Origin of the sequence: Niallia sp. 01092, from assembly GCF_052318935.1 — a bacterium.
Lineage (GTDB): Bacteria > Bacillota > Bacilli > Bacillales > Cytobacillaceae > Niallia.
This window is the reverse complement of record NZ_JBQRKO010000013.1, coordinates 57672-115342: the sequence shown is the minus strand read 5'-3', so window position 1 is coordinate 115342 and position 57671 is coordinate 57672. Positions and strand designations below refer to the sequence as shown.

Here is a 57671-nt window from a genome sequence, read left to right as displayed (position 1 = left end):
GATATAGTTCGTACGATACGAATAATTTTAATTTGAACTCGGTTACTCCATTTCTTTTTCAGCGTCATTTGTTTAATCATATGCTTTATTTTTTCTGAAAAATTATTTGTTTTCATAAGGGTTTCATAGGAAATTCTGCCATTGCATATCTCGCTGCCATATCTCTCGTATTGTCGTTCCCGTGCTAAAATGACTCTCTTTCTAATCTCATCGGAAGATTCACGAACCAATTCAGTATTTTTTTCGATAGGAATAGATTGTAAGCTAAGAGAAATATCAAATCTGTCACGGATAGGTCCAGAAATACGATTTTGATAAGATGTAATTTGCTTAGAAGTACAACTACAGTAATGGGATTTTGATCCTAAATATCCACATGGACAAAGGTTCATAGCACCAATCAACAGAAAAGAAGCAGGATATGTTACAGTGGAACGTACTCGACTTATGGTTACCTTTCCTGTTTCAATTGGTTGTCTTAACATTTCTAATGTTTTCTTAGAGAACTCAGCCATTTCATCTAGAAACAAAACACCTCGGTGAGCTAAAGATATTTCTCCTGGCCTTATGGGGTCTAACCCAATGTCATCAACTTAAGATTCTATAAATTGTAAACTATGAGATATATTTGTTTGGAGAGGTGTCCGCTCGACTCCTACGGGATTAGCGAGAAAGACGAGACCCCACAGGAGCAAAGCGACGAGGAGGCTCGGCTCTCGCCCCGTGGAAAGCGAGCGGTAAGCCTCTGAGAACAGAACGGAAACCCTTACTTCCTAATTAGCCACATATTTTCCTGTTTTTTGTAACTTAGATTGATGACATTGGGACTGACCCCTTTTTAATCTATATCCTTTAAACTTATTTTGAAAAAAGTATGCAACGTTTCATTCGGTTGTATGTATTGCACATCTTCCTTTGTATTAAAAGCGTTAGGTTTTGCCATCCACGGCTCTACACAAATAAATGGTTTGCCTGGCTCTGACCAAAGCGTGACATATTTAAATACTTCTCCATATTCAATTAGAAGCTCCTTATCCTTACTAAATGGAAAACCAATGCTTTTCTGCTGGCTGTCTAATAAAATAAGCGATTCTATTGTATCTGTTAAATCTAACGAACCGTTAACAGACTTTGTCTTTCCATCGTTTACATCTAAATACGTTTTAGTATCTGATTGATAATATAAGTTTTTGTTAACTGCTTTAAAATATGGGTGGAAACCTGCATAAAAGGGCAGCTTTTCGTCTGATTTATTGTGATAACTTTGTTTTATGATAAATACTCCATCTTCTAAAACAAATTCAAATGTTAATTTGAAATCAAATGGATATTGCTGCTTTGTATAGGCATTGCTCTCTAGTACAAGCGTAATGGCACTATTATCCTCGTCTATTTTTTCAACAGACCAAGGCAAATTCCTAGCAAAACCATGATTCTTCATCTTATATTCCTTATCATTCAACGTATATGTTTCATCTTTTAGACGATCACAAATAGGAAAAAGAATAGGTATACCGCCACGCACATTACTTTCGCTATTGTGGAAAGTTTCTTCATTTAAATAAAGTACCTCTTCACCGCTTATGCCAATACTAGTAACAATGCCTCCACGTTTTGGAGCAATACAAAACCATGAATTAGTATGCTTCTCCTGTAATTTAAATATAGGAAATTGTGTTTTATCCAACCTTTTTCTCCCCTTACTTTAAATTTAAGGGCACGATTCTCCCTTATCTTCCCCTGCCATTGCGGACATTTGCCAAAAACTATTACATAACTATTCTACTATATATTTTCTCCATACAGCTTTTTTCTTTAGGACAAATTGCAACAAAAAGAGACAAAATGAAAGGTAAAAAGAGCTGCCTCAAAAGAAATATTTATCATCTTTTTTTACGTTCTAACCGCTTTGTTAAAGAATTTTGAACAATTTAGGATATGGATTGTGTATTTAAAAAAAGGATATATAATTAATTTGTGAAACTATTCACATATTTTATCTTCAGAGGAGGGTTTATGATGAAGGCAGCAGTAGTAAGTTCAAAAAATCGTGGTAAAGTGGATATTATTGACGTAGAACTACCTAAATTAGGGACTGGTCAAGCATTAGTTGATATTGAATATTGTGGTGTTTGCCACACAGATTTACATGTAGTAAAGGGTGATTTTGGAGAAGTACCGGGCCGAATTCCTGGACATGAGGGCATTGGCATTGTAAAAGAAATTGCAGATGATGTCACAAGCTTAAAAGTTGGAGATCGTGTTAGCGTCGCTTGGTTCTATGAAGGATGTGGCACTTGTGAATATTGTCTGACAGGTAGAGAAACCTTTTGCAGAAGTGTAAAAAATGCCGGATTTACTGTAGATGGTGCAATGGCACAACAATGCATCGTAGCCGCTGACTATGCTGTCAAAGTACCTGATGGATTAGACCCTGCTCAAGCAAGCAGTATAACCTGTGCTGGTGTAACATGTTATAAAGCCATTAAAGTTTCTGATATTAAACCGGGCCAATGGATTGCGATTTATGGCTGCGGTGGATTAGGCAACCTTGCTATTCAATATGCGAAAAATGTATTTAATGCAAAAGTGATTGCGATAGATATTAATGACGATAAATTAGAACTAGCAAAAAATATAGGTGCAGACCTTGTTTGCAACCCTCTAAAAGATGGGGATGCAGGTGAGTGGATTCAAGAAAAAGTAGGAGGATCACATGCGGCGGTAGTTACAGCAGTTTCAAAAGTAGCGTTTAACGAGGCTGTAAACTCTGTCCGTGCGGCATCTAAAGTAGTCGCTGTTGGATTGCCACCAGAAACGATGGATCTAGAAATTGTGAAAACAGTGCTAGATGGAATTCAAATAGTAGGATCTTTAGTGGGGACAAGGAAAGACTTAGAGGAAGCTTTCCAGTTTGGTGCAGAAGGAAAAGTAGTTCCAATTGTACAAACTAGATGTCTACATGAAATAAATGATATTTTTGAAGAAATGGAAGCAGGAAAAATAAATGGACGTATGGTGATAGATCTGCATAAAATCTAACCCCCCATCCGTCACCACCTATGATAAATAATAACCGTCATCCTTTGATCTTGGAGTCGGTTATTATTTTCTGTTTAGAGAGACCCGCTTCATACATAGCCCCCTATTTCCATACACTGCAGTAACCGCATCAATAACAAAATGTCCATCTTCAATGGATATTCACCTCTATTTTGTCCTTTGGCCCCTTTTCGAGACTGTCTAAATGTCGCTTGTTTGATATGATATAAAAAACTAGCCTAAATTTTCACTGACAACTAAGGATGAATCAATAATTAATCAACGGTTTAAAGGAGCTATCAACAGCTATTATTAAACCATAACAAATCGTAACATTTGGTTTGGTTATGGAGGGTTGATTGCTTTCCAGCTTAAGTGAGTGTAGTCTCTCGAAAGAAAGATAGCACGATGAACTACGTTGAAGGGGTTCGGTAAAAACACACCTGACGGAATGTATCCGGTGAGATGTTCTTTCAGTCTCCTGATCTGTGAGTGTTGAGGAAGAAAGCTAGCCATAGGTTATGGAAGCGAAACACCAAAAACACATGTCCGCCCTTTGACTTTAGCAAGAAGGAAAATACCCTTTTGGAGGTTGGTCAGAGATGACTTCTTATTGCTTTGTACTAGACTTAAACGGTCAACGTTTGAGCCCGACAAAAGAAAACAAAGGCTGGTACTTAATTCGAAAAAATCGAGCGAAACTAGTCAATAAGTTTCCAATGGTGATTCAATTATTAAAAGAGATTCCACTTGGGGAAATAGATAAAACACCGATTACACTAGGCATTGATGATGGAGCTAAGTATACAGGAATTGCTTTGGTTCAAGATTGTGCAACCAAAAACAAACCAGTGTTTAAAGGGACGATCGAGCATAGACAAGATGTCAAAGACAAAATAGATGTAAGGAGAGGTCATCGAAAATACAGAAGATCGCATAAAAAATATCGAAAAAAACGATTCGATAATCGCTGTGTATCGAAAAGAAAAGGAAGAATCCCCCCTAGTATTAAACAAAAGAAAGAAGCCACACTTCGTGTCATCAAAAAATTAACACAATGGTGCCAAATAGATCATATTTATTTAGAGGATGTGCAAATCGATATTCGGGCATTAAGAGAAGGAAAAAAACTATATCGATGGCACTATCAAAAATCAAACCGTTTAGATGAACGTTTACGGATCGCTGCCCTCATGCGTGATCAGTATACATGTCAAAGCTGTGGGAAAAACGATTGCAGATTAGAGGTTCATCATATTACACCGAGACGTTTAAAAGGAGCGGATTCAATTTTAAATCTCATTACTTTGTGCAGCTCCTGCCATAACCAGATTAACGGGGAAGAAATGAACCATGCCGAACGATTTTATGCCCTCATTGATGGAAAAAAGATTGATTATAAAGCGGCTATGCATGTGATGCAAGGGAAAAAGCATTTGCGGAAAGAATTAAAAAAGGTGGCTCCTTTAACCCTCACAACAGGAGGAGACACAGCGAATAAACGGATTGATTGGAATATTGAAAAGAGTCACAGCAATGATGCCATTGTTACAACAAATTTAGAGGTCACTAAGGCTAAGTGTGAAATAAAGGACTGGGTAATAAAACCAATGCGTAGAAAGAGCAAGCTAAAACAAAAGAAGTAGAAGGTTTTAAGCATCGAGATTATGTTTGTTATACCAAAAGAAATGGCGAAAAATATGTTGGATTTATAACCGCTTTATACCCAGAAAGAAAACAGTTTAATATGACAACAATAGATGGGCAGATTCTGAAAAGATATGGGATAAAACCTTTAAAATTAATTTGGAGATTCAACAAAATTTATTGGTATTAAAACACGGAAAAAGGAGGTGAATCCTGGTCAATTTAATACGTTTTGGTATTAATTGTTATACTTTAATATGACCAGGTTAATATGAGAGAAATAATTAAGATTATTTCAGAAATAGTAAATATTATGCATGATGTGATTATGAAAATAGCAGTTCGAATTGGTTGGGAGGCTACAGATAAGGATCTGCATCTATGGATAATTGGAGTAATTGGAATCATTTCTTTTTTTATCGTTCATGCTATTTTTAAAAAGTTGGCAAAATGGAGTATTACAAGCATTTCCTTTATTTATACTTTTACGTTAATTTTAGTTTTAGTATTTGCGATAGAAATACAGCAAGGGATAACAGGTAGAGGCAATATGGAATTTGCTGATGCAGTAGTCGGCATTTATGGATTTCTTATGTTTTTTGGATTTTATATTGCGCTAAGACTATTACGCTTTGCAATTGGCCACTCTGTAAAAAAAGAAAAAAAAGAGAACGATGAAAATATAAAACTAACTAGATTTAAAGGATAAAATATACTTTTTTCATAAAATTGATTTAATACATAGAGTTAGCTGCTGCACTAAAGGGTTAACAGCCAACCAATAAACCCAGCACCAATAAGTGGAAATATAAGATAGAGTAATGTTTGTTTGAAGCCTCGGAGAACAGAACGGAAACCCTTACTTCCTATTTAGTTACATATTCCCCTGTTTTTTGAAGTTTAGATTGATGACATTGGGTCCGACCCTTCTAACCGTTTTGTTAAAGAATTTTGAACAATTTAGGATATGGGTTGTTTATTTGGAAAAAGTTATATAATTAAATTGTGAAATATATCACATTTTTTAACTTCAGAGGAGGGTTTATCATGAAATCTGCAGTAGTAAGTTCAAAAGATCCCGGTAAAGTAGAGATTATTGACGTAGAACTACTAAATTAGGGACTGGTCAAAAATCTCTATGCCTATTACCAATGAATGCTCCAACCCCATGCTCATCAAGCTAAGGAAAATTATTCAAAAAACGCTATTTATAGTGACATCATGGAAATGATTGCGTTTTTAGAAGGTGTGGGGATCTTTTGGCCTAATTTCACATTAACATATTGTGACAATTATTGCTAAAGAGTATACTATCATCATCTTTAAGAAAAGAGGCTTTAACATGAAAGTAAAATTTATATGGATATGTTTACTGACATCTTCCCTACTTATCACAGGATGTAGTAACATGACTTCAACAGACACAAAAGAAAAAGAAGAAAAGAAAACTGCTGCACATGAAGTGAATTACAAAGATCAAAAAAATTGGGAGTTTGAATCAGGCGATACACAATCACCAATCGACATTGACACAACTAAGACACAGAAAATGAAAGACAGTGGAGCAATCGAACTTAACTATAATAGTGCTGTACTTGATGAAGTGGACAATGGCCACAGTATCCAAGTAGACGTTAATGGGACAGCAAAAATCGATGGTCGCAACTTTGATTTAACACAATTCCATTTTCATGCACCTAGTGAGCATAAAATTGATGGTAAGGAATATCCAATTGAAGCTCATTTTGTAAATAAAGCACAAGACGGTCGTCTAGCTGTAATTGGTGTGTTCTTCAAAGAAGGGGCAGAAAACCAAGGATTTAAAAAAGTGATAAATAGCATTAAAAAAGGGGACAAAAACACTTCTGTTGGTGAAATCAATATTGCTACAATGGTTCCTTCCAACAAAAGTTATTATCACTACCTTGGTTCATTGACTACTCCCCCACTTTCAGAAAATGTTGAATGGTATATCATGAAAAACCCAGTAGAAGTTTCAAAAGCACAAATAGAAGCTTTCCAAAGCTATTACAATAATAATAATCGTGACATTCAACCATTAAACGAACGTATAATATTAAAACACGAAGAATAAATATACTTGAAACTCCCCTACTAAACAAAAATTAAGTAGGGGGCTTTTGTTTTTGACAAGCACTAAACAAAGAAAGAATATGAACATTTAAAGGGATGATATTTTTAATGAACCCTATCATTTCAAATAAACTGAGTCTTTTCGCACAAGAGCTACAATATTTTTTATTTCCGCGGTACGGAGTTCTTTTCTCCGCCTCTCCTTTTCCCCGCCGTTGCGCTTTTTATAATGGGTCGCTTAATTAAGTATTTCTTACGTGCCTCCCTTGAACGAATGCAAATGAAGGAGGCCATTTGGAAGTATCAAATGCTGCATTATATACAATCCTACTATTTCACCTCTTAACTTTATTTCTCACATAAACTATTACTATTTTATTTTTGCCAAATTGATATTGGTATTTATTTCAATTTAAATATGATAGGATTGTATTTATATAAGCGGCTGCTCACTTTGCTTAAGGAGGAAAATTTATGTGTCCATACAGTGTAGAAGGGTTTCAAATAGAGACTGATAAAAATTCTTTGGACAAAGAAATGATTTTTAATTATTTACATAATGAAGCTTATTGGTCAAAAGAAATACCTAGACATTTAGTAAATAAATCGATTGAAAATTCCATTGTTTTTGGTGTGTTCGAAGAAGAAAATCCTTCAAAGAAGTTAATGAGGCAAGTAGGGTTTGGAAGAATCATTACAGATTTATCTACTTTTGCTTATTTAGCGGATGTATTCATATTACCAGAATGTAGAGGTTTAGGTTTAGGTAAATGGCTAGTGCATACCATGATAAACTATCCAGAAATTCAAGAAGTACGAAGAATATTATTGGCTACTATGGATGCCCATGGCTTATATAGTCAATTTAATTTTAACTATATTGAAAACCAACATTTATTCATGGAAATTTCTCAAAAAGATATCTATAAAAAGATTGCAAAAAAATAAAATAAACTTACTTATGCTTCTTCCTTATTATCCTTTGCTAGCATTCACTAATACTTTTGAGCTAAATATATGCTTTTTTATCTTTAAATGAAAAATTACAAAAAATTCCCCTTTTAGCCCCTAAATATGATACAATATAAATAATAAAATACAGAGTGCACTTGGAGGAGCCTGTCACCAAGGGATTTTTATGTCCTTTGGTTGTCGGGCTCTTTTTGTATTTTTTTATAAAAAAATCATGCGAAAGGTGGTAATTTACGTGTTAATACTTCAATTAGCCATTATTTTAATTGCCTCAAAAATAGCTGGCAGCCTTAGTGTGAGATTAGGGCAGCCTTCCGTTCTTGGAAAACTCCTAATTGGAATTGTGCTTGGTCCATCAATATTAGGATTAGTGACTGAGACAGAAACATTAGCTGAATTTAGTCAAATAGGTGTTATATTATTAATGTTTATTGCTGGATTGGAAACGGATATAGATGAATTTAAGCGAACTGGCAAAGCCTCTACTTTTGTAGGTTTTGGTGGGATTCTTATCCCACTTGGTTTAGGTTATTTTGCTGGTACCCTATTAAATCTAACAACGATGGAATCTTGGTTCTTAGGACTATTGCTGTCTGCAACAAGTGTAAGTATATCTGTTCAGGCACTAAAAGAGATGAACCGATTAAAAACACCTGAAGGAATGACTATATTAGGAGCAGCTGTAATTGATGATGTGGTAGTTATCATTGCATTGGCATTCTTAATGAGTTTTGCTGGTGGGGATGTTCAATTAACAACTGTTATTTTAAAGAAAGTTTTATTCTTTGCAGGAGCCATCCTTATTGGCTGGAAAGTAATTCCTTGGTTTTTAAACAAGTTTTCCACGTTAAAAGTAACAGAAACAGTCATTTCGTCTGCTCTTATTATCTGTTTTGTTTATGCTTACTTAGCAGAATTTACGGGGGTTGCTGCGATCATTGGTGCATATATTGCCGGCGTAGCCATTAGTGTAACAGATTTCAAACATGAAGTTTTTGAGAAAGTGGAAACAATCAGTTATTCCATCTTTGTTCCTGTATTTTTTACTTCAATCGGTATTACAGCACAATTTACTGGGATCACAAAAAATATAGGGCTTATCATTATCCTTAGTATATTAGCTATTTTAACTAAGTTAATTGGTGCTGCTATTGGTGCGAAAGCAGCTGGATTTGGCTGGAACAGCTCAATGGGAATAGGTGCAGCAATGGTTTCCCGTGGGGAAGTAGCATTAATTATTGCAGCTATTGGCTTAGAATCAAAGCTGCTAAGTCAAGACATGTTTGCCGTGATTGTTGTGGTGGTACTTGTGACAACCATTGTAACCCCTCCAATGATGAAATGGTTTTTTAAATTAAATACGAAAAAGGGAACTAGTGCCGCTTAGCAAATAATTTTCCCCAAAAGTTAGCCCGTTTTAGTTGCTAAAGATTATTATGAATCGTAGTTAGAAATACGAATTTACTTAACCGTTTAAAAAACAAGAAGAAAAGAGACGATTGATAATGAAAACAAGAAATAAGCTGATGCGAATGTCAAAGGTGCTTTCTATGTCCTTTATCATCTTCCTTCAAATTTACTGGTATAAAATCCGAAGAAAGCCGAAAGAGGAATGGGAAAACCTTTGGGGGAAAATAGGAGAACGCTTTCGAAAAACTTTGTTTGAGTTAGAAGGTTTGCTTATTAAAATCGGGCAAATTCTCAGCACTCGTGCTGATTTGCTTCCTAAGGCATTTATACGTCAAATCGAAGATCTTACCGATAAAGTTCCTCCTTCCAACTGGAGTGAGATTCAGGAAATTCTGGAAGCAGAATGGGGAACATCCATTAATCAACATTTTCTTTCCATTGAAAAAACAGCTATTGCCTCCGCATCGATTGGAGAAGTTTATAAAGGGATTTTGACAGATGGAACAGAAGTTGCGATTAAAGTAAAGCGTCCCTCTATCGATTCCATTATACAAACGGATTTTCGTATTTTAGGTATAATCATTTGGTTTGCTGATCACCTTGTTCCGATTCCAAAAGGGTTTATTAATTTTAAAGTCCTATTGAAGGAACTAAAAGAAGTAATTGAACGTGAGCTTGACTATTCCAAGGAACTCGAAACCATCCTGTATTTTAAAGAGCGATTTAAAGAGGTGGAGATCGTACAGATTCCTTCTATTTATTCTGAACTTAGCACGTCCAATATACTTGTGATGGAATGGGTAGAAGGAACACGAATCACCAATACGGAAGCTTTAGATGAGCTAGCAGTAAGTCGACAAGAGTTGGCTCAAAGGCTTATCAAGGTGTTCCTTCCCCAATGGCTCGAGCCTGGTTTATTTCATGCAGATCCACATCCAGGAAATATTCTTGTATCAAAGGAAGGAAAGATCATCTTACTTGATTTTGGAATGATCGGAGAGATTACCAAAAAGGATGCGATTTATTTTCAAGCATTAATAGAAAGTTTTCTTTCAAAAAATTATGCTAAAGCAGTTGATTGCTTATCACATTTAGGATTTTTGCTCCCTGAAGCAGAATCAAGAACGATGGAACGATTATTAGCTGAATTTATGTCCTTTGAGCCCTCCCAATTAAAAGAAATGGATCTACTGGCATTAAAATTGGAGATGAACGATATCATTCAAGCACTGCCCATTCAGATTCCAACAAGATTTGTCTTTTTAGGCCGCTCCTTCGTAACGATTGAAGGAATTATCCTCAATCTAGCACCAGAGGAAGAACTCATCGACTTAGGAAAACCTGTTTTTATGGAATGGTTAAACAAACAAGGAAGTCAGAAATGGGCCTTTGTTTGGCAATGGATTCAGTCGCAGCCGATCTTTAAAATTTTTCATTCTGTTACGGAATTTTTAAATACACCACAAAAATTAGAACAGTTAAAGGAGATGGAGCAAAGAAGACAATTTCAATTTACGATTTATGAAAATAATAAAAAACATCTTTTCCAATTAATATTATTTGGGTTAGCAGGGGTTATAGCAGGCATCTATATCTCTAACGCTCTCATTTGGAAGCTGTCTGCCGGAATAACTGCCATCTCTTTTATCGGATACTTTCTCTTTAGTTATAAATTGAAAAAATGGATGAAGTACATGCATGAAAAACGAAGAGATAGATGAGATATGGAATTATCACATTAAATGCGTTGGTAAAATGAATGTAAGAAATAACAATAATCCTAAACAGAAATTGACTGATTTTATATACTGCTTTTTTACTATTTCCCAAACTGAAAAAGGCAGAATTTGCCCGAAGATGGATGAATTCTGCCTTTTACTTTTTTCTTTGCTGCCAACTAGAAGTGTATATGATATACATTTACTTGATAGAATTGCAAGTCTAATTTTAAGTATTTTACGTTAGAGCCTGAAGGCTTAAATGTTACATAAAAGCAACAGTATTTTAAAGATATGATTACTTTTTCCAATTACCCTTTAATTCGACACTCTGACTTGTTAAAATTACTAATATTGCAAATTTTTATAAATTGGGGGATTTTTATGCAGAAGAAGTTTATTATCTCTTTCATTTTAATTGCTTTGGTTATAGTTTCGGGAATATTTATTATTACTAATAATAATAGATTAGAGAAAACAAATGTAGATTCCTTAAAAGAAACAGGAAAACAGTTTGATACTGAACAAGAAGCTTTAGAGTATGCCAAAAAGCAAACACCTAATATTGTAGAGATCATAGATGAAACAAAGTTAGTCGATAATGAAAAAGTTGTAGTATATAAATTTAAAAAGAACGAGGAAATAGGTGTAGGTACTGGTACTTTAACTTGGAAAGATAAAAAATTTATTTGGAACAAAAATGGTGATGATACTGTTATTTATAACACTGCTGATAAAACTTCCACTACTATCTCAGGTGACGTTAAGACTCCTTCTGGTAATAAATATAAATTATATGCTGGAATCGCAGACTCAAAAAACATTATAATCGAGACTGAAACTGATGAAAATATAGTTCCTCATATTAATAAAAAATCAAAAATATATTATCTATTAGTTCCTAGTTTAGAATAATGCTATCAAAAAATGCTTTTACATATAAAACCTTTTTTGTTAATTTTTTTATATATTAACTTTGAAGGGGGAATTTTATATTGAAATCTAAGAAGTTTGCTGTTCTTTTAACTGCACTTGCTTTGGGAATAAGCCTTTCATTTGGAACTGCGTCAAAAGGGTATGCAGCAGAAGAAGAACAAAATATCAATCTTAGCCAACCAAATGTTGAAAAATTCTATGATGAGGAATTAGGTGCTGAAATAACACCTTTTAAAACAACTGAAAATGGACTTGTTCCTGTTTCTGAAGAAGAGTACAAAGAATCTACTAATTTAACAGAAAAAGAGGATTTAGCGAACGAGTTTATTAGTACAGACAAAACTCCACAAGATCCTACAATAACTCCTTATGCTGATGTTGATTTAAGAACTTGGGTTTATAAAGAGAGTTCAGCAACAAAGTATTATGGCAACCCTATCAAAGTTTCAGCAAGTATAGATTGTACTACTTCAAGTTGTAGAGTTGATAAACAATGGCAAGCAACTGTTTCTAAATCTTATAGTGTAAGTGCATCATCAGAAATTAAAGCTATAGATACAGGTGCTAGTTTTTCTTTAACTTCGGCAAAGTCTTCTTCAAGTACATATTCATTTACAATTAATAAAGGTCAGGCTGGTTATATAGTTTTTAAACCATATAAAAGAAAATCGACAGGTACATTAACACAGTACTCTACAGTTTACGGAAAAATTAAAAGTAAATCAGGGTATGCAAGATCTGCAATTAAGTTGCGTACTGGAGAGGCCGATGGATAGTATACTTTCGTTTATACAAAGAAATAGTTAATAGATTATTCAATGGCCATAGTATTCTTGAGTACTGTGGTCATTTTAATTTTTACATCGCCAATTGGTACAACAGCTGAAGATCGTTGTCATGGATTAAAATTAGTATTCTAGTCCCCATTTTAATGTTGACTGAAATTTTACAAATAATGAGAACCTTATATTTGAAATTTATATCGGTGAAAGATAGACTGTAAGTGAACTCAAATGCAAAAGGAGAGTGTAAAATGAATTTTGTTACATTAAACAACGGTTTAAAAATGCCTCAGCTTGGATTTGGAGTTTGGCAAGTGGAAGATGAACAAGCGACCACTGCAGTTGCAAAAGCAATCGAAGTCGGTTATACATCCATTGATACAGCCATGATTTATAAAAATGAAGCAGGCGTTGGGAAAGCAATTAAAGAAGCTTCCGTTCCTCATGAAGAATTATTTATTACGACAAAAGTTTGGAATAGTGATCAAGGCTATGAAAATACACTGCGCGCATTTGATGAAAGCTTAGAAAGATTAGGCCTTGATTATGTTGATTTATATTTAATTCACTGGCCTACTCCTGAATTTGATGAATATGTAGATACATATAAAGCATTAGAAAAGCTTTATAAAGATGGACGAGTAAAAGCAATTGGCGTTTGCAACTTCGAAATCGAACACTTAGAACGAATTTTAAAAGAATGTGAAGTAAAGCCTGTATTAAACCAAGTTGAATGTCATCCATATCTATCGCAAAATGAGCTGAAGGAATTTTGTGCAAAATATGATATCTTTGTGGAAGCATGGAGTCCTCTTGACCAAGGTGGAGAAGTGCTGCAAGACGAAGTGATTAAAAAGATTGCGGAGTCCCATGGCAAAACTCCAGCTCAAGCAGTACTTCGCTGGCATTTGCAAAATAATTCGATTGTCATCCCTAAATCTGTAACCCCATCAAGAATCGAAGAAAACTTTAACGTGTTTGACTTCGAACTAACTGCAGAAGAAATGAGCCAAATTAATGCATTAAATAAAGATAGACGCAAAGGACCACATCCAAACGAACTGCATATGCGATAAGATAGTATAAAAGATCGCTCCAGTTTATGAACTGGAGCGATCTTTTTTAGGGGTCAGACCCCTATGCTAAATCCTCAAACTCTCTGGAGATCCTCTCCAACGCCTCTTTTACTATCGGTCTAGGAGATGGAATGCAAATTCTTTGGTGAGAAATCCCTTCTTCGCCAAACATGCTGCCATCTTCTAATAAAACGTTGGCTTTGTTGTAGATGCGATCATGTACTTCTTCTGGTGAAATGCCGTATCCGCTGAAATCCAGCCACATAATATATGTTCCTTCTGGAATAGCCACTTTTACCTTTGGCATTTTTTCAGCTAAAAACTCTTTTACCATTACCATCGTACCGTCAATATACTCTTTTACATCTTCCAGCCATTCTTCCCCATCATTGTATACAGCGATAAGCGCTGCAATGGTAAAAGGAGATGCCATTTGATGCCCCATTGTTTTCTTCAATCTATTTCGCAGCTTAAGATTTGGAATGACCATATTAGTACAATGAAGTCCCGCTACATTAAAGGTTTTATTAATCGCTGTACAAGTGATAATATGATCATTATTTTCTGCAATTTTTGCTATTGGAATAAATGTTTGATCCCTTCTAATTAAATCACCGTGTATTTCATCTGCCACAATTAACACATTGTTCTCTGTGCAAATTTTAGATAATTTTTTCAACTCTTCCTCGTTAAAAATTCTTCCCGTAGGATTATGAGGATTGCACATTATAAACATTTTCGTCGTACTTTCTTTTGCCTTTTCTTCAAAATCATCAAAATCGATGGTGTAATAACCTTCACTATTACATACAAGTGAATTATTTAACAGCTTTCGATTATTATTTTCAATAGCAAACGTAAATGGAGGATACACAGGACGCTGAATAATAATACCATCCCCCTCTTCTGTGAATGCCCGTACTGCCATATTAATTGCATGAACTGTTCCAGGACTGTAGACAATCTCTTCTTTTTTTATATCCCAATCATGCCTTTTTTTAAACCAGTTTTGGATAGCATGATAATATTCATCAGGAAAAAGAGAATAACCGTATATCCTGTTATCAACGGTTTTATGCAAAGCATCTACTAAGCTTTGCGGAACAGGCAAATCCATATCGGCAATAAATAATGGGATTGTGTCGTCATCAAATCTTTCTGTCAGCTTCATTGCCTTAATGATTTTGCCGCCATCCCATTTTACAGAATAGGTATTTCGACGATTTACTATTTCATCAAAATGATGAATCATACTATCCACACTCCTCTATTCCTTTATAATTTTTTCAACTATATTCACCATAAACAAATTTTATAGAGAGTTCAATGAAAGACAACTCAAACTTCGTACCTTTAAATTCGTTTGCAAATCTTGATATGACTCGGTTTAGAACAATAAAAAGGGAAGCTTGTTTTTTATTGTTGAGGTTGCTTTCCACTACGGGTTGCTTCGCTTTCCGCGGGGTGGGAGCTGAGCCTCCTCGGCTTTGCCTTGCGGGGTCTCAGCCTTCCCACATTTCCCGCAGGAGTCTTCGCACCCTCCGTTACAAGCAACTTGTTTTAAAATAAGTTCTTGTTTTCGAATTTCATTGCAAGGTATTATTGCTAAACAATAGTAGCGTTGATTTTTTTCATGTTATTATTCAACGTTGTTCTACCAAAAAGTGCCGCTTGAGTCTATTTCTATAAGGTGGGTGTTTTCACCAGTTCAGCGACAACAACTAATTGATAAAACGGCTTAATTGAAGTGGAAGGTGCGAGACTCCTGTGGGATTAGCGGGTTAGATGAGACCCCGCAGGCGCAAGCGCCGAGGAGGCTCATCGCACGCCCCACGGAAAGCGAGTACCTGAAACGGAAAGTAAGCCCCTATTTGTAAGGAATAATGTTTGCAAAAAAAACACCCTAAAAGACTAATCAATCACCCTTTTCTAATTGCTCTAAACCAAGTTATGGCAATACATGAAGAGGAATTTATAACTGCGAAGTTTGAGAAGACAATTAATAAATTTTTGCGTTTCCTCTTGTATACCAGAGAAAAATAAACTATACTACAATTAGTGATTGATCAATCACTAATTATTAATCTAAAAAATAGAGGATGAACGACCATGCCGAAACCATCTGCAACTTCAGCCAATCGTCAATCACAAATCATTTCGGCAGCGATTGAGATTTTTGCCGAAATGGGCTACTACAGGGCTACTACAGCAAAAGTTGCTGAGAGAGCCGAAATTTCTCAGCCATATGTGTTCAAGTTTTTTTCTACTAAAGAGGAGCTGCTGATCGAAGCGTTAAAAGTATCATGGAAACGGATCATGGATTCTTTCCGTAAAGTCATTGATTCAGCTCCAGCCAACCGGTTAGAAGGTGAACTAATTGCCTCTTATGAACAGATCATGAATGCTCATCGCAATGAAATTCTCTTACAAATGCAGGCACAGTCTATTCAAGAGAACTCGATTATGCAGGTAATGCAGGAGGGATTCAGAGAAATCAGGCAAATGGTATATAAGGCTTTCCATGATGCTGGCATCACAAATCCTGGAGAACGAACTTTGCTGTTTCTGGCGAAAGGCATGCTGTGCAATATATCCATGTCGCTGCATTTGCCAGAGCTAATGAAAATAGACGAATAAAAGCGTCTATTTTTTAATCAAAAATAGTGATTGATTAATCACTAACTATAAAAATAAGGAGTGTGCAAATAACGATGGAAAAAGCAATCGTATTAGGAGCGACAGGCGGAACAGGGTCGGCAATTGTTGGGGAATTAATGAAAAGAGACATCCCTACCATTGCTTTTGGACGTTCATTGGATAAACTCATTAAGCTAAAAGAGTCTTACGGGAATCCAGAGCATCTGACTCTTCAGACTGGAGATGTTTTTCAAGTAGAGGATGTTTATAAAGCAGCATTGGAAGCAGATGTGATTTTTCAATGTGCAGCGGTTCCGTACAACAAAATGGAAGACCAGCAGCTCCCTTTAGGAAAGACTGTTCTTGAAGCAGCCAGCAAACTGAGGACGAAAGTTGTATTTGTAGATGGCATCTATCCTTATGGGCGTGCTGAGACAAAATATGTTAATGAAGAACATCCTAAAAATCCCCATACGAAAAAAGGGAAAGTGAAGCTCGAATTCGAAAAGCTAATCTTTCATTCCCGTTGGAATCAGTCGAAGCGTCTCATTGTAAGGCTGCCAGATTATTACGGCCCTACCGCAAACAAAAGCTCCTATTTGGGAATGACAATGGAAGCTATTGCAGAAGGCAAAACAGCAATGTTCATTGGAAATATGACCGTACCGCGTGAATACGTCTATTTGCCTGATGCTGCTGTTATGATTGTCCAACTAGCGAGCAAGGATGAGGCCTACGGTCATAATTGGAACATTCCGAGTGCTGGTGTTATATCAGGTAGAGAGTTTGTTCAACTTGCTCAAAAAGCAAGAGGGATCGCGAAGCCCATCATTCCATTACGAAAAGCATCGTTAACTTTTATCGGCATGTTTAACCCGATTATTCGCGAGATTGTCGAAATGCTGTATTTAACAGAGGAGCCAGTCATTTTAGATGGAAGCAAATACGAACGGCTTGTCGGACCGATTCCGGCTACTCCGTATAAAAAAGGTATTGAAGAAACCATTCAAGCACTAGTAAAGTTAGAAAAAGAAAGACATTGATGAAAAACCATTTCTTGACCTATACTTTTCTTATTCATTTTTTCTTTTTCGAACACTAGTGATTCTGACCTCATTAATCCGCAAATCCTGCAAGTAATACAGCGGCTAAGAAAATGATTTGCAGGATGGTCCGAAGCACGATCGGTGTTGCGGGCTTTCCTGCAATCGCAAGCCCTTCTTTTGCGGCACGTATATTCGCTGGAAACATCGCCAAAAGCAAAAGCGAAAGACTGATAGAAGCAAACTTTGATGCAGCAGGAAGAATAATACCAATTGCCCCAATCAATTCAATACAACCGGTCAGTGTAACCAATAAATCAGGTTTCGGAAGCAACGGTGGAACCATCTTGATTAAATCAGGACGCCTTTTCCCCCAATGGGCAGATGCTGTTAAAAGAAACATACATGCGACCGCAAATTTTAAGGCTATGACCCAATGATCAAAATAAGACAATCCGACGATTCCCAATACACGAAACAATAAGAACGAGCCAACAAGCACGAAAAATGGAGCCATTCATCCTCTCTCCTTTACTAATAAGGTGTATAAATCATTAAGTATAAGACAACGATCGGCAGCAAGGTAGCTGCTATTTCGCCTGCCTTTCTATTTATTTTTTGGCTTTAGCATATCGACGATAAAACCGGCAAAATCAGAAATTCCAAATGTAGTAAGATCCGATTGGAATGATGTCCGCATACGGTATCCATACGATAACAATACAAATAACTCCGCTGTTTTCTCGGCATTTATATTATGGGAAATAACGTCATTTTCTTGTCCAATCACGATCCATTGCTTAGACGTTTGCACCGCTTGCTCGTAAAATTGCTGAATCACTTCACTTACTGCTGGTTGATCACTCTTTCCAAGCAGATAAACGAAGATTCGATTCGTAACATTATTAGGATCAGCTAGGGTCGACAATTGATTGGCAATCACCTGCATTGGAGCTTCAAACTGCCTTCCTTTTTCCAGAATCGCATCAAAAAAACGGCTATTTGTCTCCTTAAGACTAGCTTCAAGAACGAGGGCAAATAATTCGTCTTTCCCTTTGACATAATGAAAGATCGCTCCTTTGGAAAGCCCTGAGCGCTCCATAATGTCATTTAATGTTGTTTGACTGCATCCCTTCTCCCGAATGAGCGCTTCAGTCGTATCCAACAATAATTTTTTTGTCTGCTGTCGTTTTTGTTCCCTCTTCATTTTTACTCCTTTCTTTATAAATGATCATAAGCTTAATTGCATTATACAAACCGACCAGCGGTTTGTAAATATATTTTAAACATGATACTCCATTCTTTATATTATAGATTGTTGCTTTTAGACGCGCAGCCTGAATACACTTCGTCCGTTTAGCGAGCGTCGAGCCTCCTCGTCGCATACGCTCAGTCTTTCTCGCATTCCCACAGGAGTCTACGTGTATTCAGTCTGCTGAGTACTAATTACTATTTATGTTTCTATTTTCTTATGTGAATATTTAGTGACATTATAATTGGTGAAGAGGAGATTGGTAGGATGGACACTTTATTTTGCTGAACAAGAAAATAGCTATAATAGTCGACTTATAGGCATCTCAAAAGAGGTGCCTTTTTTCGTTACAGAAAATTATTCTGATTCTAACTTATTACAGCAAGATTTGGAAAGTCTATCGAACAATATTTTGTTAATTTATTAATATCAAAATAAATAAAAGAAATAGAATGAAGGAGTAAAGCGAAATTAAAATTCTGAATCAATAGGCAGTTTTTTGATAGGTACATAGATGTGATAGGCTGAATTAAGATTATGAAGGTTATCAAAAACTTGTATAAGTTCGATATGTGAATTCTCCGTTTCATGCTTTGAAATTTTTAAAAACCTTGCAAAATCGGTAATGAAAACATCTCCTATCTCAAGAAGATCACCAAAATATTTGAATTTGGCACAAAAGAGTTTCGGGACATCAACGGTAAAATAATGGGGTTTATCTATTTGTATATCATGCGGAATCCCGAACAAAACCTTAAAACGGGTTGAATTTGGTTGACAGTTTGAATAGATGACATAACATGAACCATTTATTGTTGCATCAATGTCATTCAAGAGCATGTTTGAATAAGAACGAATCTTCGTTTTGTAATCGTCAGTAGCTAGATCAACTTCAAAGGCTACGCCACATATTGTAATTGTTTCGAATTCCGTCAAGGTGAAGTCGGTAACAACATCACCATTGATGTTTTTAATGGATCTATTCACGACTGCTGGTATAGGCACCTGAGATATGGTCTGACCTTTTGCCCTTAACGTGCTTGGAGCTATACCGTATTGGCGTTTGAAAGCGCGGGTGAATGATGATGGAGTTCCAAAGTTGAGCTGATAAGCAATCTCTGTTAGAGATAAGTTATCGTTCTGAATAAATGTTAGTGATGTATTCAATCTTCTGGATAGTATGTAATTGTTTAATGAACAACCCATCATGGCAGAAAAAAGTCTATGAAAATAGTATTTGGACATGTTGAAGGTATTGGCAACAGACTCCAGTGATAAAGGCTGTTGTATATTTTTCTCAATATATATTAAAGCATCTTCTATTACTTCATAGTGTTCCATGATATCACCCTATATCAAGTGTTTTTCAAAATATTTTATAACTAGTTTAACATATGAACTTTGGTAAGTAATTATTTCTAGGAGGTAAAATAATGACACAAGACAGAAGAAATGGAATTATAATAGGTATTTTTTATATAGTAGCTGCGGTTGCTTCAATCATAGCTGTTGTCTTTTATGAACCCGTATTGTCAGAGCAATGGTATAAGACTGTGGCGAATGGATTTAAAACGAAGGTTTTGGTCGGTGTAATAAATGATCTTTTGCTCGTAGTGACGGCAATTGGGACAGCGGTTATGCTGTTTCCTTATATTCGACGTTGGAATGAACATATTGCATTAGGGTACCTTTGTTTTCGATTTATGGAAGCTGTTTTTATTGCAATAGGTGTGGTAAGTATACTAGGATTATTGCATTTAAGTATATATTATGCAGCAGAGGGTTTAGCGAGTGAAGAAAATCTTCTCACTCTAGGTTTAGTGTTGCAAGGTTTTCATCGTTGGACTTTTATGTTAGGTCCGAATTTCATGTTGGGCATAAATACAATCATGTATAGTTATTTACTCTTTAGAACAGGTTTAGTGCCCAAACAGTTAGCGCTATTTGGTATGATTACAGCTGTTTTAGTATTCATAGCTGGCTTACTAGAAATGTTTGGCATTGTAGAGCCTTTCTCTGCAGTAAAAGGACTCCTTGCTCTACCCGTGGGCATTTATGAGATGAGTTTGGCAATCTGGTTAATTGTGAAGGGCTTTCATAAGCAAAAACTTGAAAAACTAGAAGCGAATTAATGTTATGTTTTTAAATTTATTACTAATGGAGAAGCAACGGAGGATGGGAATGACGGAACCATGTTTCCTGAAACCATCCCGTCAATACTCCTGCATACGTCATGACTGACAGACTATGAGGTTTGAAGTACAGGTAGATTCGGCAGAACGAAGGATGAAGCCATTCTTTAAGAAAAAGAAAAGGTATGTCAACGGATTTGCCGCACGGCTGAAAAACTAGATATGGTGAGAATCGTCCCGCTATAAAGGGACGGACGAGCTTATTTCAATATAAGTATGGTAGGATTGTATTTATATGAGGGGGATGACACTTTACTTGAGGAGGAGAATTTATGAGTCAATACAGTAGAGAAGGATTTAAAATAGAGACTAATAAAAATTCTTTGGACAAAGAAATGATTTTTAATTACTTACATAATGAGGCTTATTGGTCAAAAGGAATACCTAGACATCTAGTAAATAAATCGATTGAAAATTCCATTGCTTTTGGTGTATTCGAAGAGGAAGTTCCTTCAAAGCAGTTAATAAGGCAAGTAGGATTCGGAAGAATTATTACAGATTTATCCACTTTCGCCTATTTAGCGGATGTATTTATATTGCCAGAATTTAGAGGTTTTGGTTTAGGGAAATGGCTAGTACATACCATGGTAAACTATCCAGAGATTCAACAAGTACGAAGAATCTTATTAGCTACTAAAGATGCCCATGGCTTATATAAGCAATACAACTTTAACTTCATTGAAAACCAACATTTATTTATGGAGATTACTCAAAAAGACATTTATAAGAAAATGTCAAACAAATAAACCAAGGTGCTACTGTGGTATAAAAGTAAACTTTTTACCATAGCAGCACTTAGATTGATTTGCGTTAAGTATGGCAATAATTTCACTAGTCTAGTAGTTGTCTCAATGACAACTTAGACATAAATAAACTCGGAGGCTATAATAAACTCTTAAAAAAGTAGGTGTATATCGTGGAAGAATTTTTAAAGCAAATTGTAAACCAATTAAATTCGTTGGAAAATAGATTTGGTTCATTAGAAAATAGATTTGATTCATTAGACAATAGAATGGGATCATTGGAGGAAGGTCAAAAAGCTCTAATTGCAGATCAGAATGAAATGCGAAAAGAAGTTGGATTCTATTACGGAAGCATGATGAAAAAACTTGATGAAACAAAAACAGAATTAAGCAGCGAAATCAAACAAGTTTCTACTATTCAAAAACAACATCAAAGTGTATTAGACTACTTAAATGAAAAGCAATAAATTGTCCTCCTTTCAAGAACCTCAGGTAGCAAACCTAAGGCACCAAGTAACCTCTTCGGCTGAAGGTTCACATATATCCTACACTATAACAATCCAAACACATACGAATAGCCTTGCAGAAACAACCGCCAAAGGCTACTTTAATTATTCACTTTTACATTAAAGCAACAAGGGTCAGGCGTACGAGCCCTGACCCCTTTCCTATTACTTTGACCCCTTCACTTCAATTGGAATCAAAGCATGTTCAATTCTTTCTCTATAAGGTTCATATTGCGATGGCAGCATTAATGCCGTCCCCATTGTTTCTTCTGATTCATCATGGGCAAATCCTGGAGGATCTGTAGCGATTTCAAATAAAATCTCGCCATGCTCTCTAAAGTATATGGCATTGAAATAATTTCGATCTTTAACAGGTGTAACGTCATACCCGTTTTTTTCTACGTGTTTCTTCCAGTCTAATTGATCCTGATCATCTTTTGCACGCCATGCAATATGATGAACCGTACCGGCCCCCATATTTCCATGGCCAATGGAAGTTAATTTCAAGTCAATGATATTCCCAATATCACCAGAGGCTCTGAAGCGAACAAAATCTCCTTCTTCACCAACTTTTGTAAGACCCATGACGCTTTCTAGCAGTTCAGCTGTTTGTTCTGGTTTTGCTGACAAAAGCACCGCTCCTCCGAATCCTTTAATCGCTACGTCAGGTGTCACCCCTCCAAAGCTCCAAGTATTGTTTTCCCCTTCTTCTCTTTCCACTAATTCCAAATGCAATCCGTGTGGATCATCAAACTCTAAATATTCCTCTCCAAACCGCTGCATTTTGCTATATGAAATATGAAACTGATCGAGTCTTTTTTCCCAAAATGCTAAGGCGCCTTTTGGAACGACATAAGATGTCACTCCTACTTGCCCATCTCCAATTTTTCCGCGATGCGCGCCTGGCCATGGGAAAAACGTAATAATCGTTCCTGGCTTTCCTCCATCATTTCCAAAATAAAGGTGATATGTTTTCGGATCATCAAAATTCACGGTTTGCTTTACTAAACGCAACCCTAACACTCCTGCATAAAAATCGACATTTTCCTGAGGGTGGCCGACAATAGCTGTAATATGGTGAATACCCATTGATTGTTTTGACATTTTGTTTCATCCTTTCTTTTTGAGGGGTCTGACCCCTTTTTTATTTCAAATTAAAGTATCTTCATTTCGAGATATTTTAGAATAAAAAAGCATCTATTGCATATTGACCTGGACCGATAAGCGCAATCCCAATCGCTGCTGCTATTAATGTTAAGTTATACTCATATCCATTTTGAGTTGCCCAAAGCCCATTTGCACCGTGAACCTTTGCAATTGCCATTACCATTGTTGCTGCTATAAGAATTCCTCCAATAGGTGTCAGCAACCCTGCTGCAAATAAAATTCCACCAATTAACTCTGATAATCCAGCGAATAATGCTACTGTGTAACCAGGTTTCATCCCAATGGATTCAAACCATCCGCCTGTTCCTTTTAAACCATAGCCGCCAAACCATCCAAACAGCTTTTGAGCACCATGACCAATAAATAATAATCCAATCACCAATCGAATAACTAATAATCCTAAATCCATCATCTTTTTTTCCTCCTAAATAATATGTTTTTTATCCCATTTTTTCAAGTAAGCTAATGATTATTTTTTTCTCTTCAAGATTTATTTCTCGAAAAAGCGCCTGAATACATTTTCCATGATCAGGAATACATCGATCCATTAAGGCTTTCCCTTTAACCGTAATAGACACATGAACAGTTCTTCGATCCTTGCGACAATCAGTTCGTTCTAATAACTCTCTTTCCTGCAGCTTATCAATGACATAGGTCATCGAACTACTTGCAAGGAAAGCGCCTTTTGAAATTTGCTGAACCGTTTGTTTCCCTTTTTGATACAGTATTTCTAATACTGAAAACTCTGTTAATGTTAAACCGTATTTTTGTAAATTGATTTTCATCTTATTCTGAATGGACCTTGCTGCTTTAAAAAGCATCGCAGAAGTTTTAAGCGCTAATTCTTCATTCATCTCAGCCCCCCTAGCAATTTATCTCGAATTAAATTATCTTGAATATGAGATAATAATATTACAGAGATTATATAAAGTCAATCCTTTTGAAAATTTTTTTTAAAAAAATGCTTTTTTCGTATAGATTGTTGCTTTTAAACGCGCAGCCTGTATACACTTTGTCCGTTTAGCAAGCGTCGAGCCTCCTCCTCGTCGTATACAGCTCCTATGGTATAAACGAGTCAAAGGGAGACCCAACAGAGGAGGCTCTCGAACCGCCCACGGAAAGCGTACGCCTGGAGTCGAAATTAACAGCTAAGTTTAAAAGAGCCAAAAAAGACTGTAGGAAAACTCACCTTAATAAGAGGGTTGTCTACAGTCTGAAATACATGTGTTATACATGCGTTTACTTCTATTTAAATCTCTTTCAAAAATTGCAGGATGATATCATTAAGTCCAGGAAGATTTTCGTGTCCAAAATCGGGAAATATCTCTAGGCGCTTCGGAGAATTTATTTTGTTATAGGCAGCAAACTGCGTAGATGGAGGACAAATCGTATCCATCAATCCCGTTCCCATTAAAACCTCTCCCTGAATTCTTGAAGATAAATGTTGGATATCAATATAACCAAGCTTTGTAAATATCTCCTTTTCCCTTTTATGCTGAGGATCAAACTTGCGAAAATAAGTACGAAGCTCTTCATAAGCATTTTCTGCCAAATCCATCTCCCATACCCGCTTATAATCACTTAAAAAGGGATAGACTGGCGCTAACCTTTTAATTCGTGGTTCAAGCGCTGCACACGCAATCGTTAAAGCCCCGCCTTGTGACCATCCTGTAGCGGCAACACGATCAGGGTCAACTTCGGGCAAATTCATGACAATGGAAGCAAGCTGTGCAGCATCTAGAAATATATGACGAAATAATAAATGATCAGGTTCGTCATCCAACCCTCTAATAATATGGCCTTGAAAAGTATTTCCTTTGACACCTCCTGAATCAGTTGAGTTCCCGCCTTGTCCTCGACAATCCATCGCAAATACCGAAAATCCAAGAGCAGCGTATACTAATTTTTCAGACCAATCGCCAGAGTTGCCAGAATAGCCATGAAATTGAATAACAGCTGGATGAGGTTTAGACAATTCCTTTGGTTTCACATATTTAACATGAATCCGCGCTCCTCGTACACCTGTAAAATATAGATCATAACAATCAGCAAAAGGAACCTGAAACTCACTAGGAATAAGTTCAACATTTGCATCATCCAATCTCATTTCTGCAAGAGCTCGATCCCAGTAGTCATCAAAATCTGCTGGTCGAGGATTTCTGCCCTCGTATCTTTTTAATTCTTCTAAAGGAATATCAATTAGTGGCATCTAAACTAACTTCCTTTCATCTTTTTCTACTACCTATTTATGTCATACTCCTTTATTCAAAATAGTTCAAGAAAAAAGTGGAAGAATTCAAATAGCGAAGTTCAATTCTATCCTCAGCGTATTTGAGCGAAAAATAATCTTAACTATAAAAATATAAAAAAATAACCATCACCTCAATTTAGGGACGGTTATTTTTTCGTCTAATTTATTTCATATTAAAGAAAGTTATCTTTATTTTTCCGCTGGTTCATCTCTTGAAATCATATACGATTCGGTGATGGATAATGGTTCTATTTGTTTTGCACCATAAACAAAATAATACAAAATAGATGCGATAAAAATAATGCCAATTACATTCGTTAAGGAAACATCCATTCCAAAAATGGACATTGAAGTGGTAAAGACACTGTATCTTACTATACTATATAGACAGATTAAACCAAGTATTAGAGCTATTCCTGGAACAATTGGATAGGTTACTTTAAATGGACGTTCCAGATTCGGTTCTTTTTTACGCAAAATAAAGAGTGATATCATACTGATGCAATACATCATGACAGCACCAAAGACAGATAAAATAATTAAAGCATTGGCAAATGTTGCAGAACCTGCACAAATGACAGCAATAGCTCCCGGCAATAATAGACCCCAAACAGGTACGCCCTTTTTATTGACTTTAGCTAGCACACGTGGGAAATAACCGTCCCTTGCCAACGCGTAAGTTTGTCTTGAGTAGCCTAAAATAATCCCATGCAGACTGGCAATTAATCCAAATAAGCCAATAATCGCTACAACGGTTGGAATCACACTGCCCTCTCCATATACAGATGATAATGCTTGTGGCAATGGATAATCGGCTGGCTTTCCGCTTCCGCCTCCTAAACCTGCTGTTACAAATAACGTAAACAACGTCGCTATCGCTAATGTTAAAATCCCGCTAATAAATCCTTTTGGAATATCTTTTTTTGGATTTTCTACCTCTTCCGCTGCCATAGCACCGCCTTCAATCGCTAAATAAAACCAAACAGCAAATGGTATCGCTGCAAAGATGCCTGTTCCCCCGTTTACAAAGGAAGCATCATTAAATATATTGTTCATTTTAACATGAGGCAATCCCATTACATAATAAATAGCCAAACCAATTAAAGCTACAATCGTTGCAACTAATTCAATTACTGCTGCTTCTTTCACTCCGATTAAATTAATTAAAATGAAAAAGATAAACACGCCAACTGTCGCATAAACTGGATTAATGGCAGGAATTAAAAAGTGAAGATAGGCTCCTGTTGAAACCGCAATAGCTGGAGGAGCAAAAACAAATTCTAATAAACAAGCGATCCCTGCTATAAATCCACCGAAAGGCCCTAATGCACGCCTCGCATACGCAGACGGTCCGCCAGCATTTGGAATAGAAGTGGACAGCTCTGAATAGCTAAAAATAAACGTCGTATAGAAAACTGTAACAATAACAACTGCAATGGCTAAGCCAATAATTCCACCTTGTTCAAATCCATAATTCCAGCCAAAATATTGTCCAGAAATAACCATCCCTACCGCAATCGCCCATAAATGAATCGGTTTTAAATGTTTTTTCAGCTCATTTGTTTGCATATACTTTCTTCCCCCTTAAATAACTAGGCCTACGCCACTTGTTTTTTGTTTCAACATTTGACTAATAATCGTCCCCATATGAGCAGCTGCCTCAATAGGCGGAGTCCCTCTTCGATGAATATTGGAGATCACCATTCTGTCAGACTCTTTCGTTCCTTTTCGCGGCTTGTAGCACATATAAGCACTAAGAGAATGGGCGCAGACTAATCCAGGACGCTCGCCAATTAATAGAATAAAAGCTTCTGGTTTTACTATTTCTCCAATTGCATCCATACACCCAACTCTTCCACCTTTAACAAAGAAAGGAGTTCCTGCTTTTAATTCATAGGAATCTAGTGAATCAAGCAATGCTGGATAGACATCCATGATATTTTCTTCAATTGCATTGGCACTTAATCCATCTGAGACGACAATTTGGACTTGAGGATGCTGCAAACAACGCGCTTGAATCGTCTTTTTCCCTTCTTCTGATAAAATTCTCCCTTGATCAGGACGTTGTAGATATCTTTCTTTCGTTTCATAGCAAGTTTCAATGGAAAAGAGGTTTAACTGTTCCAGCAACTCGTTTGAAACTTCCCCATATACCGTATCAACAGCTGCTGCATGATCAACTCGAAATGATAAATAGTCTTTTGTTAAAGGCCTTGTCCCTGTTCTTCCAACTCCAATTCGAGCTGGAGTAAATTTCTTCAAATTTAACAAAGGATCCATTTCTTCAAACTTTCTCATACCTTTCCCCTCCTAAACTTATGCTTTTTTTAAAAATAAAGTAGGATCACCAGCAATCTTGGTTAACTTTCCTCCTTCTGTAATTCCTTGTTTTTCAAGCCATCGTGAAAATTCTGGAGTTGGACTTAAACGAGCAACACTGCGTAGTGTCGCAATATCATGGTAGCTTAACGATTGGTAATTCAGCATACAATCGTCTGCCATTGGCACACCGATGACAAAGTTGACCCCAGCTGAGGTCAATAGCATGCTAAGATTGTCCATATCATTTTGATCTGCTTTCATATGATTCGTGTAGCAAACATCCACCCCCATCGGCAAACCATGCATTTTTCCCATAAAATGGTCTTCCAGCCCTGCACGAATTACTTGCTTGCTGTTATACAAATATTCCGGCCCAATAAACCCAACAACTGTGTTTACCATAAAGGGCTGATAATGTTTTGCAAGTCCGTAGCACCTTGCCTCTAGCGTGACTTGATCAATGTCAAAATGTGCTTCAGCGGATAATTCAGAACCTTGGCCAGTTTCAAAATACCACCGGTTTGGACCAACTGCAGATCCTTTTTCACGAATCAGCTCTGATGCTTCATTTAGCATAGAACCAGAGATTCCAAATGATTCATTGCCAGCCTGTGTGCCAGCTAAGCTTTGAAAAATAAGATCAGCAGGAGCTCCTTTTTCAATCGCTCTCATTTGGCTTGTAACATGGGACAACACACAGTTTTGGGTTGGAATCGCAAACTGGTTGATCACATCCTTCGTTTCACATAATAGACCATAAATATTATCCGTCGTATCAATCACCGGATTAATGCCAATCACAGCGTCCCCTACTCCATAACTCAACGCTTCATACAGGGATGCACGCATCCCATGTAAATGATCAGATGGATGATTTGGCTGTGCTCGTGAAGCCAATACTCCTTTTTGGCCAATTTTTGTTTGACAATGGGTAATGACCTTTATTTTGGAAGCGGCTTGAATTAAATCCAAATTGGACATAATTTTTGCCGCAGCGGCAATCATTTCACTTGTTAATCCCTTGCTGAGATACAAAAGGTCGCTGCCGCTCTTTTGATCATTTAGGATATACTCTCTCAAGTCAGCCACTGTCCAATTTTTAACAGTCTCATAAACTTTTTCATCGACATTTTCCTCAATGATTCTTGAAACCTCATCCTGTTCTGGAGGAAGCAATGGATGAATTCGAATTTCTGCCAACGTGATGTTTGCTAATACGATCTTTGCTGCCATCCGTTCTTTCATATTTTCAGCGCTAATGCCTGCTAGCTGGTCGCCCGAACGCTCTTCATTCGCTTTCGCCATGATTTCTTTTAAACTACGAAACTGATAGGTGTTGCCTAATAGATTCGTTTTTTTATACATTAATATCACCTCAGGTTATTTTCATTTTACAAAATTCACATGAAGACGCGTTCCTCGTCTTCACCTTCTAACATGGAAAAGGCAGATTCTAACCTAATAAAGGCGGCTTCCAACCTTAATAAGGGTAAAAAACAAGCTACTAAGCACTATCGGTCGTTTTGTTCCCATTAAATTGACGTAGCTCCGTCCCCTTTTCCATTAAAAAGCCAACGTTTTAATCGAAATCGAAATTGCCTCTTTGGCTACGGGCAGCCCTAAGTCAATGTAGTCTCCGTAAGTGAAATCAATTTGATCTATGCAAATAACGTGAAGCTTCTGTTTCCCCCTTTTCGCCAAAGCTTGTCCTAACGCCTTAGCCATATCATTTTCACAAATGACCACCAGCTTTCCTGCATCTGGAAAATTAGTGGTAAACTGTTCATAGAGCGATTGAGCCAAGCACTGCAGCATTTTATATGTGCAATATGGAACGGATGATAAAGCAATCGCAAATGGAGGATCCTGCTTCTCATCATATAGTTTCTTTGCTTGGACTACGGCATCTTGTAAACGGATTTGAAAGGATTCGCTATGCCATTTTCCGTTTTCTGCGACAGGCACCTTTACCATCGGAATATTTTTAAGCGGCAAAAGAGAATCCTCAACAAACACGGTTGCACCGCTTACCTCCGTATTTTGCATTCCAGCTCCAATGACAGTAGCTCGTGTCGTTTCAGCTGCTTTTTTGATTGGCACCACATATTTTGGAGCAACAGCCTTTAACACAGTAGCAAGTAATGGTCCCATATCTCCATGCTTTGTCACTTCTTTTAGTTGACTGATTTGTTCATCCATCATTTGACCAATTCCACCTGAAACAAAGATTTCATTGATTGGATAAATCGCTCTAGAAGGCGGCTCTAGCAACAATAACTGCGCCTCAAATTTTGGTGAACCAGTTAGATAGGAAAGCATACTTTCGTTCATGCAAATGGTCAATTGTTTAAGCTTTTCAAAATCAGCAACTCCCCCAACTTCCAGGTTAAAATGATTGGCTTTAAGCCAAGGCTTTATATGTGGTGAAATGTATTGGATTTCCCCATCATCACTTAGCCGTATGAGCCTGCCTCCAATATGAAAAGTAAATGACTGAATGGCTCTTCCATATTGAAATAACGCAACATTTGCGGTGCCTCCACCTATATCGACATTAGCCACAACCCCTTCAATTTCTTGGGAACGCTGCATTGCTCCTGATCCTTTTCCCGCTAAAATCCCTTCTAAATCAGCGCCTGCTGTGGCAACAACAAAATCACCTGCACGGTCCGCTAAATAGTGAATAAGCGTTTGAGCGTTCTCTTTTTGAGCCGTTTCACCCGTTATAATAACGGCTCCCGCTTTTACATCCGTCAAGCTTGTATGGGACACTTCATACTCCTCGGCTAATAACGAAGCTAAGTGATCCATATCAATTTCATATTCATTCTTTAATGGAGTTGTATAAATAGGACTAGTATACATAATTTTGCGGTCAACGATTTGACATGTTGGAAGGCTGAATCGATCACCCTGTTCCCCAATAAGCAAGTGGCTTACAATAAATTTAGTTGTGCTTGTTCCAATATCAATTCCAATACTTGTTATCCATCTATCACTCATAACTGCCCTCCTAAAACACAAAAAAGCACCTTGAACCAACCCTATTCTATTTATTAGAATAGAGCTGCTGCAAAGCGCCATTGCTTTATGCTTTATGAACTTGTTTTATAATCTCCTTCGCGATCTTTACTAAAGGAATTTGCTTTTTCATACTTGCTTTCTGCATGAGATGGTATGCTTGTTTCTCACTGCAATTCCGCTGCTGCATAAGCAAGCCTTTTGCTTTTTCAATTAGTTTTCGTTCAGCCATTTTCTGTTCAAGATTATCAATTTTATCTTGTAAAAGAAGAAATTGCTCACGTTGATTTAAGGCAATTTCAACAGCTGGAAGCAACTCTCTTTCCTTAATTGGCTTGACTAGAAAAGCATTAATATTTGCTTTTTTCGCTTCTTCTACTAGATCAAAGTGGCTGTAAGCGGTAAGAAGCAAAATAGCACAATCCGAAAATCCTTTAATAATAGAAGAGGCTTTAATGCCATCTACACGCGGCATTTTAACATCCATAATAATTAAATCTGGTTTCAATGAATATGCTTTTTCTATCGCTTCTTCCCCATTTTTTCCTTCGCCGACCACATCATAATTATGACCTTCAAGCATCTCTTTCATATCGAGCCTTGTAATCAGCTCATCATCTACTATCATAATTTTGTGTTTCATTACATCACCTTGTCTATAATTGGAAAAGTAATGGACACCTTTGTTCCTTGATTAGAATGAAAATAGGACAGTATTCCCTCTAACTCTTCTTCTACCAGAAGCTCGACAAGCTTTAATCCTAAAGAAGACTTTTTACGAGATCTAACTGCCTCGTCCATTCCACAGCCATCATCATTAACAGTTATGGTTGCCATTTGCTTTCGGCAATTAACATATATGTCAATCATTCCTTTACTGCGCGAACCAAAAGCATGTTTGATACTATTTTGGATTAATTCATTGACAATTAATGCAACAGAGGTAGCCCGATTCGAAGGCAATAGTAGAGAATCTCCATAAACGGAAACATGAATATCCTGTCCTGGGATACTAGATGAAGAGATTAATAATGAAGCAATTTGCTCTATAACAAATTTTGCATCTACTTCTTCGATCCCATTTTGTGCTAGATAGTCATGAACCATTGCCATGCTGGAAATTCGAGATATGCTATCCTGAAAGACCTCTGCGACATCCTTTGAAGAAGAACGCCGCATTTGCAAGCGAAGCAAACTAGAAATAACCTGCAAATTATTTTTTACTCTATGATGAATCTCTTGAATCACAATTGATTGAATAACCTGTTTCTTTTCTACACTATTTGCGGCCTTCATCAATTTTTTTACTTTTTGCTGAGTCTGAACAGCTGATGAAATATCACGCTCTTTAATTAAGACAGCAAAAGTCCCTCCTGATGAATCAGTAATAGGAACAATATCCTGCTGAATGACAACATATTCTTGGGATATACCTCTTGAACCAATAACAGGCTTACCTGTTCTTAAGCTAAATAAAACACCTGGTTCCGATTCTTCATACGCAATTTGCCCTAGGACACTATTTTTATACAACGACTGTGTTGTAGTTGGATGTGCCTCCGCAACAACAATAGCAGCATTCCCTTCTGGCGAGAGACAATCAATAAAGATGTCAGCTTGAGAAACATCCGCAATTATTTGAAGATTCCGGGAGAGATTTTCAATACAATCACACTGTTCTTTAGAAAGACTAGTCACTTTATTTATATTTAAAATACCATTCATGATGCTTCTGTGTCCTCTCTTAGATTCTGAGGAATTTTATGTAGTTTCCAACAAATATTATCAATCATTTGATATAATATATCACAAAAAATTTTTCAAATCCAAAACCACGTAAGATAATCTAACATGGTTTTTGTGTAATTTGTTAGATGAACAGTGAAAAAGATAACATCTTCTAAACGTTCAAAACTTTTTGATTATTGTCGATTTCATCTGGTATTTCAAATGGTTTTGATGAAGCTAAAAATGTGATTTCTGTCATTGCTTTATATCTCCTCTATTATGAGACATTAGAGTCTAATCCCTTCTAAGGAGTAGTCATTACCCAAATAGATTTCCTCGGTTGATGTAGCGGTGGGGTGTCGTACTTAGAAAATGAATGCTGTCTCCTTCTTTCATATGAAATTCTTCCTCTTCTAGAACAACAATTCGTCCTCCTTTTAATTAGAGGCTGTCATTGGATCCTGCTAGAAGATACTAGTATAAGGTCTTCTTTTTAGGAAACTAGAAGTAGCTAAGCCAACAAAACACCAAAAGAATATGAACAGAAATGTTGGTTTACATATATTGTTACCTCCTTGAAGGCAGCTGTTACATAAGAAAACTTTTAATTGCGAGGATTTTCAATATTATAAAATAATTATTAATCTTTATAATTAATCCGAAATTGTTTATTTTTGTACAAAACTTCCTTAGACTTCTATATAAAGTTTAATATATCTGTGCTTTTAATTGTTAAATATTCCATGTCAGAAAATATAACATACGAGATGTATTCCATTTAGAAATGTAGTATTATTGAGTATTATACTACTTTCTTGATTAATAAATTATGGGGTAACTTATTGATTTAGTTGTCATTTTCTCTTATTAAAAATTTTCCGCAAATACTTAAGGCTAATAAGTAATTCTATCTACAACATGCATAAAGAGGTGTTATCTTTGAAAAGAATCGTATACCGAGGAATTGGATCTGAAGAAGCAAGAGAAGTTATTCATAAGCAAAAATATGACCGTGCTGAGTTCAGATGTTTTCAGAAAGGAATCGCTGCAAAGTCGGTTTTTGGGTCGGGAATTTACTTAGTAAGTGACATTGAACTAGCAATCCAGTATGCTTTTTGCCATGCAGAAGCTGAAAGAAAAACTGGACAAGCAGCCATTCTTAAACAACAATTAACCATGAAAAATCCTTTAATTTTAAATTATAGATATACTGAAAAGAACTTGAGAAAGGATGCTTTTGAGTGGAAATATCATAACGACAATTTTCCAGACCTAAAATCCAAACAGGGTTCTCTGCAGTTAAAGGAGCAAATGAAAAATATAATAAAAGAATATGTTTTATTTCACCATTATGATAGCATTGTTTATTATGTTGACGATAAATTAGTTTATTATGTGTCCTATTATCCAGAACAGCAAATTAGTGATATTGAAATTAATTTTCACTTTAATATCAAGGACTTAACAAGAACAAGGGACAACAACTCCTTATGACATCAGACAGCAAAAATAGAAAAGAATAAAGAAAGTTTATCAGTTGAATTTTACATAAAGTCAAGATACAATGCCCAAAATTCCAAGTGCTAGTCATTATGCAGGACCCTTCTAGTATATGCGCTGGATTGGTCTTGTCACACTGAAAAAAGAAGCCAATTGTTCCAATTGACTTCTCATAGTATCAAAAAATAAGACTACAAACTTCCATGCTGATTGAAAACGTTTGTCTATCGAGGAACAACCATTTTGATCACATGAAACGTTCCTGAGACAGTTCCTCCTTTGAGTTTACAGTATTCATCCAAGCCCCTTATAAATATATACGAATTATACACTGTTACCTTATCTTTTCACCAGCATTCTAATCACTTCTTACTACCAATACCGTTATTTTTTCACGTGTTATCGAACTCATCAATACATTCTTAATAACTACTTTATATAAGCTGGACATCTTTTGCTTTTTTCGTTACCTTTTCGGCCATCAATTTGTATAATTCAGCTAATGGATGTTCCGTTCCATAAATGGAAGGGGCAAAATCGGTGGAATCATTAGGTGGAGAAAGCGGCAATTTCCCAAGTAAATCAGTTGATAATTCTTCTACCAGCTTTTCTCCTCCACCACGACCAAAAACATACTCCCTCTCACCTGTCATGTTACTTTCAAAGTAAGCCATATTCTCTACTACACCTAATATTTCATGATTTGATTTCCTAGCCATCACTCCGGCACGGACAGCAACAAACGCAGCGGTTGGATGTGGAGTCGTTACAATGATCTCTTTAGAAGTTGGAAGCAGTGAATGGACATCAAGAGCAACATCACCCGTTCCCGGAGGCAAATCAAGCAGCAAATAATCTAGCTCTCCCCACTCAACTTCACTGAAAAAGCTGTTTAACATTTTTCCTAGCATAGGACCACGCCAGATCACAGGAGAATTATCTTCAATAAAATAATCCATTGACATGACTTTGACACCGAATCGTTCAGGAGGAACTATTTTTCCTTCTTTTATTTCAGGTCTTGTTTCTATTCCCATCATATTCGGAATACTGAATCCGTAAATATCAGCATCTATTAAACCAACTCTCTTGCCAAGACGGCTGAGCGCTACAGCAAGGTTAGCGGAAACCGTTGATTTGCCAACACCTCCTTTTCCACTTGCTACGGTAATAAAGGAAGTCTGACTGTTAGAAGAAAGAAGAGATGGAATACTAGATTTCACCTGTTTTTTCTCTGCTAAAGTAGGATCTTCTTTATTCAACTCTTCAAAGCGCAGGCCAACTGTTTCAGCACCAACTTCCTTTAATAAGCGCACAATCTCTTGTTGAACTTTTATATGGGCGGAAGAGTTGGCTTTTGTCAGCAAGACTTTTATACTTACATGATTTTCTTTAATTTTCACCTCTTGAACCGTTATGCTATTCTGTAAAACCGGATCTTTCACCTTGTCTAATACATTTAACACTTGTTCTTTTGATAACATCAGACACTCACCCCTTAGATGTATTCGCTTTTAAAGATTGAAAGAGATAAAAAGGGATGCCTTCATCCATATTTCATCTAGAAATACGCAACATCCCTAACGAAAAATCCAAGCCTAATTTGCTTAAAGACTCCGAAACTGCGGTTATAATAATATGCTTATTACAAAATTGGATCGTCATTTTTTATATTAGACAAACCATCTCTTGATCGAAATAATCCTGCGTGTTAACTCTCTCTTTGCTGTTCGATAAGGATAGCTGAAAAATGCTTTCTTGCATCTGCTGTAAATATACTAATCTCTTTCTTTTCTGTTCCTTTACTATCCAAACGTTCAAACTTCAGAAAAGCACCACTTAAATTTTCGTTTATTCCTGAAATTCGATACCCCTCGGAAACCAATTTATCTAGTTTCTCTTTCTCCTCTAGAAATTCTTTATATGCAGACATCCGCTTCCTCCTCTAACGATTAACGAATATTTCAAACTTAGATTATTATTTATTTTTTATACTATTTCTTTTAATATTACGTGATTAAGCAATTTCCAAATTTCGTCCAACTGTAATTCTATTGATTCAAGTAAGTTATTTTCATACATTTTGAACGGATTTATTTTCTTCTTGATTTCTGCCTTCAAATCGCTTTCGTTTTAAATATTTTCCTGCTCCCGGATTTCCAACATACACTTTTTCCCGGATTACAAATTCTCCCCTCGATAAAACCGAGATTGGTTCACCTGTAATTTCCATTCCTTCAAATGGGTTGTAGTCAACATTCATATGATGTGTTTCAACTGAAAGTATACGCTTCTTATTCGGATCAAAGATAACGATATCTGCATCACTTCCCACTGCAATCGTTCCTTTTTTAGGAAATAACCCAAATAGTTTTGCAGCTCGTGTTGAGGTTATATCTACAAATTGATTGAGGGAAATACGGCCTTTTTTAACACCTTCTGAGAAGAATAGGCTAAAGCGATCTTCGATAATCGGACCTCCATTCGGAATTTTGGAAAAATCTCCTCGGCCTAACTCTTTTTGACCTTTAAAATGAAAGGAACATTGATCAGATCCCAGTGTTTGCAGTTGTCCACTCTTTAATGCATTCCACAAAACTTCTTGATTCCATTTTTCACGAAGTGGCGGCGACCATACATATTTGGCTCCTTCAAAATCTGGCTTTTCTAAGTACGATTGATCAAGCACTAAATATTGCGGACAAGTCTCCCCCCATACTTGATATCCCTTTTGTCGGGCTTCTGCAATTTTTTCGACAGCATTTGCGCATGATACGTGAACAACATACAATTGGGAATCAATAAGCCCTGTTAATTCTGCTGCCCGTCCCGTTGCTTCTCCTTCTAACTCCGGTGGTCTTGTTAAAGCATGATAGATTGGCTCTGTATTGCCTTCCTCCAACGCTTTGTTTACTAAATAGTCAATTACATCACCATTTTCTGCATGAACCATAACGAGCGCCCCATGCTCTTTCGCTGTGATAAGTGTTCGGAATAAAGTTGCATCACTAGCCTGAAATACATTTTTATATGCCATAAAAACTTTAAAAGAAGTGATCCCTTCTTCTTCAATGATTTCTGGAATTTCACGTAATACATTATCGTTTACTTCGCTGATCATTAGATGGAATCCATAATCAATAACCGCTTTGTTCTCTGATTTATTCCGCCATTTCTGAATAGAATTTTTTAATGGCTCTCCTTTACTCGTTAAGCAAAAATCAATAACTGTCGTCGTTCCGCCATAAGCAGCTGCAATCGTTCCTGTTTCAAAATCGTCAGCTGTGACCGTTCCACCAAATGGCATATCCAGGTGTGTATGAGGATCAATTCCACCTGGGAATAAATAGGACCCTTTTGCATCAATTATTTCGGCGTCAGCTTCATTCAAGTTATAGCCAATCGCAGTAATTTTCTCCTCTTCAATTAAAACATCTGCTTCATATATATCAGCTGCTGTTACAATAGTTCCATTTTTTATCACTTTCTTCATCTATTTCAACTCCTCCCAAAAATGCTCCATTCCTTGCTTGTTCTTCCTACTATCAGCCCAAATGCACTATATTTTGGTTAAGTTTTTGAATAGCTGTTTGACGTTCGTTCCAAGTCATAGGTTTTCCGTTTGGAACTTCAATCATGTTAATTGCTCCTTCAGCTGGACACACAATGGAACAAAGGTTACATCCGACGCAATCCTCTTCACGAACTTCCAGATAGGAGTTTCCATTTTCTGAAGTCAGCATATCAATACACTGATGCGATGTGTCTTCGCATGCAATATGACACTTATTGCAGTTAATACAAACATCATTATTAATTCGAGCAACCACTTTATAATTTAAGTTCAGGTTCCCCCAATCAGAATATTTCTCCACCGATTTCCCAACGATCTCTTCAACAGATGAAATTCCTTTTGTATCTAAGTAATTATTCAAACCATCAATCATATCTTCTACAATTCTAAAGCCGTGATGCATAGCTGCTGTACAAACTTGTACACTTCCTGACCCCATCAGCATAAATTCAACTGTATCCTTCCAGTTAGAGATACCTCCAATACCAGATATTGGTACATTAATCCTGTTATCTCTTGCGCATTCTCCCACCATATTTAATGCAATTGGTTTTACAGCAGGTCCACAATATCCTCCGTGTGCTCCTTTTCCACCTACATTTGGAACAGTATTCCATGTATCAATATCTACACCCATTAAACTGTTAATCGTATTAATCATACTAATAGCATCTGCTCCACCTTGTACAGCCGCATATGCAGTTGCCGTAATATCAGTAATATTAGGCGTCAACTTAACAATAACAGGGGTCGTTGCCACTTCTTTTACCCAGTATGTTTGTTTTTCCACTAACTCTGGCACTTGACCAGATGCAGCTCCCATTCCACGTTCCGCCATGCCATGAGGGCAGCCAAAGTTCAATTCTAGTCCATCGACGCCTACTGCTTCGACTTTTTTCACAATTTCATGCCATTTCTCTTGATTTGGTTCAACCATTAAGGAAGCGATAACTGCATGGTTCGGGTATTTCTTTTTTGTTTCATATATTTCTTGTAAATTCACTTCAAGTGGTCTGTCTGTAATTAATTCAATATTGTTGAATCCGGCTACACGCTGTCCATTAAAATGCATCGCGGAAAAACGAGAAGACACATTGATAATAGGATCACCCAGTGTTTTCCAAACAGCTCCTCCCCAGCCTGCCTCAAATGCTCTTTGCACTTGATAACCCGAATTTGTAGGCGGTGCAGATGCAAGCCAAAATGGATTTGGTGCTTTAATGCCAGCAAAATTAACACGTAAATCTGCCATATTACTTCCTCCTTTATTTATGAAACAATATTTATTTAAACTGTTGCGATAACGGAACCAAAGAAATTCATATGAATAGCATGAGCAGCCTTTTTACCTTGTTGTGCGGCTGTGACAACCATTGCTTCCCCTTGTCCATCTCCAAAGATAACATCTCCAGCAGCGTATACCTTAGGATTAGAAGTTTGAAAGGTTTCTGTATCGATTTTCACAATCCCTCTGTTATGCTTAAGGCCCAATGATTCAATTAACTCTATATAACGATTTTGTCCGACAGCTTTAATCACCGCGTCAACTTCCATTACAAATTCGGATCCTTCTACAGGCACAGGACGACGGCGACCAGAACTATCTGGTTCTCCAAGCACCATTTTGATGCATTCTAGCTGTTTCACCGTGCCGCTTTCATCTCCAATAATTTTTATTGGCTGTGTCAACCATCTAAATTCAATACCATCCTGCTTGGCAAATTCAAATTCAAAATCGTATGCTGTCATTTCTTCCTCTGTACGTCTATAGACCATCTGTACTTTTTCTGCACCTAATCGCACCGAACATGTCGCTGCATCAATAGCTGTATTGCCAGCTCCAATTACTGCAATTTTTTTGCTGATAAATTGCTCGCTAAGTGGTGGGACTTTCGTGCTTTCTACAAATTGAATAGCATCATATACCCCTTCTAATTCCTCTCCTTCAAGTCCAAGCATTGGAACTTTTGACATGCCAATTGCTAAAACGACAGCATCGTAACGATTTACAATTTCATCAACCTGTATATCTTGACCAACTTTTACATTTGTTTGGATTTCAACGCCAAGCTTTTCCACTTGTTCTACTTCCCAAAGGGAAATTTCTTGTGGCAATCGAAAGGAAACTATGCCATATGTATCTAATCCTCCTGCTTTTTCTTTCGCTTCAAAAATGGTAACTTTATATCCTAAACGCGCAAGCTCTCGAGCTGCTGATAATCCCGCAGGACCTCCGCCTATAACAGCTACGGTTTTTCCGTTTAATTTACCTGGTTTAAACAGTAGTTCGTTATTTTTAATAGCCCAATTTGTTGCATGGCGTTGGAGATTTCCAATCATAATTGGAAGAGATGCATCATTTAGTACACAAGCTCCTTCACATAACTCTTCTGTAGGACATACTCTCGAACACGTAGCACCAACAGGATTTGCCTCCATAATTACTCGTGCAGAGCCTTTTAAATTCCCTGAAGCAATCTTTTTAATAAAAGAAGGGATATCAATGCCTGTTGGACATGCTTTAATGCAAGGTGCATCATAACAATAAAGGCACCGATTCGCTTCCTCCAACGTTTCTTTCTCCGTTAAATCAGGCTCCATTTCAGAAAAGTTTTTTGTCAAATCATCTAGTGAAATCGTTCTGTTTTTAATTCTATTCATATGCATAATGAGACCCTCCTTACAAATTTAATTTTATATAACATGTTATTTTCTTTTTTATCCACAATTCCTGTCCGCTTAAGCTGCCCAAAAATTATAAAACTTTTTTAATCTCTGAAATTTCCCCAATAAATTTTCACTCTCACCTCCTTAAAATTCTAAATATGAAATTATAAAATTACTAAAATATATAATAAGCTAAATTTTTCGAAAAATATAAATATTATAATATTGTATTATTAATTCATTGTCAACATGATTAATTGCATAAATAATATATAATTATTCCGCAAACAATTTTTATATTTCCCAAAAATGAATTCTCTATGAAAATTAGACATCCTTTTCACTCGATTCTTTCATCCTAAATTTAAGATTTAGGTAATACCTTTTTAAAAATAAGTATACTTAAGGTGGAATTTAGTCTTAACTAATAAGGCATTCTACAGATTTATATCCAATGCAATTGCATGTTTCTTGGCATTCAATTTTTGTTTATGCACTAAAAATCGTTTCCGATAAATTAAATTATTATGTTTTCATCTATTTATTGCATATAAAAATATATGATTAAACGAACAAATACAATTGACATAAGATTATTAAATGACTATTATCATATTATGAATTTTTAGAAAATTCCTTCTCTAAAAATTAAATAATTAGAGATCTGGATTTTATTGAAAAAAAAACTCTAATTAAACTTTAGACTTTTAAACAGGAGTGATACTATGCAAAAACAAAAATTATCTATTAATGGAGAACGATTAAAGATTGAACTTGAACGTTTCGCAAACTTTGGAAGGACAGAAAACAATGGAGTAACAAGACTTTCATTATCCGAGGAGGATCGTTTAGTTAGAGACTACTTTTGTTCTTGTTGTAAAGATTTAGGTATGACTGTTAAGATTGATGATCTTGGATGTATTTATTCCACACTTGAGGGTATTGAAAATAAACCTCCTATCGTAATGGGATCACATTTAGATACCGTCAAAAAAGGCGGGCGATTTGATGGAGTGTTTGGAGTTGTAGCTGGTTTAGAAGTTGTTAGAACATTGGTAGAGAATAAGATTAAACCTAGGATCCCAATAACCATTGTTAATTTTACAAACGAAGAAGGAGCTAGATTTGAGCCATCAATGATGGCATCGGGTGTTATTTCAGGGAAATTCGAACAGTCAGTTATGTTAAATAAAGTGGATACAGATGGGATTACGTTTAAGGAAGCCTTATCTTCCATAGGTTACGTTGGTGAAGCAGGTAATCGTTTAAAAGAAGCTGCCGCCTTTTTAGAATTACATATAGAACAAGGACCAATTCTCGAAAGGGAATCTCTTTCTATTGGTATTGTTGAATGCGTACTAGGAATGGTTTGTTATGAGATAGAAGTTACAGGAGAGTCTGATCATGCAGGGACTACTCCCATGGATATGAGAAAAGATGCCCTATTTGCGACAAATAATTTAATAACGGAGATTCGTGATAAATTGAGTGCTATAGACCATGAATTAGTATACACAATAGGAAGAGTCAACGTTCTCCCTAATATACACACCGTAATTCCTAATAAAGTTGTATTTTCTCTAGAAGCAAGGCACAAAAATCCAGAGATTATAAGAATGGTTGAGGAAATCATACAAGAGTTGCCACATTCAACATTAAGTGAGGGCTGCAAAATAACAACAAAAAAACTTTGGAATCGTGACACTGTTTGGTTTGACAAAGAAATTTGTGATTTAATGGAACAATCTACAAAATTATTAGGTTATTCTTCTAAAAGAATGGCTAGCGGTGCTGGTCATGATGCCCAATTCATAGCTAGTTTTATTCCAACAGCTATGCTTTTTGTACCAAGTATAAATGGAAAGAGTCATTGTGAAGAAGAGAGCACCTCCTGGGAAGACTGTGAAAAAGGAGTAAACGTATTGCTGGAAACTGTTTTAACGATGTTATCTATTTAACCATTAAATAAATTTACTCTCACCCAAATATGAAAATGTATAGACACATAAGATGATCCCCAAACGACCAACTATAGTGGATAATAATAATATTGTTAATTAATCTAGCAATATATATTGATTTAGAGAGCCTGTGAAACTTTTCAGGCTCTTTTCTATGAGACGAGCACGTATATTCCCTTACTGTTGATACAACATAGGAAAAGAAAGCTACTCATCAAATACGCTCTATTTCTAGAATAGTAGACAGAAGCTAAATAATTAAAAAGGGGAATTCGTAGAGGATAATTTCAAATTAAAATTATAAACAACTCAAGTTTAGACAATTATATGATTACAAGCTGAATAGCCAAAACCACAATTTCATATATCTATTTCTTGAAATTGTTTATCAAGACTTTCACAAAATTCACTCTTTTTTATAATGGTCGAGTCCTTTTTTAAATACCTCAAGCACAATATCATGCTGCGTTTTGCTTATAACGTGCCGCCTAATTTCGTTCAATTCCTTCACAAGTTCAGAATCAAGATAAAGGTTAATCGTTTTGCCTTTATCTTTCGGCAGAATAATATATCCATTTTCTTTTTCTTTTAATTGTCCTTCAACTAACATATCATTGCTGAACCACTCTTTTTGGGTAATTGATATTTCTTCTCCTTCAAAAAAAATTTCAGATAAATCGCTATTGAAAGAGATTTCAATAAGGTTACCATCTTTATGATTTGAATCTCTAATCTTACGTCCTATTTCTTGATTTTTTGTTGTATTTTTCATCTTGATTTTGGCTTTCATTCTATACCTACTCTCCTATGTTAACTTCTTTAGCAAGGTCTCTTTTATCTCCTTAATAATTTTCATATTGCCTTCCACCTGAATCGTATAATGGAATTCATCTTTTTTCAAATAAGAGTTAACGATTATTCCTGTTAGTAATTCATGATTATTCTCACTTATTAATACCCGATCTAATACCTCGTATTTTGGCCAAAGATATCCTTTTTGATATAAAAAGTTGTATACATCCTCTTTTGGATATAAAAATCTCTTTTTTCCTTGCTTTGATTTTAAAGCCCAAAACTTGTCTTTTTCATTGATAATATTACCTATATACCCCTCATCAGCCCATCTTTTTATGGTTGACATGTTTGTATTTTTACCAGTATGTTCATAAATTAAATCTATAATTTCTTTTGAAGAAATATATCTTTTCCTTTCCTCTTCCTGTTTAATTAACTCCTTCAACTCCTCATTTAAATTTATTAAAAAATTTTGATAGCTTTCAATTTTTTCCTCTATAGATTTAATTTTGGCTTCAAGTTCTTCTTTTTTCATGGTGTCACTTCTTTCACTTCTTTAAATATTCTTTGTATGTGACTTTATTATCCTAAGTTATTGGATATATCTATCAACGGACTGCTTCAAGGCTTCCAATTTTATTATTAGCTTAATTAATTGTTTCTTCTAACATGCGACCTATCATTAACAACATTTTATCATAAACAAAAAATCAAAAAAATAATAGATTGTTGACTATACCCTGTATACGTTTGAAGAGGAGCAATTTAAAAAAACATTAAACTCCAACTACTTCATCATTTAACAAAAATCATACTAAAAAAGGTTGATGTTAAAGAGTTGTGAAACCCTTTAACATCAACCTTTTTAGTCTATTAATATTACGGATTAAATATTACGAAAAAGATCGCTTGATACTACATCAAAGCCTTAATTGGTAGAAGATGAAGTATTTTCAATGTCTACTCTTTTTTCCTTGATCGATGGCTGCATTAAAACAATATAAGAAATAAAGCCAAAGCCAATTCCTAAAAACCAGGAATAGGTGTAGAGATCTTTAAGCGCTGGAACCATCAACCCTATAAAGGAAGCGATTAATCCAATCACTAATGCGATGAACGCTTTTGGATTATAGCCTTTTTTATAAGCATAATCTCCAGTCTTTTTATAAAAGCTTGCCAAATCATACTTCTTGCGTTTCACAATATAATAATCTGCAATCATGATTCCTGCTACCGGACCAAGCGCCCCTCCAATTGCGCCAAGTACGTTAAAAATGGTTCCTGCATTGTTGAACCAAAGCCATGGCATAAATAACACAGCTAATACGATAGAGATAATTCCTGCTTTAACAAAGGTTAGTTTCTTAGGAAACAAATTGACTAAATCATATGCTGAAGATACAACGTTTGCTGCAACATTTACCGATAATGTCGCAATCAGCAACGTAAATGCTCCTAAAATAAGGACAATTGGATTATCAAATGTTTGCAGAAGTTCAACTGGATTCCAAATCGGTCTGCCAAAAGCAATAATCGTTCCTGAGGTAGTAATAATACTCATAATCGAAAAAATAATAGCTGTTCCTGGCAGCCCTATACCTTGGCCGATAACCTGATCCTTTTGACTACGAGAAAAACGAGTAAAATCTGGAACATTCAAGATTAAGGTAGCCCAGGTTCCAACAAGTCCTGTAACGGAAATCCAAAATACATTCCAAAATTCTCCTCCTGATAATGTGGAAGGTTCAGAAAATAAAGGCCCAACCCCCTTTGAAACAACAATTGCCCAAATGACAAGTCCTAGTCCCAGAACAATAACAAGGGGACCTGCCCATAGTTCAAAGAATTTCACACGTTCCATCCCATGAGAGATGATAACTGCATGCAATATCCAAAATAATGCTACTGCGATAGCATCATTTAAACCCATTCCAATAACATGAATATCCGATAAGCTGTTCCATCCGGGTATCAACACACCTAAGACAGCTCCAACTGCCTTGCTTCCTGCATACGCTTGTACGGCAAACCAAAAAATTGCAACAAACCCTCGAATAATAATAGGGAATTGTGCGCCATTATATCCAAAAGAGGCACGAACTAAAACAGGGAAGGGCAGACCATATTTTGCTCCCGATGAACTATTCAACCACATCGCAATAATCAAAATAATATTGGCAAAAATCACCGTTCCTAGTGCTTGCCAAACATTCATTCCTAGGCCAAGCAAACTTCCTGCTGTCTCATAAGCTACAATATTATGAACCATTCCCATCCATACTGTCGTGTAATTCAGCCAATTCCAATTTCTTTTCTCCTTTGGAACGGGTGCAAGGTCTTCATTGTATAAAGATGGATCCCTTACTTCCAAAACATTCGTTTCGTCGACTAAATTATTATTCATCTTATATCCCCCTTGTTTAACAGAATTTTTAAATTATCTAAAAAGTTAGAATTTAATTTATATTAAGAATACTAAACTTAAACCATTTAATTTTCATCATACATCCTGTCGGAGTTTAGCAGAAACGATGTTACAATATGTAACATCAAACTATTAAGAACGATAAAAACCTATTATAATTATCATAATAGCAGCAAAATACATTTATAAACTCTTACACAAAAGTCGAGTTTACGATAAATTAAATAAATAATTTGAACAAGAAGTATCGTTCTATGAAACACGCATTTAAGTTATAAGACGCAACATTTAAGGAGGTATATACAGGTGACAATGGAAAATTCATTAAAAGTAAATGAAATATTAAACCGTTCTTTATTTAAACACGCTCAATTAATAGCTGGCAAAAAAGGAATTTCTCGAAAAGTAGCGTGGGTACATATATTAGAAATAACTCCACCTTCCTCATTTACAAATAATAATGACCTTATCTTAACAACAGGTCTTGCTTTACTTCAAAACAAGGCAGATCGAACACAATATATGAAAGAATTAATTAAACAGCAGGCAGCTGGAATCTGTGTTGAATTAGGAGAGCACCTGAAAGATATACCCAAGGATATTGTGGAAATTGCAGATCAAAATGACTTTCCATTAATTGTTTTCAAAAAGCCTGTTCGTTTTGTGGATATTACACAAGACATCCATTCCTTATTGATAAACAAACAACACCAAATATTAAAAAATCTGGAGGCCTTTTCTAGGGTACTCCAACATACTTCTTTACAATCTACAGATATTCAGCCCATATTGCGACTAATGCATAATCATTCATCATCTCAAGTCGTTTATTATTCTTTAATTGATCGAAACTACAGTCATCCTTCCCTTTCATCAATGATGCAAGAAACCATAAATAATATTTTTAAGAATATAGGTGATCAACCAAGAGAATTTACACAAGAGAAGCAAGTGATAACAATAGATGAAGATTATTCTCTTATTTCTCTTCCTGTTATTTGTTTAGGACAAACATTAGCTTATGTGGGTATCATCCTTCATCATAGGAACGAAACAGAAATTCTTTATTTGATGCTTGATTATGTAGCAAAATCAATTGCTCACATCCTACTAAGAAAATTGTTTTTAGAAGAAAAAACAATGGAACATCATAATCAACTTATAAATGATATTCTTCATAATAAAGTGACAAACGAGAAACAAACATGGGCCAAGATTGGATTACGTACCTTGCCAAATGGAAAATACCTTTACATGGCTGGTGTATTTTATTTAGAGTCAAATTTAGAGAATACGGGAGAGGAAGTGGAGTCAAGGAACCAAGATATATTAGTACTACTGAGGTCTTTATTAAAAAAGAATGGATTATATAGTTTACTTACCATAAAAAACAACCAAATATTAATCTTGTGTATTCGAGAATCGTTTGGTGACTCTCTCGTCCTAAAACAACTAAAAAAAGGACTGACAAATGTCATGGAACAATTTAGTCATACTCTTTCTGAATTTTATTCCGAAAAACTATCTGTTCATATTGGGTTCGGCCAAATAAAAGACAAAATTGAAAATGTAAGCATCAGTTTTAAAGAGGCTTATGATGTAATAGATGTTTCACTCGCAATACCTTCGGCCACTATCAATCCTTTTTATGAAAATATTGGTGTATATAGAATATTAAAAGGGATTCCTGACCGTCATCTACTTACGTCATTTATAGAATTCCATTTAGGCGATGTTTTAGATTATGATAAGCAAAATAATACAAATTTGTTAGAAACTCTTGATGAATACTTAAAGTGTATGGGATCAAAAAAAGAAACAGCTAGTAGTTTGTTTATACATCGCCAAACACTCTACCATAGACTGGATAAATTAAATGAAATACTCGGCGATAACTACCTGCTATCCGAAAAAAGAATCTGTATTGAACTCGCTTTACGTGTCTATAAACTGATGAATTTCCCAACTGTAAATCTTAAGAATTAAATAACGCTTATTCTATTATAAAAAAAGAACAATGATCTTTTGTATAGGAGATTTTAAGTTTATGAACATATGAAAATAACTAAAAGGCATCTCATCCTTTTTTAAACACATGCGATGAGATAACTTCATGTAACTTCAAGCATCGAAAGGAGATTTACTCAATGGTGACTCTAAAACAATTTACAGCATCATCCGAATTTAATGTGATCAGCATAGTAGCTGGTGAAAAGGGTCTAGATCGCCCTATTACTGGTGTTAATGTAACAGAGAGCAGTGATCTAGCTGAATTTTACAGACCAAATGAATTAATTATTACGACGGGCATTAATATGGAAAACAATCCAGAAAAGTTAGTGGATATGGTTGAGATTGCATTCCATCGCAAAGCTGCTGGCATTGTTTTGAATACAGGTCCATATATCCCAAGTATCCCAAAACAAATTTTGACTTTCGCTGATGCTCATCATTTCCCAGTCTTTCAAATGCCATGGGATTATCGAGTAGCTGACTTTTTAAAAATTACGGTTCAATTTTTGGCAACAGCACAAAATGCTCAAACTAGAACGGAGAAAATACTAACAAATCTCCTATTCAATCCAGATCCCCCTTACGAGAATATTTCCAATGAACTTTCTCACTTAGGCTACAAATCGGATGCAACATTCAGCATTATTGTTTGTGCGGTCAGCCATTCAGATGTGTCTATCACAACATTTATCGATCAAATAGAACATACTTTTAATAAAAGATATAAACAGCTTCTTTCTGTCGTTTACGAAAATCAACTCATCTACATGGTTGAACACTCTGAGATACAAACGCCAGAAATTCCATTTTCAAAAACAGTTGAAAGTATCTATACCAAAAGTAAAAAAAAGAGGGACAAAGCAAAATTACATATTGGTAAGGGCAATTTTTATAAAAGTATAGCAGATATTTCCAAAAGCTATCACGAAGCAGTAACAGTTATTCATCTCACCCAACGCCACGATAATCCATTTCTTTGCAGGTATAAAGAGATTGGTGCTTATAAAATACTTATGGGTGTACATGATCGACAAATTTTGGAGGCATTCCATCAAGGTATATTAGGGCATCTCTATCGCTACGACAAATTGAATGGAACGGATTTTGTTCATTTCCTCCGTATTTTTCTTGAAGAAGATGGACATTCAGCCAACATTGGACGAAGAGTGTTTATTCATCGGAACACTGTCCTCTATAAAATTAAAAAAATCGAATCTATTTTAGATATTAATTTAAATAGTTCATTTACTAAAACAAACATCTCATTAGCATTTATGATTGAGGACGTCATTTAGTAGTGTTAGGTAAAGCAATTGTGCAAATGCACAATGTTTTTCGTTAAAATTGTCACTATTTTCTGATAATTAATTAGTTTATGATGAATATAATTAATTTTTATTAGAGAATGGAGTGTATTTCAGATGAAAACAATCGAGGTATCACAAGTCAAAAAAGATACGAAACAATATGTTTTGCAATCTTGGGCAAAACAAAAAAATATTAATCCAAAGACAATCTCAAAGGCTAAGGGGGTTTATTTCTGGGATGACACAGATAAGAGATATTTTGATATGTGTTCACAGCTCGTTTATTTAAATATAGGGCATCAACACCCAAAGGTTCTGGAAGAATTCCAGCATATTGGCGAGATACCGATGGCAGCACCAGGCTTTGCCACAGCTTCGAAAGCAGAATTAGCCCGCAAAATTATCGAAATTGCTCCAGATAACATGGCAAAAGTGTTCTTCACTTGCGGAGGGGCAGAATCCAATGATCATGCAGTGAAAATTGCACGTATGGCAACAGGACGCTATAAAATTTTCTCCCGCTACCGTTCCTATCATGGCGCCACTTTTGGAGCTGGAAATCTAACTGGTGAAGGTCGCCGCTTTACAGTAGAACCAGGACTGCCTGGCTTTATTAAATTTGATACTCCTTATTTATATCGGGAAGTGATTGATTTTGATACTGAAGAAGCTGCTACTAAATTTTATTTAGACCGTTTAAAGAACCAACTGTTATATGAGGGACCCGAAACGATTGCTGCAATCTTTATGGAACCTATTCCCGGAAGCAACGGCGTGCTCATCCCACCTAAAGGATATCTAGAAGGTGTACGTAAATTATGTGATGAATTCGGAATCCTGATGATTTGTGATGAAGTGATGACTGGGTTTGGACGTACAGGAAAAACATTTGCTGTAGATCATTTTGATTTCCAACCGGACATGATGACTTTTGCAAAAGGAGTTACTAGTGGATATGCACCTCTTGGCGGGATCATTGTTAGCGAAGCAATAGCAAACTACTTCGATAACAACGTACTGATGACTGGTTTAACTTACAGTGGACATACCGTTTCCACACAAATTGGCAATGCAACATTAGATGTTTATAAGGAAGAAAAAATGTTTGAAAACGCAGAAACAGTTGGAAAAGTGTTGGCAGAACGCTTAGAAAAACTCTATCAATATAACTCTATAGGTGAAGTCCGTCATATTGGATTATTTGCTGCAGTAGAGCTTGTAAAAAATAAAGAAACAAAAGAGCCTGTCATAGCTTATGGTATGGACTATGGAAAAGATAAAGTTGGACTAATGAACAAGTTTGTCAGCTTATTGAGCGAAAATGGCTTTTATACGTATTCACATGAATCTAGTGTCATTATTGCGCCACCATTAGTTATTACAGAGCAAGAATTAAACGAAGCAATGGATATCTTTGAAAAAGTAGTAAATATTTTCGAAAATGAGTTCTTATTTTCTGACAAAACACTAATCACGAAATAAGAAATATCTTAATTAAACCTTAAAGATAATTACTTGAAGGAATCCTTCTTACAGAGTATTTTCCAGCCGATAAGGGTATAAAGCATATCCCTTTGTCGGCGTAGATACAAATTCAGCCACAATAAAAAAGGGGAATTTTAACTAATGGAGAATTTTTTTTATAAACAGCCTGTACCTATTGATTTTGGGGCAGGAAAACTTAAAATATTGCCAAAAATTTTAGAAAAAATGAATATGAAAAAAGGAATTTTAATTAGTGCACCCTCCATGGTCCGCAGCGGGATTGCACAAGAAGTCATGAAACAATCAGAAGGACGCATTGTCACCATTTTTTCTGATATCCAGCCAAATCCAACAGTAAACAATACAGACGCTTGCGCAAAAATGATTCGTGAATATGAATGTGAATTTGCGGTGGCACTTGGTGGCGGCAGCATTTTGGATTGCGCTAAAGTTGCTTGTTTCGTCGCCAGCACTCCTTATGGAACGGCTGATTTCTTTTCCAAAAAGCGTCCTATTACAGCGTCTGGAATTCCAATGATTGCCGTTCCAACAACATCTGGAACAGCTAGTGAAGTCACAACAGTGTCTGTATTAACGGACACAGAAAACGATATAAAAGCTCCAATTGCCAGTGATTTTTTCTACCCTGTGTATGCTTTAATTGACCCAGAATTAACGATAACTTGTCCACCATCTGTTACGGCTGTAAGCGGCATTGATGTGCTTGCCCATTCGCTTGAAGCCTATTATGGAAAGAAGCATCAGCCCTTTACTGATATGGCAGCTGAACGAGCGGCATCTCTTGTATTCCAGCACTTGCTGACTGCCTATCATGAACCAGACAACATAGAAGCAAGAGCGAAAATGAGTGAAGCATCCGTTACAGCAGGCATGGCTTTTAACCTAACTCAAACAGCAGCTGCACACGCTTGTTCTTACCCACTAACCCAAGATTTTGGCGTTCCACATGGTGAAGCATGTGCGATGACACTTCCTTCCTTTTGGAAATTGAACAGCCAATTAGAAAATGAATCAGAACGTTTAAATGCTTTTAGTCAACGTCTTGGATTTAAAAACGCGGAAGCATTAGCGGACCGTATTGACGAAATGAAAAAAGCAATGGGATTAAAAATGACGTTAGAAGATGCAGGTGTCAAAACAGAAGAAGATTTAGATAAACTTGTTGAAAACAGCTTTGCACCTAATATGTTAAACAATCCAGTAACAATGACGAAAGAGTCATTAAAAGAATTATATAGTAGTTTAAAGTAATAAAATAAAGTGAAAGGTGCCTTTGTCATTACCTTATGGACTGAATGAGTTTCGACTGAGATAAGGCTCAACTAACCATCAGAAGATATTCTTCTACCTAATAGTTAGTTGAGCCAATCTTTACTATAGACATTCCTATATTTTTCCTATGAGTGATTTACCTCCTTTACTTCAATTGGAATCAAAGCACATTCAATTTCTCTCTATAAGGTTTGCTCATGTTTAATCTTTATAGAATTAAAACTTACTATTTACCTTATTTGCACTATACATGCCTTTTTAGTTAAACAAAAAAAGTCATCTCATTCCATCCTAGTTTTATCTTACCGATACTTGCTTTACAGGATAGGCATAAAAAATAAAACGATCGGGGGCATCTCCGATATATCGAAATGGATAGCAAGTGGATAGTGTTAACACTTCATCTGGTGCGGTTGATCGGATAATCGTCGTATCATCCGCATGTACGATTTTCGTTTTTTTGATTTCATACTCATATTTCCCGTATGGCATTTCAACCACTAAACGATCACCAAGCTTTAACTCATCAAAACGGCGAAACACCGTATCACGATGGCCGGATAATAGAATCTGGTCCCTTTCTCCAGGAAAGGCGGTAGTAATATAATGTCCCACTCCTTTTTCCAATTCCTCTGCATCTGTACCTTCAATAATAGGAAGATCAGCATCAATCTTTGGAATGACAAGCTTGCCAAATACCTCACTTTTCTTCGGTTTAAATTCCTTCTCTATCGGTTTAATCTGTGCAGTAACAAGCTTTGCTTTTTCTGCTGATTGTTTTTGTGCTTTTTGTTGGTTCCAAATTTGATTACCACTAACTGCGACAAAACTAATTCCCGCTAGTAAAAGAATGAAACCTATCCATTTTCTCATCATTGTCCTCATTTAATAAAAACTAAGCATGATTTTTCTTACCTTTTTTCAGGAAAATAATACTAATCCCAATCATGATGACACCTATTAGCAAGTAGTTATACATATTTGTTGCTGTATTTGGCAATTTCTCTCCTTTGCTCGCCTTATCATTATCGCTGTTGCCTTCTGCATTACTGTCATTACTGTTATTTTTATCATTATGAGTGGTACCGCTTGTCTGTTCCTTATCTACTGTTTTTCCGGCAGATTCTTTCTCTTTATCACTGTTTTCATCTTGCAAAACTTGTTTTTCTCTTGTACCTACAGCTGGTTCAACAAGTTTTTGCCTTCCTTCTACTTTCGCCTCCACCTTTTTTCCATCAGCGGACAGCTTTTCAATATAGTTGGCAAACATTTCCGAATCTACACTATCATTTCTTACCAGTTTTTTATTAGCAAATGCGGTAAATCCGTCGCCGCCAGCTGTCAGAAATTCATTCATTGCTACTTTATATGTTTTATTCATATCCATTTTTGTTTTTCCATCTTCTAAAAAAACATCTTGGACACAATATTTATTTGGGCAATTCTTTACCTTGCTTCCATCCACATACGTGTATGTAAAACCAGAAATCTGCAAAAACATAATATGTTCAGGATTTTGCCATTGCTGATTTAATCCATCTTTAATTTGTTGTCCGGTCAACTCAATTAGCTGGATATAATTATTAAATGGTTGAACACTGTAAGCTGCTCCCCACGTAATAATATGCTCCCCTTTGTCATTTGTTGCAGGAATCAGCGCTTCACGAATACCGCCAGAGTTTGTAATGGCAAAATCCGCACCTTGCGTCATAGAACGCTGTGCATCTGTAACTAGGTTGCCAAGCGCATTTTCACCATTCTCCGGCTTTCGTTCTCCTATAGGGTCACCGCTGACTGCTTGTCCAATTGGCTGTTTTTCTGCTTTTTCTGTCACTTTTTTTGCTTCATCAATGATCGATTGAATTTCCGGGTCTGGGTTTACATCACGTGTATTCGGCACCACTTCCGCTTTAATGGAACTCTTAACAAAGTCTTTTGTCTTTGGATCAAGTTCTGTTCGAACATCACCGAAAGCTTTTGCGTAATTATAATCCTGAATAATAACTTTTCCATCCACAATGCCATTTGCATATTCGTGACTATGAGCCGCAAAGATAATATCCACTTCATCATCTATACTATTTGCTACTTTCTCCATAATGCCCGTCGTTTCTCCATTGCTTGTAGCAGCACCCTCATGAGCAATAACAACGATCGCTTTTACTCCTTGCCCTTTTAACTCTTTTGTATACTTATTAATCGTTCCTGCCTCATCAAGGAAATTGAACGGTTTAGTACTTGTTGGTATAACAGATGTTTTTGTTTCTGTTGTTACAATCCCGATAAAACCAACCTTTACACCACCAATATCTTTTACCATATATGGATCAAAAATAGGCTGCCCTGAAGATTTATCGACAACATTCGCTGCTATGTATTTAAAGTCACTATCAATCCCATGATATTTATAGTTCATTCCTTCTGTTAATTTCGCTACCTTTGGATGAACAGATGATCCGCTGATAAGACGTTTAAATTCTGGAATTCCTTCGTCAAATTCATGATTTCCAAGGGTGCCGAGCTTAAAGCCCATTTTATTTATTGCTTTCATGGTAGGTTCGTCTTGAAGCAAAGAGGAAATAGAAGGGCTTGCCCCAACCGCATCTCCTGCATGCAAACGAAGTGTATAAGATTTTTTCCCATCCTTTTCCGCCTGGGCTTCCATCTCTTTTTGATGTTCATTTAAATGTGTGGCTAAATAAGCAGCACCTCCAACCTCTTTACCATCTAATGTACTTGTTGTATCAAGGTTTCCATGAAAATCATTTATCGACAACATCTGAAAATCAATCGTTTCAGATTGTTGTTTAGGTGAAGATTCCTCCGCATAAACGGAAGGTAAAGTAAACTGTAAAGCTAGAAAACTAGTAAGAAGCGTTTTTTTCCACAAAATAATTTCCCCCATGATCAATAAATTAGGCTACCCATTTCAATAGTTCTAAATATAATCTAGTTAACTACTATAAAAGATTACTACTAAATAAGTAACCTATATTAGATTACTTTATTTTGGTTTAATTTGTCAAACTAAATTTTTGAAAATTCAAACAAAAGAATGAATAAACTAGAATTCCTTACTAGAATAGAGTTTTAACCTATATATAATTTGCATTCTATTAGCTTTGATTTAAAATAGTGATAGATTTGTTTCTCCTGTTTTGAGGCTGTTAGTCGAGTCTCATCTTACTTTAGAGGAAAAGATCGCAAGCCAGACATACAAGGCAGGTAGGTGGAATATATGTTAGAGAAATTCGGTTTTTCACAATATGAAAATAAAGTTTACGAAGTTCTTGCATCGAGCGAGGAGCCAATGGATGCTGCTAAAATAGTGAAATATTCCGGCGTCCCAAAAGCAAAAATATATGAAGTGATATTACGTATGATTGAAAAGGGCATGATAATGAATTCCGTTTCGGAAAAGAAAAAATTATATACTGCTTTACCGATATCACTTGCAATCGAAAAATTAACAGCAGAATTTCAAGAAAATATTAAACAATTAAAGATAAATACAGATAAAAAATTATACACCGATGATCGTGTCTGGAGCTTAAAAGTAAATGCCTCCATTCGTGCACAAAGTAAGCAGCTTATTCAAGAAGCAAAAACGTCTATTCGAATGTCTGCCTGGAAAGATGATTTCCAAGAATACTTGCCCCTTCTAAAGGAAAAAGAGGAAAATGGGATAGATGTTGAAATCCTTGTGACAGGGGATTTGGAGACTGATTTATCGAAGGTACATACGCTCATACCGGCACAAGAACATGTCGTATTAGAACCATTTCGATTACTTATTATAGACGATCGAGTAGCCATGTTTGCCGGCGTCGAAAATGATTCATGGCATGCATTAAAGACAATGTCCAAACCATTTGTAAAGTTTTTTTCTGAATTCTTTTATCATGATGCTGCTTTAGCTAAAATCAATGAAAAACACTACGATTTATTAATGAACGATACCGAAATAAAAAGCATCCTGATGCAGCTCCGATACTAACATACCTTCCTTCCTTGGAATTCAGAGCTTTTTATTTCACATCTTATTATAAAAAAACAAACTTAAAAACATAAAAAATAACCGTCATCCTACGATTTAGGGACGGTTACTTCTTTTTATTACTATATTTTGTCTTTCTAGGGCGTCTGACTCCTTTATCTCAACATGTTAAAAAGTGCTAAAAAAGGTTGAATTTTCTAATAAAATAACTTAATATTATTAAATCATATTAAACCTATAAGAATTATCCCAACTGAAAACATAGTATTTTTATGGGAAGACTATCTTTTTCATCTTCCTTGAGAGTTATTAACATTTGAACCCTTTTTCAGTATTTAATCGTCAGAATTAGCGTCAGGTGTCAGGCTCCAGAATTAAATATTGCTAATACTAGTTATCTCAGAGAATACAACTCTTTTAGTTGTTTACCCAAAAATACTGCTATTTCCTTCATACCATAAATACCTGCTGCTTCTTCTGCTGTACTATTATAGTTTGTATTCGTATTTACATCATATGTAAAAATTTCACCCTCTGAATTTTTTATGAATTCTATACCAGCAATTGAAATACCATTTTTGCTTAAAAATCGTTCATACTTTTCAATAATGGGATGATTAAAATTTTCTATTATCGTAAATTTTGACTGTTTTTGTTCAGTAGTAGGGCAGAATACATCATCAATGTTACAGGCATCTGCAGGACAAAGCTCAAATCCGTCCAAAGTGCTGACTTCAACAGCGTAAACGAATTTTCCGCCAATAAATTCACAACGTGTAATTGTGGAAGTTGGAGATTCGATATATTCTTGTAATAAGTAAATACCATCTACTGAAGGTTCAAGCTCATTTGACTCAATAGCAACCCTCAACGCTTCCGAATTTTTAAATAATCGTACCCCTAACCCTTTACCTGCACGATTATGTTTTATAATAAAACTTCTTCCTTCAAAACTTTTACTTGCCTTAATTATTTCCTCATTCCCCATTGCAGCAATTGTATGTGGAACCTTAATCCCCTCGACTTCCAAAGCTGTGTATTGTGCTACTTTACTAATTTCAAGCCGAAGGGCATTACGATCATTAAAAACTTTTCGTCCATAAGCTTGTAACCAATCTAAAACAACTCCTGTATATTCTGGGGAGAAACGGTGTGAACGTGTATGAGATGATGCACTCATTCGATTATAAAATATTCCTTTGGGAGGCTCCTGCGTCAAATCTAAACTACCTTTACTTAAATGCCAACTTTCATATGGTAAATTAAGCTCCTTTAAATGTTGAATAAGAGGTGCAGTCCACTCATCATTTTCATGAATAATGTGTATCTTAGACATTTTTACACTCCTCCTGGAATCATTAAATTAGTTTGATGAAATTGGATTATTTGATGATATAACCGCTTATATTAGCGATATTTCGCCTGTTTTATATTTATCACATGGGTTTAGTCGGATTTTTTATAGTGAAAGATATTCTATCATCATGATTTAAGAAAGTTTTCTACACGTTTAATTAAAGCATCTTTATTGTATTCCTTATATCGAACCGCATTATTTCTAACCGGATCCCCTGAGAAAAACCGCTCGTATAATTCATGGCGGGCACCTAATGGGCTTCCAATCAAATCCCATGCTAATCTGAATAATTTGATCTTTCTTTCAGCAGTAACATTTGCTCCACTGTAATATTTATCAATAAACCCTTGTATCTCTTTATTTTTTTCAAGATCTATAGATGGCACTTGCAGTAATCCACCGCCAACAACTTGTTGTAAAATTTCAATAGCTCTTGGATAATAGCTTGCCCCTAAATCGATGGCAATGCGCAGTTTTAGTGGATCAGGCCATAAAGTTCCATAGTCATCATATTGGGCTTCAGCTTCAGCAGCTGATACTAGCGCTTTGACCGTTTCAATTTGAATAACTAGTTCTCCTAGCTTTTCTTGAACATTTAGATATTCATGAACACCAATCGCCTCTGTTAGTGAAAATGCCAATCCAGCTACAAATTCCATTTTTGCAATGAGCCTAATGACACTTTGATGATTCGCTAAACTATTGTCTCTTTTATGCTTAAGAGCTTTCCAAGCCCCTTGAGGATTTTGATGGAAAAG

General features: G+C 36.0%; 51 protein-coding genes and 1 pseudogene (2 of these 52 cut by a window edge). 23 read left to right on the top strand and 29 right to left on the bottom strand.

Going from position 1 to position 57671, the window contains the following annotated elements:
- Both ACTXGU_RS13845 and ACTXGU_RS13840 read right to left on the bottom strand, forming a co-directional pair.
- On the bottom strand, positions 1-530 hold the 5' portion of the coding sequence (locus ACTXGU_RS13845) for an ATP-binding protein (protein ID WP_443482113.1). It extends 106 nt beyond the left edge of the window; the window shows 530 of its 636 coding nt (coding positions 1-530); the start codon lies at positions 528-530; its stop codon lies off the left edge, out of view.
- A 308-nt stretch (positions 531-838) separates the two neighbouring features.
- A complete protein-coding gene (locus tag ACTXGU_RS13840; protein WP_443482112.1) occupies positions 839-1687 on the bottom strand; it encodes an aldose epimerase family protein in 849 nt (282 codons plus the stop codon).
- Between the two features lie 332 nt (positions 1688-2019).
- Here ACTXGU_RS13840 and adhP point away from each other — a divergent pair, with 332 nt between their 5' ends.
- The 10 genes from adhP (at position 2020) to ACTXGU_RS13790 (ending at position 13677) form a co-directional block, all read left to right on the top strand.
- Complete coding sequence (gene adhP, locus ACTXGU_RS13835) at positions 2020-3042, top strand: alcohol dehydrogenase AdhP (protein WP_443482111.1); 1023 nt, start codon at positions 2020-2022, stop codon at positions 3040-3042.
- A 602-nt stretch (positions 3043-3644) separates the two neighbouring features.
- Positions 3645-4688, top strand: coding sequence for an RNA-guided endonuclease IscB (gene iscB / locus ACTXGU_RS13830; protein ID WP_443482110.1), 1044 nt, complete (start codon positions 3645-3647; stop codon positions 4686-4688).
- Between the two features lie 272 nt (positions 4689-4960).
- On the top strand, positions 4961-5398 hold the full coding sequence (locus ACTXGU_RS13825; RefSeq protein WP_443482109.1) for a hypothetical protein: 438 nt from the start codon (positions 4961-4963) through the stop codon (positions 5396-5398).
- 699 nt (positions 5399-6097) lie between these two features.
- A complete protein-coding gene (locus tag ACTXGU_RS13820; protein ID WP_443482108.1) occupies positions 6098-6784 on the top strand; it encodes a carbonic anhydrase in 687 nt (228 codons plus the stop codon).
- A gap of 473 nt (positions 6785-7257) precedes the next feature.
- Positions 7258-7731: a GNAT family N-acetyltransferase gene (locus ACTXGU_RS13815; RefSeq protein WP_443482107.1), complete on the top strand. Its 474-nt coding sequence runs from the start codon at positions 7258-7260 to the stop codon at positions 7729-7731.
- 259 nt (positions 7732-7990) lie between these two features.
- Positions 7991-9142, top strand: a complete 1152-nt coding sequence (locus ACTXGU_RS13810; RefSeq protein ID WP_443482106.1) for a cation:proton antiporter — start codon at positions 7991-7993, stop codon at positions 9140-9142.
- Between the two features lie 118 nt (positions 9143-9260).
- Entirely contained in the window at positions 9261-10886 is a 1626-nt protein-coding gene (locus ACTXGU_RS13805) for an ABC1 kinase family protein (RefSeq protein ID WP_443482105.1), read from the top strand.
- 381 nt (positions 10887-11267) lie between these two features.
- Positions 11268-11798: a hypothetical protein gene (locus ACTXGU_RS13800; protein ID WP_443482104.1), complete on the top strand. Its 531-nt coding sequence runs from the start codon at positions 11268-11270 to the stop codon at positions 11796-11798.
- A gap of 80 nt (positions 11799-11878) precedes the next feature.
- Positions 11879-12595 carry a DUF6060 domain-containing protein gene (locus tag ACTXGU_RS13795; protein ID WP_443482103.1) on the top strand — a complete coding sequence of 239 codons (717 nt, stop codon included), beginning with the start codon at positions 11879-11881 and terminating at the stop codon, positions 12593-12595.
- Positions 12596-12852: 257 nt separating this feature from the next.
- On the top strand, positions 12853-13677 hold the full coding sequence (locus ACTXGU_RS13790) for an aldo/keto reductase (RefSeq protein WP_443482102.1): 825 nt from the start codon (positions 12853-12855) through the stop codon (positions 13675-13677).
- A gap of 61 nt (positions 13678-13738) precedes the next feature.
- Here the strand turns inward: ACTXGU_RS13790 and ACTXGU_RS13785 are convergent, their stop codons facing one another.
- Positions 13739-14929 (bottom strand): MalY/PatB family protein, encoded by a 1191-nt coding sequence (locus tag ACTXGU_RS13785; RefSeq protein ID WP_443482101.1) that lies wholly within the window; start codon positions 14927-14929, stop codon positions 13739-13741.
- An 857-nt stretch (positions 14930-15786) separates the two neighbouring features.
- On the opposite strand from ACTXGU_RS13785, the gene ACTXGU_RS13780 reads away from it, so the two are divergent.
- Positions 15787-16314 (top strand): TetR/AcrR family transcriptional regulator, encoded by a 528-nt coding sequence (locus ACTXGU_RS13780; protein WP_443482100.1) that lies wholly within the window; start codon positions 15787-15789, stop codon positions 16312-16314.
- Positions 16315-16388: 74 nt separating this feature from the next.
- Entirely contained in the window at positions 16389-17357 is a 969-nt protein-coding gene (locus ACTXGU_RS13775; protein ID WP_443482099.1) for an NAD-dependent epimerase/dehydratase family protein, read from the top strand.
- Between the two features lie 73 nt (positions 17358-17430).
- Here ACTXGU_RS13775 and ACTXGU_RS13770 read toward each other — a convergent pair whose 3' ends face one another.
- Positions 17431-17874 carry a DoxX family protein gene (locus ACTXGU_RS13770; protein ID WP_443482098.1) on the bottom strand — a complete coding sequence of 148 codons (444 nt, stop codon included), beginning with the start codon at positions 17872-17874 and terminating at the stop codon, positions 17431-17433.
- Positions 17875-17964: 90 nt separating this feature from the next.
- A complete protein-coding gene (locus ACTXGU_RS13765) occupies positions 17965-18564 on the bottom strand; it encodes a TetR/AcrR family transcriptional regulator (protein WP_443482097.1) in 600 nt (199 codons plus the stop codon).
- Between the two features lie 304 nt (positions 18565-18868).
- Here ACTXGU_RS13765 and ACTXGU_RS13760 point away from each other — a divergent pair, with 304 nt between their 5' ends.
- Entirely contained in the window at positions 18869-19036 is a 168-nt protein-coding gene (locus tag ACTXGU_RS13760) for a hypothetical protein (RefSeq protein ID WP_443482096.1), read from the top strand.
- A gap of 44 nt (positions 19037-19080) precedes the next feature.
- Here ACTXGU_RS13760 and ACTXGU_RS13755 read toward each other — a convergent pair whose 3' ends face one another.
- The gene (locus ACTXGU_RS13755; RefSeq protein ID WP_443482095.1) at positions 19081-19950 is read right to left on the bottom strand and encodes a helix-turn-helix domain-containing protein; all 870 of its coding nucleotides are present in this window, start codon (positions 19948-19950) and stop codon (positions 19081-19083) included.
- A 92-nt stretch (positions 19951-20042) separates the two neighbouring features.
- Here ACTXGU_RS13755 and ACTXGU_RS13750 point away from each other — a divergent pair, with 92 nt between their 5' ends.
- The 3 genes from ACTXGU_RS13750 (at position 20043) to ACTXGU_RS13740 (ending at position 22011) form a co-directional block, all read left to right on the top strand.
- Positions 20043-20741 (top strand): DUF4386 domain-containing protein, encoded by a 699-nt coding sequence (locus tag ACTXGU_RS13750; protein WP_443482094.1) that lies wholly within the window; start codon positions 20043-20045, stop codon positions 20739-20741.
- 332 nt (positions 20742-21073) lie between these two features.
- The gene (locus ACTXGU_RS13745) at positions 21074-21547 is read left to right on the top strand and encodes a GNAT family N-acetyltransferase (RefSeq protein ID WP_443482093.1); all 474 of its coding nucleotides are present in this window, start codon (positions 21074-21076) and stop codon (positions 21545-21547) included.
- Between the two features lie 170 nt (positions 21548-21717).
- Entirely contained in the window at positions 21718-22011 is a 294-nt protein-coding gene (locus tag ACTXGU_RS13740; RefSeq protein ID WP_443482092.1) for a hypothetical protein, read from the top strand.
- Positions 22012-22215: 204 nt separating this feature from the next.
- Here ACTXGU_RS13740 and ACTXGU_RS13735 read toward each other — a convergent pair whose 3' ends face one another.
- The 11 genes and pseudogenes from ACTXGU_RS13735 to ACTXGU_RS13685 form a co-directional block, all read right to left on the bottom strand.
- On the bottom strand, positions 22216-23154 hold the full coding sequence (locus ACTXGU_RS13735; protein WP_443482091.1) for a ring-cleaving dioxygenase: 939 nt from the start codon (positions 23152-23154) through the stop codon (positions 22216-22218).
- A gap of 76 nt (positions 23155-23230) precedes the next feature.
- A complete protein-coding gene (locus ACTXGU_RS13730; protein ID WP_443482090.1) occupies positions 23231-23629 on the bottom strand; it encodes a DoxX family protein in 399 nt (132 codons plus the stop codon).
- Positions 23630-23657: 28 nt separating this feature from the next.
- Complete coding sequence (locus ACTXGU_RS13725) at positions 23658-24071, bottom strand: MarR family winged helix-turn-helix transcriptional regulator (RefSeq protein ID WP_443482089.1); 414 nt, start codon at positions 24069-24071, stop codon at positions 23658-23660.
- A gap of 395 nt (positions 24072-24466) precedes the next feature.
- Positions 24467-25426 (bottom strand): alpha/beta fold hydrolase, encoded by a 960-nt coding sequence (locus ACTXGU_RS13720; RefSeq protein WP_443482088.1) that lies wholly within the window; start codon positions 25424-25426, stop codon positions 24467-24469.
- A gap of 231 nt (positions 25427-25657) precedes the next feature.
- Positions 25658-27037: an ethanolamine permease gene (gene eat / locus ACTXGU_RS13715; RefSeq protein ID WP_443482087.1), complete on the bottom strand. Its 1380-nt coding sequence runs from the start codon at positions 27035-27037 to the stop codon at positions 25658-25660.
- A gap of 15 nt (positions 27038-27052) precedes the next feature.
- Positions 27053-27766, bottom strand: coding sequence for an ethanolamine ammonia-lyase subunit EutC (eutC, locus tag ACTXGU_RS13710; RefSeq protein ID WP_443482086.1), 714 nt, complete (start codon positions 27764-27766; stop codon positions 27053-27055).
- 18 nt (positions 27767-27784) lie between these two features.
- The gene (locus ACTXGU_RS13705) at positions 27785-29155 is read right to left on the bottom strand and encodes an ethanolamine ammonia-lyase subunit EutB (RefSeq protein ID WP_443482085.1); all 1371 of its coding nucleotides are present in this window, start codon (positions 29153-29155) and stop codon (positions 27785-27787) included.
- Between the two features lie 198 nt (positions 29156-29353).
- Positions 29354-30793 (bottom strand): ethanolamine ammonia-lyase reactivating factor EutA, encoded by a 1440-nt coding sequence (locus tag ACTXGU_RS13700; RefSeq protein WP_443482084.1) that lies wholly within the window; start codon positions 30791-30793, stop codon positions 29354-29356.
- An 85-nt stretch (positions 30794-30878) separates the two neighbouring features.
- Positions 30879-31454 (bottom strand): ANTAR domain-containing response regulator, encoded by a 576-nt coding sequence (locus ACTXGU_RS13695; protein ID WP_443482083.1) that lies wholly within the window; start codon positions 31452-31454, stop codon positions 30879-30881.
- Positions 31454-32536 carry a sensor histidine kinase gene (locus ACTXGU_RS13690; RefSeq protein ID WP_443482082.1) on the bottom strand — a complete coding sequence of 361 codons (1083 nt, stop codon included), beginning with the start codon at positions 32534-32536 and terminating at the stop codon, positions 31454-31456. The genes ACTXGU_RS13695 and ACTXGU_RS13690 overlap by 1 nt, the downstream gene beginning before the upstream one ends.
- 321 nt (positions 32537-32857) lie before the next feature.
- Positions 32858-32968 (bottom strand): annotated as a pseudogene (locus tag ACTXGU_RS13685) (cupin domain-containing protein); the annotation flags it as partial.
- Between the two features lie 510 nt (positions 32969-33478).
- On the opposite strand from ACTXGU_RS13685, the gene ACTXGU_RS13680 reads away from it, so the two are divergent.
- Positions 33479-34033 carry a hypothetical protein gene (locus ACTXGU_RS13680; RefSeq protein WP_443482081.1) on the top strand — a complete coding sequence of 185 codons (555 nt, stop codon included), beginning with the start codon at positions 33479-33481 and terminating at the stop codon, positions 34031-34033.
- Between the two features lie 440 nt (positions 34034-34473).
- On the opposite strand, the gene ACTXGU_RS13675 is transcribed toward ACTXGU_RS13680, so the two are convergent.
- From ACTXGU_RS13675 to ACTXGU_RS13655, 5 genes are all read right to left on the bottom strand, one after another.
- Entirely contained in the window at positions 34474-35523 is a 1050-nt protein-coding gene (locus tag ACTXGU_RS13675) for an Mrp/NBP35 family ATP-binding protein (RefSeq protein WP_443482080.1), read from the bottom strand.
- A 227-nt stretch (positions 35524-35750) separates the two neighbouring features.
- Positions 35751-35972, bottom strand: coding sequence for a hypothetical protein (locus tag ACTXGU_RS13670; RefSeq protein WP_443482079.1), 222 nt, complete (start codon positions 35970-35972; stop codon positions 35751-35753).
- 141 nt (positions 35973-36113) lie between these two features.
- Entirely contained in the window at positions 36114-37532 is a 1419-nt protein-coding gene (gene hydA, locus ACTXGU_RS13665; RefSeq protein WP_443482078.1) for a dihydropyrimidinase, read from the bottom strand.
- A 52-nt stretch (positions 37533-37584) separates the two neighbouring features.
- Positions 37585-38865, bottom strand: coding sequence for an NAD-dependent dihydropyrimidine dehydrogenase subunit PreA (gene preA, locus ACTXGU_RS13660; protein WP_443482077.1), 1281 nt, complete (start codon positions 38863-38865; stop codon positions 37585-37587).
- Between the two features lie 35 nt (positions 38866-38900).
- The gene (locus ACTXGU_RS13655) at positions 38901-40274 is read right to left on the bottom strand and encodes an NAD(P)-dependent oxidoreductase (protein WP_443482141.1); all 1374 of its coding nucleotides are present in this window, start codon (positions 40272-40274) and stop codon (positions 38901-38903) included.
- Positions 40275-41005: 731 nt separating this feature from the next.
- Between ACTXGU_RS13655 and ACTXGU_RS13650 the strand changes: the two genes are divergently transcribed.
- On the top strand, positions 41006-42238 hold the full coding sequence (locus tag ACTXGU_RS13650; RefSeq protein WP_443482076.1) for a Zn-dependent hydrolase: 1233 nt from the start codon (positions 41006-41008) through the stop codon (positions 42236-42238).
- Between the two features lie 409 nt (positions 42239-42647).
- Here ACTXGU_RS13650 and ACTXGU_RS13645 read toward each other — a convergent pair whose 3' ends face one another.
- The 3 genes from ACTXGU_RS13645 to ACTXGU_RS13635 form a co-directional block, all read right to left on the bottom strand.
- The gene (locus ACTXGU_RS13645; RefSeq protein WP_443482075.1) at positions 42648-43031 is read right to left on the bottom strand and encodes a hypothetical protein; all 384 of its coding nucleotides are present in this window, start codon (positions 43029-43031) and stop codon (positions 42648-42650) included.
- A gap of 15 nt (positions 43032-43046) precedes the next feature.
- Positions 43047-43571 carry a hypothetical protein gene (locus ACTXGU_RS13640; RefSeq protein ID WP_443482074.1) on the bottom strand — a complete coding sequence of 175 codons (525 nt, stop codon included), beginning with the start codon at positions 43569-43571 and terminating at the stop codon, positions 43047-43049.
- A 393-nt stretch (positions 43572-43964) separates the two neighbouring features.
- Complete coding sequence (locus ACTXGU_RS13635) at positions 43965-45440, bottom strand: NCS1 family nucleobase:cation symporter-1 (protein WP_443482073.1); 1476 nt, start codon at positions 45438-45440, stop codon at positions 43965-43967.
- Between the two features lie 333 nt (positions 45441-45773).
- On the opposite strand from ACTXGU_RS13635, the gene ACTXGU_RS13630 reads away from it, so the two are divergent.
- From ACTXGU_RS13630 to ACTXGU_RS13615, 4 genes are all read left to right on the top strand, one after another.
- Positions 45774-47447 carry a PucR family transcriptional regulator gene (locus tag ACTXGU_RS13630; protein WP_443482140.1) on the top strand — a complete coding sequence of 558 codons (1674 nt, stop codon included), beginning with the start codon at positions 45774-45776 and terminating at the stop codon, positions 47445-47447.
- A 161-nt stretch (positions 47448-47608) separates the two neighbouring features.
- Positions 47609-48769 carry a PucR family transcriptional regulator gene (locus tag ACTXGU_RS13625; protein ID WP_443482072.1) on the top strand — a complete coding sequence of 387 codons (1161 nt, stop codon included), beginning with the start codon at positions 47609-47611 and terminating at the stop codon, positions 48767-48769.
- A gap of 126 nt (positions 48770-48895) precedes the next feature.
- Positions 48896-50263, top strand: a complete 1368-nt coding sequence (locus ACTXGU_RS13620; protein ID WP_443482071.1) for an aminotransferase class III-fold pyridoxal phosphate-dependent enzyme — start codon at positions 48896-48898, stop codon at positions 50261-50263.
- Positions 50264-50407: 144 nt separating this feature from the next.
- Positions 50408-51538, top strand: a complete 1131-nt coding sequence (locus ACTXGU_RS13615; RefSeq protein ID WP_443482070.1) for an iron-containing alcohol dehydrogenase family protein — start codon at positions 50408-50410, stop codon at positions 51536-51538.
- 318 nt (positions 51539-51856) lie between these two features.
- Here ACTXGU_RS13615 and ACTXGU_RS13610 read toward each other — a convergent pair whose 3' ends face one another.
- Entirely contained in the window at positions 51857-52432 is a 576-nt protein-coding gene (locus tag ACTXGU_RS13610; RefSeq protein ID WP_443482069.1) for a class D sortase, read from the bottom strand.
- A 22-nt stretch (positions 52433-52454) separates the two neighbouring features.
- Positions 52455-54449, bottom strand: a complete 1995-nt coding sequence (locus ACTXGU_RS13605) for a 5'-nucleotidase C-terminal domain-containing protein (protein ID WP_443482068.1) — start codon at positions 54447-54449, stop codon at positions 52455-52457.
- A 348-nt stretch (positions 54450-54797) separates the two neighbouring features.
- Between ACTXGU_RS13605 and ACTXGU_RS13600 the strand changes: the two genes are divergently transcribed.
- On the top strand, positions 54798-55556 hold the full coding sequence (locus ACTXGU_RS13600; RefSeq protein ID WP_443482067.1) for a TrmB family transcriptional regulator: 759 nt from the start codon (positions 54798-54800) through the stop codon (positions 55554-55556).
- A 394-nt stretch (positions 55557-55950) separates the two neighbouring features.
- Here the strand turns inward: ACTXGU_RS13600 and ACTXGU_RS13595 are convergent, their stop codons facing one another.
- Complete coding sequence (locus tag ACTXGU_RS13595) at positions 55951-56892, bottom strand: ATP-grasp domain-containing protein (protein ID WP_443482066.1); 942 nt, start codon at positions 56890-56892, stop codon at positions 55951-55953.
- A gap of 146 nt (positions 56893-57038) precedes the next feature.
- Positions 57039-57671 carry the 3' portion of a 4-hydroxyphenylacetate 3-hydroxylase family protein gene (locus ACTXGU_RS13590; protein ID WP_443482065.1) on the bottom strand. Its footprint extends 813 nt past the window's final position, so the window shows 633 of its 1446 coding nt (coding positions 814-1446); the start codon falls outside the window, past its right edge; the stop codon is at positions 57039-57041.

Bases quoted from the DNA above. Each gene is read 5' to 3' on its own strand.
- adhP (WP_443482111.1), top strand. From the start codon at position 2,020: ATGAAGGCAGCAGTAGTAAGTTCAAAAAATCGTGGTAAAGTGGATATT.
- iscB (WP_443482110.1), top strand. From the start codon at position 3,645: ATGACTTCTTATTGCTTTGTACTAGACTTAAACGGTCAACGTTTGAGC.
- ACTXGU_RS13825 (WP_443482109.1), top strand. From the start codon at position 4,961: ATGAGAGAAATAATTAAGATTATTTCAGAAATAGTAAATATTATGCAT.
- ACTXGU_RS13820 (WP_443482108.1), top strand. From the start codon at position 6,098: ATGACTTCAACAGACACAAAAGAAAAAGAAGAAAAGAAAACTGCTGCA.
- ACTXGU_RS13815 (WP_443482107.1), top strand. From the start codon at position 7,258: ATGTGTCCATACAGTGTAGAAGGGTTTCAAATAGAGACTGATAAAAAT.
- ACTXGU_RS13805 (WP_443482105.1), top strand. From the start codon at position 9,261: ATGAAAACAAGAAATAAGCTGATGCGAATGTCAAAGGTGCTTTCTATG.
- ACTXGU_RS13800 (WP_443482104.1), top strand. From the start codon at position 11,268: ATGCAGAAGAAGTTTATTATCTCTTTCATTTTAATTGCTTTGGTTATA.
- ACTXGU_RS13790 (WP_443482102.1), top strand. From the start codon at position 12,853: ATGAATTTTGTTACATTAAACAACGGTTTAAAAATGCCTCAGCTTGGA.
- ACTXGU_RS13785 (WP_443482101.1), bottom strand. From the start codon at position 14,929: ATGATTCATCATTTTGATGAAATAGTAAATCGTCGAAATACCTATTCT.
- ACTXGU_RS13780 (WP_443482100.1), top strand. From the start codon at position 15,787: ATGCCGAAACCATCTGCAACTTCAGCCAATCGTCAATCACAAATCATT.
- ACTXGU_RS13775 (WP_443482099.1), top strand. From the start codon at position 16,389: ATGGAAAAAGCAATCGTATTAGGAGCGACAGGCGGAACAGGGTCGGCA.
- ACTXGU_RS13770 (WP_443482098.1), bottom strand. From the start codon at position 17,874: ATGGCTCCATTTTTCGTGCTTGTTGGCTCGTTCTTATTGTTTCGTGTA.
- ACTXGU_RS13765 (WP_443482097.1), bottom strand. From the start codon at position 18,564: ATGAAGAGGGAACAAAAACGACAGCAGACAAAAAAATTATTGTTGGAT.
- ACTXGU_RS13755 (WP_443482095.1), bottom strand. From the start codon at position 19,950: ATGGAACACTATGAAGTAATAGAAGATGCTTTAATATATATTGAGAAA.
- ACTXGU_RS13750 (WP_443482094.1), top strand. From the start codon at position 20,043: ATGACACAAGACAGAAGAAATGGAATTATAATAGGTATTTTTTATATA.
- ACTXGU_RS13745 (WP_443482093.1), top strand. From the start codon at position 21,074: ATGAGTCAATACAGTAGAGAAGGATTTAAAATAGAGACTAATAAAAAT.
- ACTXGU_RS13735 (WP_443482091.1), bottom strand. From the start codon at position 23,154: ATGTCAAAACAATCAATGGGTATTCACCATATTACAGCTATTGTCGGC.
- ACTXGU_RS13730 (WP_443482090.1), bottom strand. From the start codon at position 23,629: ATGATGGATTTAGGATTATTAGTTATTCGATTGGTGATTGGATTATTA.
- ACTXGU_RS13725 (WP_443482089.1), bottom strand. From the start codon at position 24,071: ATGAATGAAGAATTAGCGCTTAAAACTTCTGCGATGCTTTTTAAAGCA.
- ACTXGU_RS13720 (WP_443482088.1), bottom strand. From the start codon at position 25,426: ATGCCACTAATTGATATTCCTTTAGAAGAATTAAAAAGATACGAGGGC.
- eat (WP_443482087.1), bottom strand. From the start codon at position 27,037: ATGCAAACAAATGAGCTGAAAAAACATTTAAAACCGATTCATTTATGG.
- eutC (WP_443482086.1), bottom strand. From the start codon at position 27,766: ATGAGAAAGTTTGAAGAAATGGATCCTTTGTTAAATTTGAAGAAATTT.
- ACTXGU_RS13705 (WP_443482085.1), bottom strand. From the start codon at position 29,155: ATGTATAAAAAAACGAATCTATTAGGCAACACCTATCAGTTTCGTAGT.
- ACTXGU_RS13700 (WP_443482084.1), bottom strand. From the start codon at position 30,793: ATGAGTGATAGATGGATAACAAGTATTGGAATTGATATTGGAACAAGC.
- ACTXGU_RS13695 (WP_443482083.1), bottom strand. From the start codon at position 31,454: ATGAAACACAAAATTATGATAGTAGATGATGAGCTGATTACAAGGCTC.
- ACTXGU_RS13690 (WP_443482082.1), bottom strand. From the start codon at position 32,536: ATGAATGGTATTTTAAATATAAATAAAGTGACTAGTCTTTCTAAAGAA.
- ACTXGU_RS13675 (WP_443482080.1), bottom strand. From the start codon at position 35,523: ATGTTATCAAAAGAACAAGTGTTAAATGTATTAGACAAGGTGAAAGAT.
- ACTXGU_RS13670 (WP_443482079.1), bottom strand. From the start codon at position 35,972: ATGTCTGCATATAAAGAATTTCTAGAGGAGAAAGAGAAACTAGATAAA.
- hydA (WP_443482078.1), bottom strand. From the start codon at position 37,532: ATGAAGAAAGTGATAAAAAATGGAACTATTGTAACAGCAGCTGATATA.
- preA (WP_443482077.1), bottom strand. From the start codon at position 38,865: ATGGCAGATTTACGTGTTAATTTTGCTGGCATTAAAGCACCAAATCCA.
- ACTXGU_RS13655 (WP_443482141.1), bottom strand. From the start codon at position 40,274: ATGAATAGAATTAAAAACAGAACGATTTCACTAGATGATTTGACAAAA.
- ACTXGU_RS13650 (WP_443482076.1), top strand. From the start codon at position 41,006: ATGCAAAAACAAAAATTATCTATTAATGGAGAACGATTAAAGATTGAA.
- ACTXGU_RS13645 (WP_443482075.1), bottom strand. From the start codon at position 43,031: ATGAAAGCCAAAATCAAGATGAAAAATACAACAAAAAATCAAGAAATA.
- ACTXGU_RS13640 (WP_443482074.1), bottom strand. From the start codon at position 43,571: ATGAAAAAAGAAGAACTTGAAGCCAAAATTAAATCTATAGAGGAAAAA.
- ACTXGU_RS13635 (WP_443482073.1), bottom strand. From the start codon at position 45,440: ATGAATAATAATTTAGTCGACGAAACGAATGTTTTGGAAGTAAGGGAT.
- ACTXGU_RS13630 (WP_443482140.1), top strand. From the start codon at position 45,774: ATGGAAAATTCATTAAAAGTAAATGAAATATTAAACCGTTCTTTATTT.
- ACTXGU_RS13625 (WP_443482072.1), top strand. From the start codon at position 47,609: ATGGTGACTCTAAAACAATTTACAGCATCATCCGAATTTAATGTGATC.
- ACTXGU_RS13620 (WP_443482071.1), top strand. From the start codon at position 48,896: ATGAAAACAATCGAGGTATCACAAGTCAAAAAAGATACGAAACAATAT.
- ACTXGU_RS13615 (WP_443482070.1), top strand. From the start codon at position 50,408: ATGGAGAATTTTTTTTATAAACAGCCTGTACCTATTGATTTTGGGGCA.
- ACTXGU_RS13610 (WP_443482069.1), bottom strand. From the start codon at position 52,432: ATGAGAAAATGGATAGGTTTCATTCTTTTACTAGCGGGAATTAGTTTT.
- ACTXGU_RS13600 (WP_443482067.1), top strand. From the start codon at position 54,798: ATGTTAGAGAAATTCGGTTTTTCACAATATGAAAATAAAGTTTACGAA.
- ACTXGU_RS13595 (WP_443482066.1), bottom strand. From the start codon at position 56,892: ATGTCTAAGATACACATTATTCATGAAAATGATGAGTGGACTGCACCT.